This is a genomic window from Rhizobium sp. BK049 (assembly GCF_014193135.1).
Classification (GTDB): Bacteria; Pseudomonadota; Alphaproteobacteria; order Rhizobiales; family Rhizobiaceae; genus Rhizobium.
On record NZ_JACHYV010000011.1, the window covers coordinates 56,674 to 112,681 of the forward strand.

Here is a 56,008-nt window from a genome sequence, read left to right on the forward strand (position 1 = left end):
TGGGCTGCAATATATTCGGCGACGCGGGGGCTGTCGGCCGCAACGGAAGCGGCATGCGCGGCGATCCAGTCGAGGACCATTTGCGAATCGGCTGCCGGAATCGGGAAAAATGCATTGAGAATGTAGCCGGCGGCGATGGCGCAGCCGAGCGAAAGCACCGGCGACCAGGCAAACCAGTTGCACCAGACCGACAGCGGCGCGATGAATTTCGAATAGCGCAGCCAGGCGGTGGCGCCGTAGACGGAGGCCCCGCCGGATTTGTTGCCGAACATGCCGGCGATCTCGGCATAGGTGAAGGATTGCAGGAAACCCATCACCATCGAGATGATCCAGACGACGAAGGCGAGCTTGCCCGTCGTGCCTGCGATGCCGCCGATGGAGAAGAGAACGAGCGGCGGCACGCCCGCAGCCACCCAGAATGCGCCCTTCCAGTCGAGCGCGCGTATAAGCTTACCTTCGGTGCCGGATGCAATTCCGGCCTCCACAATATCTGTCATCGGTGAAATTCCCCATTCGATTGTTCCGGACGTATCTCTGTACGTCTCCCTGAACGTGTCTCCCTGACCGTCTCAAGCCCGCTCGGATGATTTTGGCGATCCGCGCTCCCGACGGATTCTCCGAGTCTCAACTCTTGATGCATAGTGAAGATATTTTCTTTTTAGTCAACATCACTTTACTTTCCACAGGCATTTTGTAACCTGTATGGGTGTATGCCGAAGGGCATGCCGATCCCCATGAGGGTAGAATGCAAGAACTTCATCCTATTATGCCAGGCCCTCGAACGGTCGTTCCGAGCCTCGTCCATTATCCCGGTATTCCAGCCCTGCCGGAGGGCGCTGAACGCTACCGGGCAAAGGGTGGCGGATCGGTCGTCGTGCGCGTGGAGGCGGGCGACCGCGTGAGCGTCATCGACAGCGAAGGCGGGCAGATTTGTGAGCTCTCCTTCCTTGACGAAAAAGGTCGCTTCCAGGCAGCCGGTCTCGGAACGGCATTCAGCAATTCAGCCGAGGGTTTGAAGGCCATTCTTCAGGCGGAGGATGAGAGTGCTGCCCGCACGCGCGCGGCACTTCAGCGGCGCGGGGCCGATCTCGCAGCCGCCGGAGCGCTCCGCATCTTCGGGGCAGGATCGACGCCGGGCAGCGGGGCAGAGTTCACGATTGCCATGAAGGGTCTGCTGATCGTTGCGGCACCCGCCGGCGTCATGTCGCCAGAGGCGCAGGACACGGCGACGCCGATCGAGATCCGGATCAAGCGCAGCCTGCTGATCCGCGACTATGCCTCCGCCCTGCCGGAACCGGCGGCCGATCCGATCGAGGATATTCGCATCCGGGCGGCGAGCGCCGCCGCCTATTTCGTGCGCGCCGGCGAATTCATCCAGATCATCGACGTCTATGGGCGCCAGTGCACCGATTTCCAGGCCTTTGCCGCCCGCAAGGTCGACAAGGGGCTCGATCTTGCGCTCGATTCGACCGTCACCCGCACCCTGCTCGGCCGCAGCTATCCCACGCCCGGCCTGCCATCCAAGGCCTTCGACCGCGACTTCGAGCCGCTGGTCGAGGTCGTTCAGGATACGGTCGGCCGCCACGACGCTTTCGCGACCGCCTGCAATTCACGCTATTACGACGACATGGGTTATCCCGGCCACGTCAACTGCACGGACAACTTCAACGCGGCGCTGGCACCTTACGGTATTGCCGGGCGCAAGGGCTGGGAAGCGCTGAACTATTTCTACAACACCAATATCGACCACAACAACCAGCTCTATCTCGACGAGCCCTGGTCGCGTCCCGGCGATTACGTGCTGATGCGGGCTCTGACCGATCTCGTCTGCGTCTCATCGTCCTGCCCTGACGATATCGATGCGGCGAACGGCTGGGATCCGACGGATATCCACGTCCGTACCTTTTCCGGAAAAGAAAAATTCTCACGAGCGGTAGCCTATCGCATGACCCCAGATGCCGACGCCGAACTGACGCGCGAAACCGCCTTCCATCCACGCCTCTCGGCGTTGACGCGAGATTTTACGGAATATCGCGGCTACTGGCTGCCGAACCGCTTCTCGTCCGAAGGTCCGGTCGAGGAATACTGGGCCTGCCGCGAGCGCGCCGCCGTCATCGATCTCTCGCCCTTGCGAAAGTTCGAAGTGACGGGCCCGGACGCCGAGGAACTGCTGCAATACTGCGTGACGCGCGACGTTCGCAAACTCTCGACCGGCCAGGTCGTCTATTCCGCGATGTGCTACGAAAATGGCGGCATGATTGATGACGGCACGCTCTTCAGGCTCGGCGACAAGAACTTCCGCTGGATCGGCGGCGATGATTTCAGCGGCATATGGCTGCGTCAGCAAGCCGAGAAGAAGGGCTTCAAGGCCTGGGTTCGCTCATCGACCGATCAACTGCACAATATCGCGCTGCAAGGCCCGAGGAGTCGCGATATCCTGAAGGAGATCATCTGGACCGCGCCGCGCCAGCCAGCGATCGGCGAACTCGAATGGTTCCGCTTCGCCGTCGGCCGCATCGGCGGATTCGAGGGAGCCCCGGTCGTCGTCTCGCGCACCGGCTATACCGGCGAACTCGGCTACGAGATCTTCTGTCATCCGAAGGATGCGCTGACGGTGTTCGACGCCGTCTGGGAGGCAGGCCAGCCACACGGGCTGAAGCCGATGGGGCTGGAAGCGCTCGACATGGTCCGCATCGAGGCGGGCCTGATCTTCGCCCACCACGAATTCACCGACCAGACAGATCCGTTCGAGGCTGGCATCGGCTTCACCGTGCCGCTGAAATCCAAGCAGGACGATTTCATCGGCCGCGAAGCGCTGATCCGGCGCAAGGAGCATCCGCGCCATCTGCTCGTCGGCCTTGATATCAAGGCCAACGAGGCGGTTGGCCATGGGGACTGCATCCATATCGGCCGGGCCCAGATCGGCGTCGTCACCAGCGCCACGCGCTCGCCTGTTCTCGGCAAGACGATCGCGCTCGCCCGTATCGACGTGATGCATGCGAGCCCGGGCACCGAGGTCGAGATCGGCAAGCTCGACGGCCACCAGAAGCGCCTGCCGGCGACGATCGTGCCGCTTTCGCATTACGATCCGCAGAAGGCGCGCCCGCGATCGTAACCCACTTCGTGTTCAGGAGACGACGACCGGTTCTCCGTCGTCTCCCGGATCTTGCCTCAAGCGGCCTGTACGGCTGCGTTCAGCGGGATTTCGACGTCGATCTCCAGAGTGGAGACAAACTCGTTGCGGTCGATCGTCACCTGCACCTTGTCGTGGTCGAGCTCAACATGCTTTGCGATTACCGCAAGGATTTCCTCGCGCAGCAGCGAAACAAGGTCCGATCCGGCCGATGAGCGTTCGTGCGCAAGGAGGACCTGCAAGCGTTCGCGGGCGGCGGGTGCCGTTCTCTGCTTGTTGAAAAGACGGAAGATGTTCATGCTGCCCTCCGTCCGAAGATCTTGCCGAAAAGATTGCGCTTTTCCTCGGGGATCGTGATCGGCAAGGTTTCGCCGGCGAGCCGGCGAGCGGCATCGAAATAAGCCATCGCAGCCGCGCTGCGGCTTTCCGCCAGCGTCACCGGGGCACCGATGTTGGAGGCGCGCAGCACATCCATGCTCTCTGGCACGATGCCTAGAAGCGGGATGGAGAGGATCTCCAGAACGTCGTCGACCTTCAGCATGTCGCCGCGCTCGGCGCGGTTGGCGTCGTAGCGGGTGAGCAGCAGATGCTTTTCCATCCGCTCGCCGCGTTCGGCCTTGGCGGTCTTGGCATCGAGCAGGCCGATGATCCGATCGGAGTCGCGCACTGACGAGACTTCCGGATTGGTGACGACGACGGCGACGTCGGCATGGCGCATGGCAAGCGTTGCGCCGCGCTCGATCCCGGCGGGGCTGTCGCAGATGATCCAGTCGAAGTAGCGCTTCAGATCGTTGATGACGCGCTCGACGCCCTCGGCTGTCAGATTGTCCTTGTCGCGGGTTTGAGAGGCCGGCAGCAGGAACAGCGTCTCCAACCGCTTGTCGCGGATCAGCGCCTGGGTGAGCTTGGCGTCGCCCTGGATGACGTTGATCAGGTCGTAGACGACCCTGCGTTCGGCGCCCATCACGAGGTCGAGATTGCGCAAGCCGACGTCGAAATCGACGACGACGACCTTTTCATTGCGTTGCGCCAGCGCCGCTCCCAATGCGGCGGTCGAGGTCGTCTTTCCGACCCCGCCCTTGCCTGACGTGACGACGATCACTTTCCCCATTTCTCTCTCCTTTGCCGTGGCCGCAGCCGAGTCAGATCAGTTTTTCCGCCATGATCGCGTCCTCTTCGAGCCAGAGCTGAACAGCCTGTCCACGAAGATTGGGGGCCATGTCTTCCGCCATCTTGTAGATGCCGTCGATTGCGACGAGCTCAGCCTCGAGCTTGCGGCAAAAGATTCGCGCCGATGCGTTTCCGATGGAGCCCGCCATGGCTCGGCCGCGCAACGCGCCGTAGATATGGACGGAGCCGCCGGCGATCACCTCGGCGCCCGAGGCGACCGAGCCAACGATGGTGACGTCGCCTTCCGGGAAGATCACCGACTGCCCCGAGCGCACCGGTTCCCTGATGACGATGGATTGCGTTGTCGTTACCGGGCGGGTCTCGGTCGCTGCCGGCTTGGCCACCGAATCGGCAGGCTCGTTCGGCTGAACCTCGATGTCGGAGGCGGAGCGGCCGCCTTTCAGCGCCGGAGGCATGCCCGCGCCCAGAATCGACGGCCGGGCGCCCTCAATCCCCATAATGCTGACATTGCGCTTGGCAAGTTCGGCGATGAGGTCCTTCAGCTGCGGCCGGTCGATTTGCAGGTCCGACAAATCGAGCACGACAGGCCGCCCCAGGAAAAAGCCGGCCGAACGGGCAGCCAGATCGTCCAGTCTGGTCAGCCAATCATCGATCGGCAGATCTGGGGAAAGCATGACGGCCAGGAAAGAGCGGCCCTTGATGCGGATAGAGCGAGCGTCTGTTAGCACTTTGGTCATCTATGTGAAGAAATCGTTGACCATGTCTACCGCCGGTATGGTTAACAAAAGGTTAACGCGGCCTTAACATTCCCTGCAACGGCACGAGCTTTTTCGCGGGCGGGATTGTACCAACTCATTGGAATTACAGCGCGACTAGAAGATGCTCGACATAGTTAACCGGACGGCCTTCATCGTGAGCCGCAAATTCAACCATCGCTTGGGTAACGATCAGCCTTGCGCCTTTCGTTGGGCGTCGGAAATGGCGCGTGCGGCCTCTTCCGAGGAGTTGGCGAGCGTTCGCATCTCGGCGGCAAGCACCGCAAAGCCCGATCCGGCGGTCCCGGCGCGCGCGGCCTCGATGCCAGCATTGACGGCGAGCAGCTTGAGATAGCGCAGCGACTGCAGGATCTCGTTGGTTTTCGAGGCGGTGACGCGCATGTCGGCGGTCTGTTCGTCGATTCGCTGATAGAGCGATTCGATATTGATGATGCTGCCCTCGAGATAGAGAAGTTCACCCTTCTCGTCCCAGATTCCGCCACCGGTCTCGGTCACCCAAATAAGATGGCCCTTGGCGTGGCGGATGCGGTATTCCATCGTCCAGTCCGTCCGCTGCTCGAGCGCCCGCCCGACTACCTCGTCCATCAAAGGCACGTCTTCCTCGTACATGATCGAGGTGAAAGTCCGTGTCCTGTTGCCGATGATTTCGTCGACGGGGTAACCGAAAATGCGCTCGATGCCGTTGGTCATCTCAAGCATCGTGTAGCTTTCGTCGGCGCGGCAGCGGTAAAGAAAACCGCTCATGCGCCCGAGAATGCTTGTTTGGAAATCCATGAAGGCCTCGCTCGAAAGGAGGAGTTGCGAATTGGATTACTCACTTCACTTTAAACGTTGGAGGAGCCGCGACGAACGGCTCTCTTCCTGCCATGCGGGGCCGTAGCACTTTGAATTTGCCGAATGATTTTATCCGAAAATCGATTCGGACCTAATAAATATGCGGCATCCCCGCCATCAGTTGCGCAGATATTCCTCCATGGAATCGTCGAGCGCCTCGACCCACGGCGTATGATGCTTCGGCGACATGTTGCCGGTCATCAGCGACCGATAGGCATGATCGCGGAAGCCCATGATGTTGTGTGCCTTGTGATGTTCCCATTCCATGAAGGTCCGGTTGGTGCCTTCGATGTCGAAGGAGGGATAATCGGTCTCGGCGAGCAGTTCCTTCACGTAATCGCCCTGATACCAGATCATCTGCTCGGCATCCTCGAGCGTCTCCTCGCGCGCCCTCCACATGTCGAAGTTCGCCTTCAATTCCTCTTCCGGGGGCAGGGTGATGCGGCCCATCATCACGTCGCGCGCCCACCAGGCCTGCACGTCGAACATGTTGAAAGTGTAGAACTGGTCCTGCATGCCGATATAGAAGAGCTGCGGGTTCTTATCGAAGATCACGCCCTTGTAGAGGCTGTCGGCCCACAGGCGGTTGGCGGTCTTCAGGCGGAGATCGTCGGGCAGGAAGGGGAAATGGTGCTGGTATCCGGTGCAGAGGATCAGGGCGTCGACCTCCTTACTCGAGCCGTCGAGGAAATGCGCCGTGCGGTTTTCGAGCCTGGTCAGCAGCGGCCGTTCTTCGAAATTCTCCGGCCACTTAAAGCCCATCGGCTTTGAACGGTAGCTCGTCGTCACCGATTTCGCGCCGTATTTCCAGCACTGAGAACCGATATCTTCGGCCGAATAACTGCGGCCGACGATCAGGATGTCCTTGCCCTTGAACTCGAGCGCGTCGCGGAAATCATGGGCGTGCAGGACGCGTCCGTTGAAGGTCTTTACGCCCTCGAAATAGGGCACGTTCGGTGTCGAGAAGTGACCTGATGCAACGACGACATAGTCGAATTCCTCGTCATACATCCGGTCTTCGACACGGTTATGCGCCGTCACCGTGAATTTCTTCGTGGCCTCATCGAAGCGGACCATGCGCACCGGCGTGCTGAAGCGCACCCAATGGCGGACATTCGCCTTCTCGACGCGGCCCTTGATATAGTCCCAGAGCACGGCGCGCGGCGGATAGGAGGCGATCGGTTTGCCGAAATGCTCCTCGAAGGAATAGTCGGCGAATTCGAGGCATTCCTTCGGGCCGTTCGACCAGAGATAGCGATACATGCTGCCATGGACCGGTTCGCCATATTCGTCGAGGCCGGTGCGCCAGGTATAGTTCCAGAGTCCGCCCCAGTCCGACTGCTTTTCGAAGCAGACAATCTGCGGGATTTCGGCGCCCTTCTGGGCAGCCGATTGAAAGGCGCGCAGCTGCGCAAGCCCGGAAGGACCGGCACCGATCACGGCTACTCTTGTCATGAAGCATTCCCCTCTTGATTATAGGCATCGTCTCCTGGATAACTCCTCGAATTGAAATCGAAGGAAGATGTAATTATCCAGAAATTCAAAATGTTACGGCATTTCTCTCAATCCGGATAAATACCGGGGCTGGTCGGAGCCCCGTCGTCATATTTGGAAAGCCAGTCGATCGTGGTCTCGCGGTAGCGGGTGAGGCCCTTATAGTCGATGAGTTCCGGCGGCAGCGTCTTCAGCACCCGCGGGAAGCGCCGCGCCCATTTCGGCACGGTGACGAGTTCTTCCATGTTCATCAGATAGCAGCGGATGACAAAAAGGATGGCGTTGGAGCGCGGCAGGCGCCAGAGGCTTTGCAGCTCGACCCGCAGATGCACCTTCTCGCCGACATTGTCAGGCGTCACCGTCGTGCGGTCGGGACCCCATTTGTGATAATTCTCCGGGCTGGTGTCGAGCCGCGGATTAATTGTCATCGTCCAGTTGAAACGCCGCGTTGGCTTGCCCTGCTGAAGGTTCAGAAGGAATTTCAGCGCCCGGTCGAAGACGCCGATCTGATGGGCGAGCGGCACCGGCCCGTGCCACTCCATGAAATTCATGCCGATATCGAAATCGAGCGACCAGTCGGCCTGCGTCGTCACCATGCCGGCATCCATCCACAGATTGCCGTCGCGCTGATCGACGATGCAGAAATCGCCCTGGGCCTGGCGGGTGATATATTCGAAGGGCTCATAGGGCAGCGTCGAAGCATCGCCGAAGGTGAAGCGGTCGTCTATGCCGAGCGGCCGGTTGATCCAGCGCCACTGGTCGCCGTTGCGGATCAATGTGAAATGGTCGGGGTAACCCGCCGCCTGCTCTTCCATCAAAAGTTCGAGCGTGTCCCATTGCGCGCTCATCATGTGCGGCAGCGCCTGATAGCGCAGCGGATCTTCCTTCAGCACCAGCGCCCGATCGTGCATCTCGGCGACGTAATGCTCGTCAACATCGATCAGGTTTTCGTAGACGGTGCCCGCCCGGCCGCGCACATGCGGCTCCATGTTGACCGAATACATGTATTCGTCGCGGTCGAACGGAAACGGGAAACGGCGGATGTTTCCGGGGCTGTTCCGATAACTGAAATCGTCCCGGAATGTTTCTTGCTTGAAGGCGATTGCCATGTCCGGTCTCCTTTTTCAATGCCGTCAGAGATCAAGATGCAGCGTGTTTCCCTCGAAGCGGGAAACACAGATCATCACCTTGCTGCCGGATGCCTTTTCTTCGCTTGTCAGATAGACGTCGTTGTGCAGCAGTTTGCCCTCACAGACGGCGACCGCCGTTTCGCATTGACCGCAGGCGCCGCCGCGACAGAGGAAGGGGGCGTCGACGCCGGCCGCCTCGATCGCCTCCAGCATGCTTTCGTGATGGCCGACCCTCACAGTCTTGCCGGAGCGTAGAAGCTCGATCGTGAAGGGCTTCCCGGGCAGAGAGGAAAGAAACCGTTCCGAATGCAGGTTCTGCTCCGGCCAGCCGGCATCGAGCCCTGCTTTCATCACGCCGTCGATCATGCCGGAGGGGCCGCAGACATAGAGATGTGTGCCGAGCGGCTGGCACTCGAGCAGACGCGTCAGCGGGATGGCGCCGCCTTCCGCGTCGCAATAGATCTTGATGCGATGCGGACCGTAGCGCTCCAGGAGTTCCCGCCAGTAGGCGCCGCGGTCGCGTGTTCGGATGGCGTAATGGAGCTCGAAGGCGGCGCCTTCGCGGGAAAATTGCTCCATCATCGCGATGAAGGGAGTAATGCCGATGCCGCCGGCGACCAGAAGATGCTTGCGCCCGCGCCAATCCGGCTGGAACAGGTTGACGGGATAGCTGACCTTCAGCTCGTCGCCTTCGTTGACCTTCTCATGCATGAAGGTCGAGCCGCCGCGTGAATCCTCGACATGCAGCACGCTGATCTCATAGGCCGCGCAATCATGCGGCGGCGACATCAGCGAATAGGCATTGCGGCGCATATGGCCGCCATCGTTCATCGAGACGATAATATGGGCGCCGCCGGAAAAATAGGGCATCGGCTTGCCATCCAGTCGCTCGAAGCGGAAACGCTTGACACGCTCGGCGATCGGAGTGATCCGCGCTACGCGCACGGGAATTTCAGTGCCGCCGCTCAAAGGAACAACTCCTCTGGCTGAGGCGCGCTGCCTGGCTCTTCCGCGTCGATGTTGACGCCCTGGAATGCGGCGAGCCGCCGCGAATAGTGATCGCGGACGAGAAGCGTCAGCCCGCAATGGCTGCAGGCGAAGGGGCTGGTGGTGACGTCGTCCGTGATGCCCTTGCAATGGACGCATTGCACCCGCCTGGCCAGCGAGCCGCGATGCTCGGTGACGATGGAGGCGTGGTCCATGCCGTAATCAAGCGCCACGAGCATCGCCTGGCCGATGAAGCCTTCCGTGCCGGAGATATAAAGCCGAGTGCCCATATGGGCCGTCCCGAGCGAGCCCTTCAGCCGGAAGAGCAGCGTTGCTATCGTCGGCGCCGTGAAGAACATGTCGGCGCCGAGCCGGCGTAGCGTCTCGTCGAGGCCGGACCCCCGAGAACCGCGGGCGACGTAGAGAATCTCGCTGCGGGAAAGAGCCGTTTCGTCAAGCGCCGGCTGCTGATCGAGGAGAGCCTTGGCGCCCTCCCCTTCGAGTGCGAAAATGTGCCGCCGGGCGCGCGGCTGGATGGTCAGGCCCCTATAGACTGGTCGGCTCTTGATGCCTGCAACGAGCATTGGCGTGCTCCCTAACCTACGGCAATCCTCTTCTTCTTCTCCGGATCGTCGAAGGGAAGCGTATGGGCGGTGGCGCCTGCCTTGACGGTCTTGCCGCGGACTTCGAGTTTCGTCCCGTGCACCGCCTTGTCAACGTCGAGGCGAGCGATCGCCATGGATTTCTTGGTCAGTGAGGAATAGCTCGGGCAGGTGATGACGCCGACCTTCTTGCCGTCGGCAAAGACCTCGTCGCCGAGATCGGCCGGTCCGTCGGCGTCAATCAGCATGCCGAAGATCTTGAAGCGTTCCTTGCCCTTGAGGCGCGCATGTTCCTCGGCGCCGCGGAAGCCCGTCTTGCCGGGGCTGACGGTAAAATCGAGGCCGAGTTCCCAGAGACTGTCGCCGGGCGGCTGGTCGGCGAAGGGATACATTTGCGAATTGTCGTAAGGGTAGAACAGCAGGTAGCTTTCGACGCGCAGCATGTCGAGGACCGAGAAGCAGCAGGGGATGATGCCCATCTCCTTGCCTTCCCAGACGATCCTGTCCCAGACCATCACGGTGTCCTGGCCGCGCACGAAGATCTCGTAGCCGCGCTCGCCGGTATAGCCGGTGCGCGAGATCATCACGGGCGCGCCGAACAGCGTCGTCTGCATGTGGTGGAAATATTTGAGGTCGCGGATGCCGGGCACATATTTGGCGAGGTAGTCGACCGCAAGCGGACCCTGAAGCGACAGGTCATGCAGGTCGTCGTCGAAGAGTACCGCGCAATTGCGGCCCGCCGCCTGCTTGACGACTTCCTCGTGACCGGAGCCGGATCCATGCACGAGCATCCAGGAATTCGGGCCGGTGCGATAGACGATGCAATCGTCGGTAAAGTGGCCGCGGTCGTTCAGCATGGTCGCGTAAACCGAGCGGCCGGGATAGATCTTCGTCAGGTCGCGGGTCGTGATGTAGTCGAGGACGGCGATGGCGTGCGGGCCGACCAGATGCACCTTCTTCAGCCCCGAGACATCCATGATGCCGGCCTTGGTGCGGACCGCGACATGCTCTTCCGACATGTCCTTCTCGTAGGTCCAGGCGGTTCCCATACCGCTCCAGTCTTCGAGCTTCGATCCTAGAGCGCGATGCCGATCCGCCAAGGCGGAGAAACGCCATGATAGAGCCATTTCCGTTCCCTCTTATTTCCTCTACGGAATATTTATTTCCTGACTATATAAATCTTTCGCGTCATGGCAAGCCCGCCAGACGGCATTCCACTCAAAACTTTGGCGGCGTCTGCCCTGCGGCCCGGTGGGCGGCGATGACGGTGTTGGCCATCAGCATGGCGATGGTCATCGGACCGACACCGCCTGGAACCGGCGTGATGGTGCTGGCGATCTCGGAGACTTCGCGGAAGGCGACGTCGCCGACGAGCCGGGTCTTGCCCTCGCCTCTTTCGGGGGCCGGGACGCGATTGATGCCGACGTCGATAACGGTTGCGCCGGGCTTGACCCAATCGGCATTGACCATCTCCGGCCGGCCGACGGCGGCGACCAGAATATCGGCATTGCGGCAGACCTCGGCGAGGTTCCTGGTTCTGGAGTGAGCGATCGTCACCGTCGCATTGGCGTTGAGCAGCAATTGCGCCATCGGCTTGCCGAACAGGTTGGAACGGCCAATGACGACGGCATTGAGCCCGGAGAGATCCTCGCCATGGGTGCGGCGGACGAAGACCATGGCGCCGGCCGGCGTGCAGGAGACCAGCCCGGTCTTCAGGTCGCCGGTGGCGAGCTTGCCGGCATTGACGACGCTGAGGCCATCGACATCCTTTTCCGGCAGGATCGACTGGATGATCGGCTCACTGTCGAGCGGCTTCGGCAAGGGCAATTGAACCAGGATGCCGTGGATCGATGGATCGGCATTGAGGGCGGCGACGAGGCCTGCCAGCTCCTCCTGTGTCGTCTCGGCCGGCAGCGTGTGCTGGACGGACTTGAAACCACATTCCTTGGCCATGCGGCTCTTGGAGCCGACATAGGCGTGGCTTGCCGGATCGTCGCCGACGATGATGACCGCAAGGCCTGTCGTGACGCCGCTCATCTTTTCCAGCGCTGCCGTCGCACTCTTGACCGTCTCGATTACGGATGCAGCAACAAGTTTGCCGTCGATGACCTCGCCCATCTCTCAGCCCATGCGTTCTGAGGCGTAGCTTCCGGGGCTCGCCGGGAAGACGACGGTGCGATTGCCGTTGATGAAGGTGCGGTGATGGATATGGGCGTGAATGGCGCGCGCCAGCACCTGGCTTTCGACGTCGCGGCCGATCGAGACATAGTCGTCGGGCGACTGCGCATGGGTGATGCGGGCGGTGTCCTGCTCGATGATCGGGCCTTCGTCGAGGTCGGCGGTGACGTAATGGGCGGTTGCGCCGATCAGCTTGACGCCGCGCTGGTAGGCCTGCTTGTAGGGGTTGGCGCCCTTGAAGCTCGGCAGGAAGGAGTGGTGGATGTTGATGATCTTGCCTGACATCTGCTTGCAGAGCTGATCGGAGAGAACCTGCATGTAGCGGGCAAGCACGATCAGTTCGGTGCCGGTCTGCTCGACGAGATCGACGAGCTGGGCTTCGGCCTGCGGCTTGTTCTCCTTGGTCACCTTGATGTGGTGGAAGGGGATGTCATGATTGACCACGACCTTCTGGTAGTCGAAATGGTTGGAGACGACGCCGACGATGTCGATCGGCAGGGCGCCGATCTTCCAGCGGTAGAGCAGGTCGTTGAGGCAATGGCCGAAGCGCGACACCATCAACAGCACCTTCATGCGGCTCTCGCTGTCGTGGAATTCGTATTCCATGGCGAAGGGCGCGGCGACGGCGGCAAAATCGGCGCTGATTGCGGAACCGGAAAGTCCTTCCTCCGAAATGAAGCTGACGCGCATGAAGAACTTGCCGGTATCGAGATCGTCGAACTGGCTGGAGTCGACGATGTTGCAGCCCTTCTCGGCCAGATAGCTCGAAATCGCTGCGACGATGCCGCGCGTCGACTTGCAGGATACGGTAAGTATGAAGCTCTTCATGCTGTCTCTTCCTTCGCCCTTTCAGGTACAGAGAGTCCGGTCATGCCGAGCTGTTCAACCCGGCATGGCGAAGACGTCGGTCCGGCTGCTCAGATGTCGAGCGTGCTGTCGCGTTCCCACTGGGTGAAATGCGAGCAGTAGGCATTCCATTCCAGGTGCTTGAGCTTGAGATAGGCGGAGGAAAACTCAGCCCCGATTGCCGCCTTCAAGCCCTCGTCGGCATCAAAGGCGCGCAGCGCATCGAGCAGGTTGAGCGGCAGGCGCGGCGCATCCTTCACCAGGTGGCCCTCGGCGTACATATCGATATCATAATGCTGGCCTGGGTCCGCCTGGCTGCGGATGCCGTCGAGGCCGGCCGCAATGATGATCGCCTGTAGGAGGTATGGATTGACCGCGCCGTCCGGCAGGCGCAGCTCGAAGCGCCCCGGTCCCGGCACGCGCACCATGTGAGTGCGGTTGTTGCCCGTCCACGTCACGGTGTTCGGCGACCATGTCGCGCCCGAGGTGGTGCGCGGCGCGTTGATGCGCTTGTAGGAATTGACCGTCGGATTGGTGATCGCGGCCAGCGCCGAGGCATGCTTCATGATGCCGCCAAGGAAGGTTTTACCCTGAGCCGACAGCCCAAAGGCCATTTCCTTGTCCGCGAAGGCGTTTACCCTGCCATCGACGTCCCAGACCGAGATGTGCGCATGGCATCCGTTTCCGGTCAGGCCCTTGAAGGGCTTCGGCATGAAGGTGGCGCGAAGGCCGTGCTTTTCGGCGACCGATTTGACCATGAACTTGAAGAAAGAGTGCTTGTCAGCGGTCTTCAGGACATCGTCATATTCCCAGTTCATCTCGAACTGGCCGTTCGCATCCTCGTGGTCGTTCTGATAGGGCTTCCAGCCGAGTTCCAGCATATAGTCGCAGATCTCGGCGATGACATCGTATCGACGCATCACGGCCTGCTGGTCGTAGCAAGGCTTCTCGGCGGTATCGAACTGGTCTGAAATCACCGAACCGTCAGCAGAGATGAGAAAGAATTCGGGCTCCACGCCGGTCTTTACCCGAAGTCCTTCCTTCGCAGCTTCAGCCACCAGTCTTTTCAGCACGACACGCGGTGCCTGTTCGACAGGCCGTTCGTCCATGACGCAGTCGGCGGCGACCCATGCGACGTCCTTCTTCCAGGGCAATTGGATGACGGAGGAAGGATCGGGAACAGCAAACAGGTCCGGATGGGCCGGCGTCAGATCGAGCCAGGTTGCAAAGCCTGCAAAACCGGCGCCATCCTTCTGCATGTCGGCGATGGCTTCCGCGGGGACCAGCTTGGCGCGTTGACCGCCGAACAGGTCGGTATAGCTGATCATGAAATATTTGATGCCTTTGTCTCTCGCAAAAGCAGCAAGGTCCAGTGTCATTCTCGTTCCCCTTTGGATTTCTTCGAGACACTTTGGTTATGGATATGAGACGGCCGGGATATTGCCCGGCCGGTAGAAATCAGAAGCCTCCCTTGCCAGGGATCCAGTTGGTACCGGCGAGCGGCACCTGCGCCATGGCCGATGCCTCGAGCGTCAATGCAACGAGGTCTTCCGGTTCGAGATTGTGCAGGTGGTTCTTACCACAGGCGCGTGCGATCGTCTGAGCTTCGAGCGTCATGACTTTGAGGTAGTTGGCGAGGCGGCGGCCGGCCGCAACCGGGTCGAGGCGTTTTGCCAGCTCCGGGTCCTGGGTGGTGATGCCCGCCGGATCCTTGCCTTCATGCCAATCGTCATAGGCGCCGGCCGTGGTGCCGAGCTTCTGATATTCCTCTTCCCAGCGTGGATCGTTGTCGCCGATGGCGACAAGCGCCGCCGTGCCGATCGCGACCGCGTCGGCGCCTAGCGCCAGCGCCTTCGCCACGTCGGCGCCCGAGCGGATGCCACCCGAAATGATCAGCTGCACCTTTCGATGCATGCCGAGATCCTGCAGCGCCTGGACGGCCGGACGTATGCAGGCGAGCGTCGGCATGCCGACATTTTCGATGAAGACATCCTGGGTCGCCGCAGTGCCGCCCTGCATACCATCGAGCACCACGACGTCGGCGCCGGCCTTCACGGCAAGAGCGGTGTCGTAGTAGGGACGTGCGCCGCCGACCTTGACGTAGATCGGCTTTTCCCAGTCGGTGATCTCGCGCAACTCCATGATCTTGATTTCAAGATCGTCGGGTCCGGTCCAGTCCGGATGGCGGCAGGCCGAGCGCTGGTCGATGCCCTTCGGCAGGTTGCGCATATTGGCGACGCGGTCGGAGATCTTCTGGCCGAGCAGCATGCCGCCGCCGCCGGGCTTGGCGCCCTGGCCGACGACGACTTCGATTGCGTCGGCGCGGCGCAGGTCCTTCGGGTTCATGCCATAGCGCGACGGCAGATATTGGTAGACCAGCGTCTGCGAATGACCGCGTTCCTCATCCGTCATGCCGCCGTCGCCTGTTGTGGTCGACGTGCCTGCGATCGTCGCACCCCGGCCGAGCGCTTCCTTGGCGTTGCCGGAAAGCGCGCCGAAACTCATGCCGGCGATGGTGATCGGCGTCTTGAGCGTGATCGGCTTCTTGGCGAAGCGCGAGCCGAGCACCACTGTCGTATCGCACTTCTCGCGGTAGCCTTCGAGCGGATAGCGCGAGATGGAGGCGCCGAGAAACAGCAGATCGTCGAAATGCGGAACCTTGCGTTTGGTGCCGGCGCCGCGGATGTCATAGATGCCGGTGGCGGCCGCGCGGCGGATTTCGGCGAGCGTATAGTCGTCGAAAGTCGCGGACTTGCGTGGCGGGGTATAGGGGTTGTGATAGCTCATGAGTGTCCCTCGCCTCAGTACGCGTCTGCGTTGTCGATGTTGAAATTGTAGAGCTTGCGGGCGGAGCCGTAGCGTTTGAACTCTTCAGGTCTGACGTCCGTCACGCCTGCCTTGTCGAGCAGTTCGGCAAGCTTTTCCAGATGCTCCGGCCGCATCTCTTTCTCGATACAGTCGGAGCCGAGGCTCTTGACCTCACCGCGGACGAACAGCTTGGCTTCGTAGAGCGAATCCCCGAGCGCATCGCCAGCGTCGCCAAGGACGACGAGATGGCCGGACTGACCCATGAAGGCCGACATGTGGCCGATGCTGCCGTGTACAACGATGTCGATGCCCTTCATCGAAATGCCGCAGCGCGAGGCGGCATTGCCCTTGATGACGAGCAGGCCACCCCGGCCGGTCGCGCCGGCATACTGGCTGGCGTCGCCCTCGATGACGACGGTGCCGGACATCATGTTTTCGGCAACACCCGGTCCAGCCGAGCCATGAACCGTAATCTTGCCGCCGTCATTCATGCCGGCGCAGTAATAGCCGACAGATCCCCTGACAGCGACCGTCACCGGGCTGTCGATCCCGACGGCGACGGCATGGCTGCCGCGCGGGTTGATGACCTCGAATTCAGTGTCGTTGGCACCTTTGGAGAGAGCGTGTAGCGCGCTGTTCAATTCGCGAAGAGGCGTGTTGGAAAGATCGAATGTCGGCATTGAATCCTCATTGGTCCGGGAGACGGTTCGCGCCGCCTCTTGGCTTTCAGCGCGCCTCAGGCCGCCTTGTCGTGATCCCAGAAGTAGACAGTTGCTGGCTCCGGCTCCCAGACGCGGGCATTCTCGATCCCGGGAAGATTGACCAGCGCGCGGTATTCCGAACCGAAGGCGACATACTGGTCGGTCTCGGCCATGACGGCGGGCTTGCAGGCGATCGGGTCGCGCACCACGCCGAAGCCGGACTTGGTGCCGACGACGAAGGTGAAGAAACCGTCGAGATCGTCGAGCGCACCGGTCAGCGCCTGGCCGAGATCCTTGCCCTTGGCCATTTCGGCCGTCAGATAGGCGGCGGCGACTTCGGAATCATTCTGCGTCTCGAAGGTCATGCCTTCGCGCGCCAGTTCGCGGCGCAGGTTGTTGTGGTTGGACAGCGAGCCATTGTGCACGAGGCACTGGTCGGCGCCGGTCGAGAACGGATGGGCGCCGAGTGTGGTGACTGCGGATTCCGTCGCCATGCGGGTATGGCCGATGCCGTGGGTTCCGCTCATCGCGCGGACGCCGAACCGCGCCACGACGTCCTTTGGGAGACCGATTTCCTTGTAGATCTCGACGCTCTCACCCGAGCCCATAAGACGGACTGCCGGGCGAATCCGTTCGAGCGCCTCGCGCACTGCTCCAAGCTTGCAGGCATCAAGCTCAATGACCGCGTGCGTGCTCTTGATCCACACATGGGCCTTGATGCCGGCTGCCTCGAGGTCAGTGGCGAGGCCCTCGAAGTCTGCGCCTGGATTGCTGGACTGGATAGTGATTTTCGCCTTGCCCTCTGCGGAGCCGCCATAGATCGCGATACCGGCCGAGTCCGGCCCGCGATCCGTCATGGTGATCAGCATATCCGAAAGCAGGTTTCCGAGCTGAGGCTCAAGGCTTTTGTCCTTGAGGAACAATCCAACAATGCCGCACATCGCCTGTGCCTCCTTTCATGTTGAGAAAGGACTAGCAGGTCTATGTATGGACTTCAACTGGTAGGAATAAACTTTTCTTCTAAGGCAAGTCAGCTTCGCGAGTTCTGCTGGGGATAGCTGATAATCGAGAGGTACCTGCTCGGCAGTTTTACCAGTTGCTCCGGCCCATGCGGCGCATCGGCGTCGAAGAACAGGCTGTCGCCCGGCTGCATCTGGAAAAGCTGGTCGCCGTGGCGGTAGATGACCTCGCCTTCGAGCATGTAGAGAAACTCCATGCCCTCATGCTGGAAGGTCGGGAAAACATCGGAATCGGCCGTCAGCGTGATGAGATAAGGCTCGACGATGACGCCGCTGGTGTTGTTGTCGATATGGCCGAGCAGATTATATTGATGGCCGGCGCGGGTGCCGCGCCGTTCCAGCTCGACACCCTGACCCGCCTTGACGAAGACGGCATTGCGCGGCTCCTCGTAGCGGCGAAAAAAGGCCGTCAGCGGCACGCCGAGCGCCCTCGACAATGACTGCAGCGTCGTCAGCGACGGCGAGATGTTGCCGTTCTCGATCTTCGACAGCATTCCGAGTGAAATGCCGGTCGCAGCCGCGAGATCGGTGACGGTGATGCCGAGTTTCTTGCGGTAGGCCCGCACCTCATGGCCGATCGCCATTTCGAGGTTGTTTTCCTTCGGTTCGCGAACGGCGTGCGGGTCCTGGGAAAAGGGGGTGCGTCCGCCCTGCGCCTGTTCCGGTTGGTCTGCCGCTTCACCTTTGGCTTTCATCGGATTTACTGCTGCCTTCTCTTTTTGGTCAAGGCAACGCTATCGCCATAGTGAAAATTTCTCAACCGTGAAGAAAACTTATTCCCGCCGCGCCTTTCGCGGGGCGATGCCGTAGACGACACGGAACATCCGGGAAAAATGGCTGAGGCTGGAAAAACCGGTGGCAACAGCGATCTCCGAGACGGAAAGCGGGCTCTGCTTCAGCAGGCGATGGGCATGCTGAAGCCTGATCCTGCGGTATTGATCGAGGAAGCTGGTGCCGAGATGGGCCGCAAAGAGCCGGTCGAGATGGCGGGTGGTGACACCGGCGATCCGCGCCATTGCGGCGCGCTCGAGCGGCATCTCGATCGTCTCCTCCATCCGTTCGAGAACGCTGAGCAGGCCAGGGTGGTGGACACCGTATCGCTCGGCGAGAGACGCACGCTGCGGAGCGGCGGGTTCGTTGACCTCGGTGTGAAGATACCAGTCGCTGACCCGGCGGGCAAAATCCGGCCCCATCCGCTCGGCGATCAGCACATGCATCATGTCAAGTGGAGCGATACCGCCGCCGCAGGTGATCCTGTTGCCGTCGATCACGAAGCGCGCCTGGCGCGGCGTGAGATCCGGGAAGGCTTCGAGAAGGGCGGCCGCATGCTCCCAATGGATAGTGAAGTCGCGGCCCCCAAGCAGTCCGGCCGCGGCCATCAGATAGGGGCCGCCGGAAATGCCGCCGATCCGCATGCCTTCGCGCGACAACTGCCTCAGGCAGGCAAGCACGCCAGGATATCGCCAATCCCGAGGCAAGCCGCCGGCGCAGACGAAGGCGGTACTAAGGCCCGATCCCCTCATGGGAAGGGGATCGGCGGGCACGCTGACGCCGGAGGAGGAAAGGGCCGGCGCGCCATCCGGCGAATAGGTGGAGACACGATAGATCTCGCGGCCAGCCAGCAGATTTGCCGCCCGCAGCGGCTCCGTCGCCGAGGCATAGGACATCAGCGCAAATCCCGGAATCAGGATGAAGCCGATCGTCTGAACATTTCTGCCATCAAGTGAGGACATGTCCCTTTCTTAGCGACATATGTCCGTTTTGTGCAAGTCTCGCCGATTCTTTCTGGCATCATGCAGCTGTTCTTTCCGGGTGACCCATGCGCTATTCCGCTCTTTCGATTTTTCTGAACGGCCTTCGCGGCAACAAGGGCTGGGCGCCCGCCTGGCGCGATCCGGCGCCGAAGCCGCACTACGACGTCGTCATCGTTGGTGGCGGCGGTCATGGTCTGGCCACTGCCTATTATCTTGCCAAGGAGTTCGGCATCACCAATGTCGCCGTCCTGGAAAAGGGCTATCTCGGCTCCGGTAATATCGGCAGGAACACCACGATCATCCGTTCCAACTACCTGCTGCCTGGCAACAATCCCTTCTACGAACTGTCGATGAAGCTTTGGGAAGGGCTGGAGCAGGACTTCAACTTCAACGCCATGGTCTCGCAGCGCGGCGTGTTGAACCTCTTCCATTCCGACGCGCAGCGTGACGCCTATACGCGTCGCGGCAACGCCATGCGGCTGCACGGCGTCGATGCCGAGCTGCTCGACCGGCAGGCCGTGCGCAGGAAATTGCCCTTTCTCGATTTCGACAATGCCCGTTTCCCGGTCATGGGTGGTTTATACCAGCCGCGCGGTGGCACGGTGCGCCATGACGCGGTCGCCTGGGGTTATGCCCGCGGCGCCGACAGCCGCGGCGTCGATATCATCACCCAATGCGAAGTCACCGGCATTCGCACGGAAAATGGTGAAGTCACAGGCGTCGAGACTAGCAGAGGCTTCATCGGCTGCGGCAAGCTGGCGCTGGCGGCGGCCGGCAATTCCACCGTGGTCGCCGATATGGCCGGCCTTCGCCTGCCGATCGAGAGCCATGTGCTGCAGGCCTTCGTCTCCGAAGGGCTGAAACCCTTCATCGACAATGTCGTCACTTTCGGCGCCGGTCATTTCTACGTCTCCCAGTCCGACAAGGGCGGCCTCGTCTTCGGCGGCGACATCGACGGCTATAATTCCTATGCGCAGCGCGGCAATCTCGCTTCGGTCGAGCATGTCGCCGAAGCCGGGGTCGCGATGATCCCGTCGCTGTCGCGCGTGCGTTATCTCCGCTCCTGGGGCGGGGTGATGGATATGAGCATGGACGGCTCGCCGATCATCGACCGCACCCATATCGACAATCTCTACCTCAATAGCGGCTGGTGTTACGGCGGCTTCAAGGCCACGCCCGCCTCCGGCTTCTGCTGCGCCCATCTGATCGCCCGCAACACGCCGCATCAGACGGCACGTGCCTTCCGGCTCGATCGTTTCGCGCGCGGCTATCCGATCGACGAAAAGGGCGTTGGCGCCCAGCCCAATCTGCACTGAGGACATTTAAACGATGGCGAGCCTGATTTCATGTCCCCATTGCGGCGTCCGGCCCAAGGAGGAATTCTCGATCCGCGGCGATGCGAACCTTGTCCGGCCGGCGCCGGATGCCGGGGCGGATGCCTGGTACGACTATGTCTACCTGCGCGACAATCCGAAGGGCCGCCACAGCGAATATTGGCACCATTCCTCCGGATGCCGCCGCTGGCTGATCGTCGAGCGTGACACCGTCACCCATGCGGTCCACGGCGTCAGGGATGCCGCCCTTGCCAAGCTCGGCGGAGAACCGGTATGACGAGCTTCCGTCTTTCCTCCGGCGGTCGCATCGACCGCGACAAGACACTCGGCTTCACCTTTGACGGCAAGGCGCTGCAAGGCCATCCGGGCGACACGCTCGCCTCGGCGCTGCTTGCCAACGGTATCCAGCTCGTCGGACGCAGCTTCAAATATCACCGCCCGCGCGGCGTTCTGACGGCGGGGGCCGCCGAACCGAACGCGCTGGTGACGACAGGCAGCGGTGGGCGCACCGAACCGAATACGCGCGCGACGATGATCGAACTCTATCAGGGGCTGACGGCCATGAGCCAGAACCGCTGGCCGTCGCTCGGCTTCGATGTCGGCGCGGTCAACGGCCTGCTCTCACCTTTCCTCAGCGCCGGCTTCTACTACAAAACCTTCATGTGGCCGGCAGCGCTCTGGGAAAAGCTCTACGAGCCGGTGATCCGCAAGGCTGCGGGCCTCGGCAGAGCCTCTTACGAGGCTGATCCCGATTCCTATGAGAAATGCTGGGCGCATTGCGATCTACTGGTGATCGGCGCCGGCCCTGCCGGCCTTGCTGCAGCGCTGACCGCCGGCCGCGCCGGCGCACGTGTCATTCTTGCAGACGAGGGATCCGAACTTGGCGGCAGCCTGCTTTGCGAAAGCGGCGCAGTTGACGGCAAGCCGGAGGGGAGCCTTCTCGGCGAGCTGCTTGCCGAGCTGGAGGGCCTGGAAAATGTGCGCCGACTGCCACGCACGACTGTTTTCGGCTGGTACGACGACAATGTTTTCGGAGCCGTCGAGCGCGTCCAAAAGCATTTAGCGCTGCCCGACCCGGATCGTCCGGTGGAACGGCTGTGGCGCATCATTGCCCGGCAGGCGATTCTTGCGACGGGGGCCGAGGAACGGCCGCTGGTCTTCGGCGGCAACGATATTCCCGGCGTGATGATGGCAGGCGCCATGCGCAGCTACCTCAACCGGCAAGCGGTCGCGCCAGGCCAGAGCACGGTGATCTTCACCACCAACGATACCGGATATCACACCGCCGGCGACCTTGAAGCCGCCGGCCTTCGAGTTGCGGCGATCGTCGACAGCCGAGCCGATGGCGGCGAGAGCTGGCCGGGCCGCGCCGAGGTGCTGAGGGGCGCGCGGATCATCGATGCCCATGGCGGCAGGCGTCTGCGCGGCGTCAGCGTCAAAACCGAAGAGGGTGTTCGCCGGATCGAAGCCGATGCGCTTGCCGTGTCGGGCGGCTGGAGCCCGATCATCCATCTTGCCTGCCATCGCGGCGGCAAACCGCAATGGTCGCGGGAGGCCGCGGCATTCCTGGCGCCGGCTGCGCAGGATGGTCTGGCCGTTGCCGGCTCGGCTGCCGGCCTTGCGCAGATTGCCGCCTGCCTCGGCGATGGAGCGGGAAAGGCTGCCGCCGCATTGAAGGCAATCGGCTTTGCAGCGGAACCGGCCTTTGCCTCAGCCACCGAGACGGCACAGCGCACGAAGCCGCTCTGGTCGGTCAAAGGCTCGAAGGGCAAGGCTTTCGTCGATTACCAAAACGACGTGCATCTCAAGGACCTCGGCCTCGCCGTCCGCGAAGGTTACGGCCATGTCGAACTTGCCAAGCGTTACACCACATCAGGCATGGCGACCGATCAGGGCAAGCTTTCCAACGTCAACGCCATCGGCATTCTTGCCGAGGCGCGCGGCGTGTCGCCCGCCGAGGTGGGAACGACGACCTTCCGGCCCTTTTATACGCCGATCTCCTTCGGCGCTTTGACCGGGGCGTCCCGCGGCAAACATTTCCAGCCGGCGCGCAAATCGCCGCTGCACGGCTGGGCGAAAAAGAACGGCGCGGTCTTCGTCGAAACCGGCCTCTGGTACCGCTCCTCCTGGTTCCCGCGCGCCGGCGAAACGACCTGGCGCCAAAGCGTCGATCGCGAGGTGCTGAACATCCGGAAGAATGCTGGCCTCTGCGACGTCTCGACCCTTGGCAAGATCGAGATCTTCGGCCGCGATGCCGCAGCCTTCCTCGACCGCATCTATTGCAACGGCTTTGCCAAGCTGGCCGTCGGCAAGGCCCGTTACGGCATCATGCTGCGCGAGGACGGTTTCATCTATGACGACGGCACCACCAGCCGCTTCAGCGACGATCATTTCTTCATGACGACGACGACGGCGCTTGCCGCCGGCGTGCTCACCCATCTCGAATTCTGCGCGCAGACGCTCTGGCCGGAACTCGACGTCTGCTTCGCGTCCTCGACCGATCAATGGGCGCAGATGGCGGTTGCCGGGCCGAAGTCGCGCGCGATCCTCTCGGAAATAGTCGACGAGGATCTTTCCGATGCGGCCTTCCCCTTCATGAGTGCCCGCAAAGTGTCGCTATTCGCAGGCGGCCTTGAAGGCCGGCTCTTCCGGATTTCCTTCTCCGGTGAACTTGCCTACGAACTCGCCGTCCCGGCCGGCCACGGCGAAAGTGTTGCCGACGCCATCATGGCATCAGGCGAAAAACACAGCATCTGCGCCTACGGCGCGGAAGCGCTCGGCGTCATGCGCATCGAGAAGGGCCACGTCACCCATGCCGAGATCAATGGCACGGTCACACCAGGCGATCTCGGCTTCGGCCGCATGGTTTCATCGACCAAGCCGGATTTCATCGGCAAGGCGATGCTCGCCCGCGACGGCCTGCAGGATCCCGAGCGCCCGCGCCTCGTCGGCGTCAAGCCGCTCAATCCGGCGAGCAGCTTCCGCACCGGCTCTCATATCCTAGCCGAGGGCGTTGCGGCGACGCTCGAAAACGATCAGGGCTACGTCACATCGAGCGCCTTTTCACCGACGCTCGGGCATACGATCGGCCTGGCGCTGGTCAAACGCGGGCCGGAGCGCATCGGCGAAAAGGTGACGGTCTGGAACGGCCTGCGCAACGAATTCACCGATGCGGTGCTCTGCCATCCCGTCTTCATCGATCCCGAAAACGAGAAGCTCCATGCCTGATCTTCCGCAACACAGACCGGTTCTTGCCGGCAGGGCATATCGCAGCATAACCGGGGCCGGCATTCGGCTGGAAGCCTTACCGGAAGGCCATCTGCTGCACGTGCTCGGCGGAATTGAGCCGGCGGCGCTTGCCGCTGAACTGACGAAGGCGGGCTTTGCGGAAAGTTCGATCCGTCAGGCCGGTTTCCGCCAATGGTTCGTCGCCGGCGATGAGCCGCTTCCGCCCGCAAATCTGGATGCTCTTAAGGCAGCACTCGCCGGAAAAGCCTTCGTCACCGACCAGAGCCACGGGCGTGTCCGCATTGGCGTGTCCGGCCCCTCCTCCCGGCTGCTTCTTTCCAGAGGCACGGCGGTCGATCTCGATCCCGGCGTCTTTGCGGAAGGCAGTTCTGTGATGACGATGGTCGGTCATATCTCCGTGCAGGTCGCCCGCACCGGCGACGACAGCTTCGAACTCACGGTCCTGCGCAGCTTCGCCGAGAGCCTCTGGGAGGATCTTAGGCATATGGCGGCGAGCGCCGTGAAGGACGGGGCATGAGCTACAGCGCTGCATGCCTTGTTCAGGCGGATGCTGCAGCGCTTCCAACCCGCGTCGGCCGATTCGCTCAGTGCGTCGCATCGAATTCGAATCATACCCTTCCGGGCGACATGCCTTAGCCTCGAAAAGTATAGTCGCGGATCGAAGCCGGCTTCATCTCGATGGAAAATCCCGGCAGGCTGGGCGGCATGTAAGCGGCGTTCTCGATCCGGCAGGGATCGAGGAAATGTTCGTGCAGGTGATCGACATATTCGATGACGCGCCCTTGCTTGGTGCCCGATACGGCGACGTAGTCGATCATCGACAGATGCTGCACATATTCGCAAAGGCCGACGCCGCCGGCATGCGGCCAGACCGGCAGGCCGAATTTGGCGGCGACCAGCAGGACGGAAAGGACTTCGTTCAGCCCGCCCATGCGGCAGGAATCGATCTGGACGATGTCGATCGCGCCTTCGGCAATGAACTGTTTGAACATGATGCGGTTCTGGCACATCTCGCCGGTTGCGACCTTCACCGGGCCGATTGCCTGGCGGATCTTGCGGTGGCCGGCGACATCGTCGGGGCTTGTGGGCTCCTCGATGAAGAAGGGCTTGGCGAAGGCAAGCGCCTTGACCCAGTCGATCGCCTGACCAACGTCCCAGACCTGATTGGCGTCGATCATCAGGTAGCGATCGGGACCGATCACCTCGCGGGCGATCCGCAGACGCCGGATATCGTCTTGCAGGTCGCGGCCGACCTTCATCTTGATATGGTTGAAGCCGGCATCGATCGCCTCCTGGCAGAGGCGGCGCAGTTTCTCGTCTTCGTAACCCAGCCAGCCGGCCGAGGTCGTGTAGCAGGCATAGCCTTCCTTTTCGAGAGTGGCGATGCGCTCGGTCTTGCGGACTTCGGCGCGCTTGAGGATCTCGACCGCCTCGGCGCGCGTCAGCACGTCGGTGAGATAACGGTAGTCGACGATATCGGCGATTTCTTCCGGCGACATCTCGGCGACAAGCCGCCAGACCGGCTTGCCGGCCTGTTTGGCGAGCAGATCCCAGACGGCGTTGACGACGGCGCCGGTCGCCAGGTGAATGGCGCCTTTTTCAGGGCCGATCCAGCGCAGCTGGCTGTCGCTCGTCAGATGCCGCCAGAATTTGCCGGGATGGGCAAGAACCTCGGCCAGATCGGTACCGACGACGAGATGGCGCATCGCCTCGATCGCCATGCAGCAAATGTCGTTGCCACGGCCGATGGTGAAGGTCAGGCCATGGCCGGCAAGGCCCGGGACATCCGTGTCGAGAATGACATAGGCGGCCGAATAGTCGGGATCGGGGTTCATTGCATCGGATCCGTCAAGGCTTTGCGAGGTGGGAAAGCGGAGATCGAAGACGCGAAGGTCGGTGATGCGGGTCATGTTGTTCCTCCCGATTTAAGGGGCCAATTGCGATAGCCGGGGTCGGCCGGCACACTGCCGGCCGCCTCACGAAGCCGACGTCAGATCGTCCAACCGCCGTCGATGGCGATCGCCTGGCCCGATGTGTAGGTGGCGCCGGCGAGATAGACGGCGAGATCGGCGATCTCTTCCGGCGAACCGAGCCGGCCCATCGGCTGGCGGGCGATGAAGGCGGCGCGGGCCGCATCGTAATCGCCCTGTGCGCGCATGCGGTCCTGCAAGGACGGACTTTCCACCGTGCCGGGGCAGATGGCATTGCAGCGGATGCCTTGAGCAACATAATCGGCGGCGACCGATTTGGTAAGGCCGATGACCGCCGCCTTGGTGACGCCATAGGCGAAGCGATTCGGCACGCCCTTGATGCTGGAAGCGACGGAGGCCATGTTGATGATCGACCCGTCCTTGCGTTCGAGCATGCCGGGCAGCACCGCCCGGATGGTGCGGATCATCGCCTTGACGTTGAGGTCGAAAGCGAATTCGAGATCGGAATCCGGCATTTCCAGGATCGAGCCGGCATGGACGAAGCCGGCGCAGTTGAACAGAACGTCCACAGTGCCGATTTCGGCGACGAGCGCCGTGACCGCATCCCCGTCGAGCACGTTGAGCTTATGGGTGAAGACGCCGGTTTCCGCGGCAAGGGTTGCCAGCGCATCGGTGTTGATGTCGGTTGCATGGACCTTGGCGCCGGCCGCGGCAAAGGCTGCCGCCGTCGCCCGGCCGATGCCCTGGCCGGCGGCGGTAATGAGAACGGTCTTGCCGGAAAGTCTGTTTGTCATGTCACGGGCCTCTTCTGGATTGTCTACATGAGACGATGCATGCGGTTATCTTGCCGAAGGCCGCGCGGTGATGGAATAGGACGTCCATCAGGGCCTGCCATTTTCTCTCTTTGCGCCTTTCGGCCGGCGTAGGGCAAGGCGCGAAGCCCCGCCTCTCGTCGTTTCTGCTGATTGGCTGTCTTCAATTATGATTTGTCTGTTTATAGACAAACAGACGATTGGCCAAGGGTCAAGCGCGAAGTTTTCCTTTTCCGGCCATGGTTCTGCGTATATGCAGAATAATATTCACAGGAGGAAGGAATGGAGACCGACGAGTCAGACCGCTATCGCGCTCCTGCTTTAGATAAGGGCCTCGATATCCTGGAGCTGCTCGCCGGCGTCGACAGCGGCCTCACCCAGGCGGAGATTGCCAAGCGGCTCGACCGCAGTCCCAATGAATTCTATCGTATGCTCGACCGGCTGGTGCGTCGCGGTTACGTCACCCGGCTGGATGGCGATCGCTACTCGCTGACGCTGAAGCTCTTTGGCCTTGCGCAATTGCATGCGCCTGTGCGCCGGCTTGCCTCCTATGCCACGCCGCTGATGCGCGACCTCGCCCAGCGCACCCGTCAGGCCAATCATCTCGCCGTCTTTGACCGTGGCGCCGCCGTTGTCATCGCCCAACAGGAAGCGCCGGACTATTGGGGCTTTTCGATCCGCGTCGGCGCCCATATCAGCCTGTTCGACACCGGCTCGGGGCATGTGCTGCTCGCCTTCCGCAGCGACGAGGAGCGGGAGATGATGATATCGGAACATGCGCGCAACCGCGCCGAGATCGACCTTGGCGCCGAATTTTACGATCGCCTCGACCAGATCCGCGAGCGCGGCTACGAGATGATGGCGAGCGCCCAGACATCAGGCGTCTACAATCTGTCGGCGCCCGTTCTTGGGCCGGACCGGCGTTGTATCGCCGCCCTGACCTGCCCCTTTATCGCCCTTGTCAATGCGCCGTCCGCCCCCGACATCACCCAAACGATCACGCTGGTGCAGAAGACCGCCGCTCAGCTTTCGCTGCTGGCCGGGGCGGATGTCAGCCCGATCTGACCATCGCGCCGCTGCCCCTTATCCGGCTGCGCCACCGACCGGGGTCGAGCCACGGGTCCCGACCCGTCCTTCGGACCCCCGCAGGCGGGCGAAGAGGATATGCCGCGGCCTCTCCGTCCCTCTCTCCCCTGGCCCCGTTTTACGGGGAAGGTTAGGATGAAGGGCAGGCTTTACGGCATGCCAGGGTGAGGCAGCCATGCCCGGGCAGCAGAAATTTCTATTTGAATAATCCATTCACGAGAAATAGGTTGCGGCAAAGACCATTCCTGGAGGAGGAAAACGTGCTCATCGACACCCATTTGCATATCATCGACCGGTCGGCGCTTTCCTATCCCTGGCTCTCCGGCGTGCCGGCTCTCGACCATGACTTTCTCTATGAGACCTATGCGGCCGAGGCGCGGCGCTGCGGCATTATGACGGCGCTGCATATGGAGGTCGATGTCGATCCGGCCGTCATGCAGGCCGAGACCGACCACATTGCCTCGATCGCCAAAAGGCAAGGCAGCCTGATTGCCGGGGCGATTGTCTCCTGCCGTCCCGAGGAGGAAGGCTTTGCCGCCTATCTCGAGCTGCAAAAAGCCGATCCCTTCGTCAAGGGCTTCCGCCGCGTGCTGCATGTCGTGCCCGACACCGTCTCGGAAGGCGTCCTGTTTCGAGACAACATCCGGCGCATCGGTGGCAGCGGCCTGACCTTCGACCTCTGCACATTGCCGCATCAGGCCGGTCGCGTCACCGCTCTCGTGGATCTCGCGCCCGACGTGCAGTTCGTCCTCGATCATTGCGGCGTGCCGGATATCCGCTCCGATGCCTTCGAGCCATGGAAGGCCGGCATATCGGAAATCGCCCGCCGGCCGAACGTGATCTGCAAGATATCAGGCGTCGTCGCCTATGCGGATGCGCAGACATGGACGGCACAGACGCTGACGCCCTATATCGAACATGTGATCGCAAGTTTCGGCTGGGATCGTGTCGTCTGGGGCAGCGACTGGCCGGTCTGCACGCTCGGCGGCGGCCTTTCCACCTGGGTTGCAGCGACCCATGCCGTGCTCGCCGGCAGCAGCGAGGCAGAGCGTTCCAAGCTGCTCTTCGCCAATGCCCAGCGTCTCTGGTCATTGTAACTTTATTTACGCCGTGCCGATCCTTCGGCTGAAAGGTCCGCAGCAACTACCATGCTCGGCACCCTGAAATCGGATGATGTAACCCCCCAAAAGTGCTACTTTGGCATGTTTTTTGCTGCTGCTAATATGAAGCGATGCGATGTTTCGGTTTGGGACGACTTTCAGCCAGACAATTGCTAGCTTTGTGTGTCTCAGTTAAAAGTGTCAGACACGGATATGGCGAATAACCTCATGTCCGTGTCCTCAGGAGGGAAACAAATGAAAGAAGAACCGCACGCAGTGGATGTTCATGTCGGAAAGACGATCCGCATACAGCGTCTGCTGCGCAAAGTTTCGCAGACGGAATTGGGCGATCGTGTCGGCGTAACATTTCAGCAGATCCAGAAATACGAAAAAGGCTCCAACCGCGTTTCCGCCAGCATGCTGGTTGAAATCGCCGGCGCGCTGAACGTCGACGTCAGGACGTTCTTCGACGACCTCTCAACGCCCGAGACGGCTAACGACAACCCCGCTCCCAGCGAGGAATTCGTCATTTCGCGCGAGGGTGTGCTTCTGAATGCGGCGTTCTTCTCGATCAAAAACGAAGCTCTTCGCAAGAAGATCCTGAAGCTTGTTCAGGCAATCGCCCACACCGAACAGGTCGAGGGTGAAGCGGCCGAATAGGCCGGATCTCCTTCACGCGATTCTAACGGACGGCATGAAGGTCAATGGCGATCGATCAGGATTAGATTCTCGCTAGCGTCCTTCATTGCGATCTTGGCCTTGCTGCCGAGCAGTTTCTCGAGGTTGACGTCAAGTTCCCTGTCCGGATCTATGCCGTCCCAATCGATTACGACCTGCAGCAGTGCCATGTTCGTCAGGTGCATCAGATTACGCAGCTGAAGCTTTTCAGCCTCCTCCTTGGCTGCCGACAGCAGCCGGAAGATCCTTGCGTATTCGCTGCCTGTACCTTCGTTACGTTGTTCAAACATTGTTCCCGCCCCTTTGGCCGTGAAGCCTCAGATTCCATCACCCCTGCATCATCTAGCCGAGACCGTTATTCAAGCGTTACAGGAGTCACGTTGCGGGTGACTTCGGCGTGCAAAAGCTCCCAATGCGAGGTTGCGGCAAAGCGCCAGTCACGGTTGACAGGTGTGAATTGCTCGCGGTGCAGCCACTCCAGCACTAGCCGCGCGTCGTCATGTTTGCGTTCGACCCTATTCTTGCGGAGAGCGGCGAGGAGGAGGTCACGACGCGGCTTGCGGAAATGGCACTCGTCGACCACGCGCGCATAGGTGCGCTCGGAGAAATGCAGGAAGCGGCCGGCGAGCAGTAGTTTCTTGCGCTCGGCCGTGGAGATCTCGCCGCGGGCATGAAGCGCATCAACCGTGGGCTCGAAATCGACCCAGGGTACGGAAAGCGGCAGCCAGCCAAGCGCCTGCGGCGCATGCACGAGTGCGACGGCCTCATCGTCGAGCAGCCGCCCGGACTCGTAATCCTCGAAGATCGAGCCGAGCCCGACCATGCCGAACGGAGCGCATTCTGCAGCCCGCAATGCGCCCATGCTGGCGCCGCCGGCTACGGCGACATCATGTTCGAGCGCGTAGAGAATTTCCTTGTGCCAGACCGATGGCAGCTCGCCGAAATAGCCGTCGACAAGGCCGATCGCGGTGGCGCCGTCTTCTACTGCCTTCAGGATGTCGCCGCGGGCGGCAGGCGGGCGGAAATCAATGCAGGGAGACATGTTTCTCGCTGCGGCAAGACCGCCACCAAGGCTCGGACCGACGAACAGAACCTTCATGATTGGGCTCCTCTCATGGTGTTGACGGCGCGCAGGCCGAGCTGGACGTACTGGCCTGATATATCGACCTCCAGGCCCGGCACGATCACCCTGACGACCGAGACCGGCAAAGTCGGATGGGCAAAGGGCACGGCGACGATCTGTTCGATCCCGCTCGCCACCAGCCGGTCGGCTATGTGGCGGATGGTCTCCTGGATCGTCGCCGCACGGCGATGGCGGTTCTGAAAGGCGCGCATCCGGCCGTCGCTCTCGCAGAGTTCGATCAGCTGCTGCATAGCCGCACTCCGATCGAGCCGCTGGTAGATGCGCGGCGAGAAATCGTCGCGGCTGCCGGCGATCGCCGTCAGCCGGCTCTGGGCCGCTTCGGTGATGGCGCGCAGTGCGGCGCGCACAGGATCGGGATGGCAGCCGCAGCCCCCGCAGACATGTGACCAGCGCGCATCGGCGCGGTCGGAAAGATTGCCAGGCATGATGACGGCCAGAAAAGCCGGAACGCCGATATCTGTGGTCATGTCGAGCAGCAGCAGCCGCATGCCGGCGCGTGTGATCCGGTCGGTCATGACGTCGATGACCGCATCGCCGAAGGAGGCGGGGTCGATGCGGCTCTCCTTCAGGCGCTGTGGTGATTTCAACTGGGTCAGAGCCCAGGCATCGCGCTCGACCAGCTCGCAAAGTCCGTGCAGGACCGCTTCGGACGGCGCATTGCCGGACGCAAGCCCATCGCTCGATTGCTCGAAGCCCGGCGGCCGCTCGCCGCGATGGTCGAGGCCGACAAGCCACCAGGGGACGAAGACGCTGCTGCCGGACAGAATGTCGAGGCCGGAGCACCAGGGGATGGGGTCACCGCCGATTTCATCGGGCGCGCATCGTGCGACATTGTCGAGATCGATCATGGCGGCGCCTTCCGCCCGCATGCTCTCCACCGTCGCCTGCGTCAGGTCGGCGGGCGGAATTTCCGCGATCCGCGTCTCGATCGCCTCCATGGCGGCCGAGGCCATGGCGGCATCATTGTCGATGCCTTTGCCCTGGAAGACCGAAAGCGTGTGGCTGTTCGGCCTCGTCGCGAAGGCGACGGGGATATTCAGCACGTCGAGAGCGGTCAGCAGGCCGACGCGCGTGATGCCGAATTCGCGCAGATGCGGCCTAATGGCCGCGAGTGTCTGCGCCGGCGTGATTGCACGGTCGTGATAGTCGCTGACGCCAGCCGATGATCGTCTGAGATCATCGGCTAGCGTTTCAAGATCGGCGAAGGCGGACATACCGATCTCGCCCCTTTAGCGGAACTTCAGCGCATGGGTCAGATTTTCGAGAGCATTTGCCGTGACGTTGAGTTCGTCCTGCTTCATCGCAGCCTTGGCTGCGGCCGAGAAGCGCGGCTGGGAAGGCATTGCTGCATGGGTTTCAACAGTGGTTTTCATTGTCCATCTCCAATGGGATAGGCAGCCGGCTGCCGTTAACCATTGCAGAGGAACACTGTCTGCGTCATTTAACCGTTACAGGCTTCGTTAAAAGGCCATGCAATCAGGGAAGTCCGGCCAGTTGGAGGCCATGAATCAGCGTTTCCGTATAGCGGGGATCGCGGTCGGGAACGAAATGGCGGATGTCCTCGCTGCGGAAATCCGGGAAATTTTCCAGGACGACGTTAGCGTATTTGCCGGCCTTTTTCATATCGCCCGCCATGGCGTGGGCGGCTGCCAGCAGTCGCGCGGTCGCCTGTTTCGACTGCACCGGCTCAAGCGCCTCGATCGCCTGATTATATTCGCCTCGGTCGAAGTGGATGCCGCCACGATTCCAGTAGTAATAATCCGGCGGCAGCGGATTGAGCTTGAATGCCGCATTGTTCAGATCCAGTGCCTTGTCAAAGTCGCCGTAGTGGCAGAGCGCGTCGGCGTAATCGGCGAGGATGTCGGCGTCGTTGGGATTGAGATCCTGGGCCTGCTGGAAATAGTCCAGGCTTTCGTCGAAACGGCGGCGGTACAGCGCCACGAAGCCGAGCTCGCGATAGGCCCGGCCGCTGTTCGGGTCGGACTGTTGCGCCAGCCGGGCGGCGCCATTCGCCTCGTCGAGCAGTTCGGTGTCCTGCATGCCGCGGATCAGCCATTCCATGCCGAGCGCACGCGACACGCCGGCATGGGCAGCCGAGAAATTCTCATAACGATTGAGCGAGGATCTGAACCATTTGCGCGCCTGGCGCAGATGCTGCAGATCGGTCTGGGCGATCAGCCGCTTGCCTTCGAGATAGAGACGGTAAGCGGATGGCGGCGCCTCGCCGATCGGCATTGCCAACTCGTGGCGTTCGACGGTGTCGGCGAGCGAGGAGACGATGCGCCGTGTCAGATGCGCGAAGGATTCACTGATCTTCTGCATGACCAGCGGCAGTTCCAGAGCCCAGATCACCTCCGATGTCGTCGTCCGCGTCAGACGGCAGGTCGCATAGACATCCTCCTCGCGGCCCTGGATGGTGACGTAAACCGCGTAATCGAAGCTGAGGTCGAGCGCACGGGGCACAGCGCGGGCCGGATCGACCGAACGGCTGAGGATTTCGAGGCTCGTATGGGCTGCGATCACCTTGAAGCCGCGCTGCTGGCTGAGGCCGATGGTTACGTCCTCAAGAAGGGCTCTGCCGACGCGCTCCATCAGCGGATCGGTGAAAATGCTTTCCGGCGGCAGGATGATGATCCGCGGCTGGCCGAGCAGATCGGCGAAGGCGCCGGGCGCTGGCGATGGACGTTCGGCGGCCGCGGGCTGAGCTGCCGGGATCAGGCCGAGTTCGCGGGCAAGCGCGGTGGTGCTTTCCTCCGGTTCGGTTTCGAACTCGTCCTTCAGCTGGCTCTTGCACTTCAGATAGGACTGCCGGGCCGCGGCCGGGTCGTTCATCCTGACATAAATGCGCATCAGGGCCCGATAGGCCGTCTCGCTGGCGGGGTCGAGCTCCAGCAGGCGACGGGCAAAGGCCACCTGCTCTTCGTCCGATCTGTCGTCAGCAGTTTCGACCAGCCGCGTCAGATGGGCGGCGCGCAGTTCATCGATACGCTGGCGTTCGAAGGTCAGCCAGTCCTCGGCGCCCTGCGTCGGCGACTTGGCGCCTTCTAGCAATTCGCCATTTAGAATGTCGCCGTCTTCGGCTGCGAGCGGCGCTTTCTGTTTGAGTATATGGATATCGACTTCCCAGCCCTCGGCAAGGCCGATATGGGTTCGGGTCGCTTTCAGCAGCGGCGGAAGGCCGGCGGGAATGCTTTGCTCGATGCGCGCCAGCAACTGGCGCAAACTGCCTGCGCGTTTTTCCGGCGCTTCCGATTGCCAGAGCTGCCGCCTGACGGTTTCCCGGTCGAGTTCGAGATCGGCTTCGGCGGCGAGCATGGCGAAAAGAAAATAAGACTTCTCCGGCAAAGGGAGTTCCCTCCCCGCTGCCAGCAATCGCGGTCTCCCGAGCAGGCAGAGCCTGTTCGTCGACATCTGTCCGGATGTCCGTTGCATCCCGCTTCTCACCCCTGAAGACCAGGCGCGCATGCACACCGGCCGCGCAGGAACATGTTAGAGCGTTAATTGGCCCGCGCATAGCGCAAAAAGAGGTTTTTACACCGAATATTTGCATTTTCTCACATTAGCCGGCCGGGAATGCTTGCCAACACTTTGCCCCCGGACCTGATTTGGCGCAGTTATTTCCGCTGCGGCCTCCATAGCCGCAACCAATAGCAAGCGAGCCTGAGCGATCACAGTGTTCGGCGCGATCTATTTGGTGCTGGTTTACGCCGCGCTGGCGGCCTCGACGAAATCGAGGCCGATATCCAGCACGGGCGCGCTGTGCGTTAGCCAACCGACCGAAATGAGGTCGACTCCGGAAGCGGCGATTGCCGCGGCCGTTGCCGGCGTCACCCGGCCCGAAGCCTCGGTGATCGCCCGCCCGGCGACGATGGCGACGGCCTCGCGCAGCTGATCCGGCGTCATATTGTCGAGCAGAACGGCATCGACACCGACCGCCATCGCTTCCTGCAGCTGATCGAGCCTGTCCACCTCGACCTCGATCTTTACCAGATGGCCGATGCCGGCCCGCGCCCGGCGGATCGCCTCGGCCACGCCGCCTGATATGGCCACGTGATTATCCTTGATCAGCACCGCGTCATAAAGCGCGAAACGGTGGTTCATGCCGCCGCCGGCCCGCACTGCATATTTCTCCAGCGCCCGCAGCCCGGGCGTCGTCTTGCGCGTGCAGGCGACTGAGGCCCTGGTGCCGCTGATAGCGGCGGCAATCCCGGCCGTGACGGTGGCGATGCCCGAGAGATGGCTGAGGAAATTCAGCGCGGTGCGCTCACCGGTCAAGAGTCCGCGCGAAGGGCCCTCGATGGTGGCGATGACGTCACCTGATTTGACCGCATCGCCGTCCTCGATGTGGCGGCGCATGACAATTTCGGGATCGACGAGCGTGAAGGCGAGGCCGGCCGCATCAAGGCCGGCGATCACGCCGGGCTGGCGGGCGGCCATCACCACCTTGGAGCGGTGATCCGAGGGAACGACCGACGCCGAGGTGATGTCGCCGGCAAGGCCGAGATCTTCGAGCAGGGCTGCCCGCACCAAGGGTTCAATAATCAGGCGCGGAAGGGGGGCTAGGCTCATGTCAGGCGCTCCTGGCAAGCGAATAGGGTGGTGTGGCGCGGGCAATCTCCAGCGCTTGGGAAAGGCGCATCCGGCGGCGCTGCGCATCGGCGAGCTTCAGGGGAAAATCGGTGCGGGCGTGGGCGCCGCGCGATTCCATCCGCAGGCTGGCAAAGACGGCGACCAGCAATGCGACGATGGCCGGATCGGAGGCAGGACCGTCGGCCTCGACAAGTGGCAGTAATGCGGCGATTGCACCGTGAAGGGCATCGGCATTGCGCAGCACGCCGAGATGACGCGAGACAGTCATGCGGATGGAGGATGCGTCGGCCGGCGCCGGTAGCTGTTCTGCGAGGATGGCGCCGGTGCGGTCTGCTGGCATGGCCGATATGTCGCGCGCCGCCCGCATGCCCATGACAGCTGCCTCGAGCAGCGAATTGCTGGCAAGTCGGTTCGCGCCGTGCAGACCGGTCGACGCGGCCTCGCCGGCGACCCAGAGGCCGGGAACCGAGCTGCGGCCATTGTCATCCGTCGCGACGCCGCCCATGTGGTAGTGAACGGCTGGGCGCACCGGCACGAGGTCTTTGGCCGGATCAATGCCGGCCTCGCCGCAAAGGGCTGATATGACGGGGAAGCGTGCGGCAAAGCGGCTGCCGAGCGCCTTGCGGGCATCGAGGAAGACGCGGCCGCCGCGGGCGATCTCGGCACTGATGGCACGCGCCACCACGTCGCGAGGCGCAAGTTCGGCGCCCGATATGCGGGCCATGAACCGTTCGCCGCGTTCGTTGACGAGCAAGGCCCCCTCGCCGCGCACCGCCTCGCTGACAAGCGCCAGGGGCCTGCGGCGTGAATCGAGCGCCGTCGGATGGAACTGCACGAATTCCATATCCGCAAGCTCGGCACCCGCCCTTGCCGCGAGCGCAATCCCCTGACCGACATTGCCCATCGGATTGGTGGTCGCATCATAAAGCCCGCCGATCCCGCCGGTGGCGAGCACGAGCCTCGCAGTCGGAAGGACGGCGGCCCCGCCGCTTGCGGTCGCGCAAAGCAGGCCGGCGACGCGCTCGCCGTCCATCAGAATACGCCGCGCCTCAAAGCCTTCGAGCACGGTGATGGCGGGCGTCCGCGCCACCGCCCGCACCAATGCTGCGATGATCGCCGCACCCGAGCCGTCGCCTTCGGCATGGACGATGCGGCGGCGGCTATGGGCGGCCTCCAACCCGAGCGAAAGTTGTCCGGCGTCATTGCGGTCGAAGGGAACGCCGGCGCGCTCCAGTACGGCAATGGCTGCCGCCGCCTCGGCGGTGATGCCCGCGGCAATGCTCCGGTCGCAGAGCCCGTCGCCGGCCGCAAGCGTATCGGCCAGATGCAGCGCGGCGCTGTCGTCGGCGCCGATGCTGGCGGCAATGCCGCCCTGTGCCCAGGCGCTCGAGGTCTCGGCACCGAGCGCGGCGCGTGTGACGATGACGGAAGGTTCCGGCGCCAGCGTCAGCGCCGTCGTCAGCCCGGCGAGGCCGCTGCCGACGATGACGGTGCGGCCGCTCAACTGTTCGAGGATCTCGGTCATATCGCCAGCATCCTCTCGACGGCGCGGCGGGCGGCCATGGCGATGGCCGGATCGACCGTCACTTCATGGCGATTTTCCTCAAGTGCGGCGCGGATATTGGCAAGCGTGATCCGCTTCATGTGGGGGCAGAGATTGCAGGGGCGGATGAACTCGACGTCAGGATGGTGCACGGCGACGTTGTCGCTCATCGAGCATTCCGTCAGCAGTACCACTCGTGCCGGCTTCTGCCTGCCGACATAATCGGACATGACAGCGGTGGAGCCGGCGAAATCGGCCTCTGCCACCACGTCGGGCGGGCATTCCGGGTGGGCGAGCACCGTCACGCCGGGATGGTTTTCACGCAGCTGGCGGACATCGTCAGCGGTAAAGAGTTCGTGCACTTCGCAGTGTCCATGCCAGGCGACGATCTCGACATCGGTCTCGCGGGCGACGTTGCGGGCGAGATATTCGTCGGGGATCATCAGCACCTTCGGCACGCCGAGCGACTCCACTACCTGTTTGGCATTGCCCGAGGTGCAGCAGATGTCGGAGGCTGCCTTCACCGCGGCCGAGGTATTGACATAGGTGATGACGGGGACGCCGGGGTGCGCTTGGCGCAGCAGCGCGATATCCTCAGGCGTGATCGAATCAGCCAGTGAACAGCCGGCGCCGAGATCGGGGATCAGCACCGTTTTTTCAGGATTGAGAAGCTTGGCGGTCTCGGCCATGAAATGTACGCCGGCCAGCACGATGACATCGGCATCGACCTCGATCGCCTTGCGGGCGAGCGCCAGGCTGTCGCCGACGATATCGGCCACGCCGTGAAAAATCTCGGGCGTCTGATAATTGTGGGCGAGAATGACGGCGTTGCGGCGGCGCTTGAGCTCGAGAATGGCGTTGATGTCATCCTCGAACGACATCCATTCGGCTTTGGGAATGACGCGGCTGACGCGGTTGTAGAGCGAGGATGCGGAAACTGGGTGATTCATGACCGGCTCCTAATTATGCTCGATTTGAGCATATCATGGACAAAGACATATTCTCGCTGTGAGCATATGTCAATTGCGGGAGAGCGGTAATTTCGTTCCTGCGAGCGCCCGTTCTTCGAGCACGGTGTGGCGGAAGCGGAAGAGCTTGGCCGGCCGGCCGCCGGTTTCGCTTTCCGTTCCACCGGTTTCCTCGACCAGTTCCTGCTGTTCGATCAGGCGGCGGAAATTCTGCTTGTGCAGCGTCAGTCCGGCCAGCGCCTCGATTGTGCGCTGCAGCCGCAGAAGCGTAAAACTCTCCGGCATCAGTTCGAAGACGACAGGGCGGTATTTGATTTTGGCGCGCAGCCGGGCGATCCCGGTCGCGAGAATGCGGCGGTGATCGGCAAACATCGCTCGCCCAAGATTGGCTTCCACCCCGCATCCGGCTTCGGCCACAAGGCCGGCTTCATACAGCAGTTCGTAGCGCTGCAAGGCCAGATCCTCGTTCCAGCCGCCGCCGTCGAGCCCGAAGGTGAAGTCGGCGCGGCGATGGCGGTGATCGCGGCGGGCCGGATCGGCATCCGCCCAGGTTTTGAGGCGTGCCATGATCTCGTCCAGCACGGCCGGCCGGCCCTGCCGATGGTCTTCCCAGGGAAAATAGTCGTACCAGCCGTGCCACCCCGGCCGGCCCGCGCCCGCCTGCTCGTTGACGAGGCCGAGATAGCTGATCGAGATCGTCCGCCCGCCAAGAATCTCGTTGTTCCGGTCGCGGTCAGCGAAGGTATAGAGTTGTTCGAGATAACCGACCGGGTGTTCGGTCTGCTCTTGCACCCATTCGCGCAGGCCCGATTGCAGGGTTCGATGGCCCATTTCGAACGGACCTGACGGCAGCGCATTGCCGGAGCGGATGGTCATGACGCGCGGCTCATCCCCCGTCACCGCGACGAGCACTGCAATCAGTTCCGCATGCGCAAAGCCGATCGTCACAGGGGGCCGAATACTCCGTTCCGAATGAATCGAACGGATCATTCCTGCCACAGGCGGCGACGGAAGCCAATGGAACTTTCCCCCTCTCCTCACTGGGAAGAAGGGAGTCGCCGGTAAGCGTCAGCGCTTTCCTGTCTCGTTGGTCAACCGGTCGAGGAAAATCTTCAGTTCGGCTTCGTCGATACCGACGCAATGACGCTTTTCCGGATAGGCGCCGGTCCTGACATCCTCGGCGAATTCGGTGAAGGCGGCGATGCGTTCGCGCTGTAGCCTGTCATATTCAGCGGCGAAGTTGCGGTAGACCTTGGCATGGCGCGGATAATGGTCGCGATTGGCGCCGAGCACATCGTCGGCGAAGAGATATTGGGCGTCGCAGCCGCTGCCTGCCCCCATGGAGATCATCAGCATCGAGGTGTTGCTGCTGATGGCGGCGGCGACATCCCCCGGCACGACTTCGATTTCGGCGGCGAAGGCGCCGGCCTCTTCCAGCGCCTTGGTCTGCCGCCAGATCTCGGCCGCACTTGCCGCCGTCTTGCCGACGGCGCGAAAGCCGCCCGTCCAGGTCGCTTTCGAGGGGATCAGCCCGAGATGGCCGCAGACGGGAATGCCCTCGTCGCGCAGGCGCCGGATCGTCTGCAGGCTGGCGGCGCAATAGACGGCATCGCCGCCGGCCTTCAGCGCTGCGAATGCGGCGCGCAGATAATCTTCCGCCGAGACATGATCGCCATATTCGAGACCCGGAATGGCAAAGGGCGTGGGGGCGATCTCGCGGAAGACCGGACCGAGCAGCGACGGCGGCACCGAGACAATGTCGATCCCGGCCTTTTCGGCGGCTTCGGCCTCCTCGAGCGAGGTGACGCGCAGCATGGTCAGCTGGCGCTTGCCCTTTTCCGCAAGCAGATCGGCAACGGTTGCACGCTTATGTCTTTTCATCATCAATTCCTTTAAAAATATCGGGAGGCTCAGGCGGCCAGAAGGGATTTTAGCTTGATGTTGCTTGCTGCCAGCGCAGCAGGGTCTGGATGGGCGCCAGCCGCGATCAACATTTCCGCAAGCCTGATGTCGCGCGCCACGGCATTGCCCGGTCCGATGCCGCTGGCGGCGATCAACCGGCGATCGGCGTCGAGGTGGAAGAGAATGAAGGCGTCCGGGCCGAGGTCGCGGCGCAGATGCAGAGCCGCCCCTTCGGCGAGGCCCGCTATCTGCAGCGTCATGTCATATTGATCCGACCAGAACCACGGCACGGATGAAACGGGTTCGCCGAGGCCGAGCATGTTGGCTGCGGCCAGTGTGCCCTGCTCCTGGGCATTGCGCCAGGATTCGAGCCTTACCCGCCGGCCCCCATAGACCGGCAGCGGAAAGGAGCAGCAGTCGCCGGCGGCAAAAACATCAGGCGCGGAGGTCCGTAGATAGGTGTCGACGGCAATGCCGTTTTCGATTGCAAGCCCCGCCCTTTCGGCAATATCGACATTCGGCCGTGCGCCGATGCCGACGAGGGCGAGATCGGCCTCTACCACCTCGCCGGTCGATAGTTTGACGACGGCTTTCCCGCCTTCCTCGGTCAATGTCTCGATCGAGACGCCGCAGCGGATATCGACACCTTCGGCGCGGTGGCGTTCGGTGAGCAGATGGGCGATCTCTTCCGGCACACCGCGTTTCAGCACCCGCTCCAGCCCCTCGATAACGGTGACGTCGGCGCCAAGCAAGCGCGCCGTCGCGGCAAGTTCCAGCCCGATGAAGCCGCCGCCGATAATGGCGATATGCCGCCCCGGCTTCATGGCTTCGCGCAGGGCGGCCGCATCATCGTGGGTGCGAAGCGAACGAATATGCGGGCCTTCCGGGGCGCCGGGAAAGGATCGGGCGGCCGCGCCCGTCGTCAGCAGAAGCTTATCGTAGGAGAGCGTGGTGCCATCCGCAAGCATGACCGTCCGGGAGGCAGGATCGAAATCCCTGGCCTCAATGCCGGTCAGTAGCCGGATTGCGCTTTCGGCGTATTTTTCCGCAGCGGCGATGAATTTCGGATCGCCGGCATCGGCAGCAGACGCCTTGGAAAGCGGCGGCCGCTCATAGGGGTGAAGGGGTTCGGCGCCAACGAGCGTTATCTCGCCGGCAAAACCTTTTTCCCGCAGAGCGAAGGCGGCGCGGGCACCGCATTCGCCCGCACCGAGGATGACGAAATGAGCCACATCAGCCTCCCTCAGACCGAAATGAAGACGGAGCCGCCTTCGACCTTTACGGGATAGGTCCTGAGATTGACGCAGACCGGCGCACCCTTGGCCTCGCCCGTCTTGTAATTGAAGCGGCCGTTATGTTTCGGGCATTCGATGATTTCATCCATGACAAGCCCGTCGGCGAGATGGATATGTTCGTGTGTGCAGAGCCCGTCGGTGGCGAAGAATTCGTCGTCGGGGCTGCGGTAGACCGCGAAGGTGCGCCCGCCATGATCGAAGCGGATGACATCCTCTTCGTCGATCTCGCCCTTGCCGCAGACTTCGATCCAGTTTCCGCTCATCTTTAATTTTCCTCGATTGTGATTATTGCGCCGCTGGGGCGAGTTCGTTGTGGAATTCCTCGCGGTAGGGCCGCGCGGTGGCCGGCAGTTCCCGCTTCAAGAAATAATCCTCGTTGCGCAACTGGCGCAGGAAAGCCGGGATCATCTCGCGGTAGCCCGACCAGATCGATCGGTTCGGCGCCGGCAGATCGTGCTTGATCATTGCGTGCAGCCGGGGCAGCGCGTGATAGGGCACCATCGGGAACATGTGATGTTCGACGTGATAGTTCATGTTCCAATAAATGAAACGGCTGATGGGGTTCATGTAGACCGTGCGGCTGTTCAGCCGGTGATCGATGACGTTGTCAGCTAGGCCGCCATGCTGCAGGAGCCCGGTCAGCACGTGGTGCCAAGCGCCGTAGAGGCGCGGCAGGCCGATCAGCATCAGCGGCAGGATCGAGCCGGTGGCGACCGCGACGGCGATCGCCACCAGATAGATCGCCAGCCAGATACGGGCGAAGCGGATCGCCTTCGGCCGCTCCATCTCCGGAATGAAGGTCTTTTCCGCCGCGCTGATGACGCCGAAGGCGTTGCGCAGCATATCGACCATCGCATGCCAGACATCGAGGATGCCGAAGAAATTGAGGATCAGCCGGAAAAGGTCCGGCGGCCGCATGACGGCGATTTCTGGATCGCGGCCGACGATGACCGTATCGGTGTGGTGGCGCGTATGGCTCCAGCGCCAGGTCACCGGATTGCGCATGATCATGAAGCAGGCGATCTGGTAGACGGCATCGTTCATCCAGCGTGTTTTAAAGGCGGTGCCATGGCCGCATTCGTGCCAGCGGCTGTCGGAGGCTGAGCCATAGAGCACGCCATAGGCGAGAAAGAAGGGCAGCGCGATCCAGGAACCCCAAAAATAGATGCCGAGACCGGCAAGGACGACCATGCTGCCGAGCCAGATGGCGGTGTCACGGATCGCCGGCGCATCGGAGCGCTGCATCAGCGCCTTCATCTCCTTGCGCGGAATCTCCGTGTGATACCATTCGGCAGCCGCCAGTCCCGTCTCCACCGCGGTGCGACCGCTTTCCCCGAGCAAGTCGTAGTCACGTTTCTTTGTCTGGGTCGCCATTATCGCCTCCCGCTATGCTGTTGCCGAGAGAATAGGTTGACTTTGGGCGACGCTCAATGCAGGCTTGATGTAATCTATCAAAAGCCATCATGCATGGCTCGCATCCATGAGCGAATACATCAGGGATACCATGCGCCGCCCCACCATCTCCGATCTCGCCCGCGCCTCCGGCGTCAGCGTCGCCACCGTCGACCGCGTTCTCAACGCCCGTCATCGTGTGCGGGAGGAAACGGCGCGGCGGGTCTATGATGCGGCGCAGGAGATCGGCTATCACGCCGTCGGCCTCATCCGGCAGCGCGTCTTCGAAGATCTGCCGCAATACAAGCTCGCCTTCCTGTTGCAGAAGCCGACGCAGGCCTTCTATCAGACCTTCGCCCGCGAAATCGAAACAGCGGCGCGCGCCGTCACCACCGCCCGTCTCCAAATCCAGATTGAATACCCGTCTGCGACGACCCCTGCCGCCATCAATGAGAAGATCAAATCGCTCGGCGCCCGCAATCAGGCCGTAGCGGTCGTCGGCCCGGACTATCCCGCGGTGACCACCGCGGTGGAGGAATTGAAGGAGCGCGGCATTCCCGTCTTCTCGCTGCTCTCCGATCTCGCCACCGGCGTGCGCGACGCCTATGTCGGCGTCAACAACCGCAAGGTGGGACGCACCGCCGCGTGGATGATTGCGCGCACCGCGCACAAGCCAGGCAAGGTCGCCTGTTTTGTCGGCAGTCACCGCTTCCACGGCCATGAACTGCGGGAGATCGGCTTCCGCTCCTATTTCCGGGAGAACGCGCCGGAATTCGATGTCGTCGAAACATTGATCAACCTGGAGACCGCCGAAATCACCCATGAGGCAACGCTGACGCTGCTGCAGAAACATCCCGACCTCGTCGGCCTTTATGTCTGCGGCGGCGGCATGGAGGGGGCAATTTCGGCGTTCCGTGAAGAAGGTGTCGGCGGCCGGATCGTGCTTGTCGTCAATGAGTTGACGCCGGAGAGCAAGGCCGGTCTCGCCGACGACATCGTCACCATGGTGGTCGCCACTCCCCTGCCCGCGCTCTGCAAGGAGCTTTTATCGCTGATGCTCGGCGCGATAGAGCATGGTGAGGCCGCCGTTCCCGGCCAATCCTTCCTGCCTTTCGACATCTACATTTCCGAGAATATCTAAGGAATGATGGAATTCTCTCATCTCGGCTGAAATTCTTTCAGCAATGAGGGCGAGCGCCGGCGATGACGGATGGTTTGCTCGGCAAATTCGGATAGAGATTCGCTCGCCCATTCACGAATACCGCTCCGCTTATGTCGCGGAGATGAGGAGGAGATATCCGTCATGACTTCGATCCGTTTTGCGCTGAACCATATGGCTGCGCCGTCCCTCGCAATCGATGATTTCTTCGCGCTGGCAAAGTCGCTCGGCATCGACTCGGTCGAGATCCGCAACGACCTTTCCGGCAATGCCATTCTCGACGGCACCAAGCCCGAAGCGATCAGAGAAGCCGCCGCCCGCCACGGCCTGACGATCATTTCGATCAACGCCCTGCAGCGCTTCAACGAATGGAATGAAACGCGCGCCAGGGAAGCGCAGGAATTGATCGACTATGCCAGCGCATCGGGCGCCAAGGCGCTCGTCCTCGTTCCGAAGAACGACGGCACAGGCTGCGCCGACGGCGAACGCCAGGCGAATCTGCGTGAGGCTTTGTCCGCACTGAAGCCGATGCTGGATAAGGCCGGCATTATCGGCCTCGTCGAGCCGCTTGGTTTCGAGATCTGCTCGCTGCGCTCAAAAACCGAGGCGGCCGAGGCGATCAAGGAACTCGGCGCGCGATCGACCTTCAAGCTCGTTCACGACACCTTCCACCATCACCTTGCCGGCGAAGCCGCAACCTTCCCCGAACTGGCCGGCCTCGTGCATATTTCCGGCGTCAGCGATCCCTCGGTTTCCGTTGCCGATATGCGTGACTCCCATCGCGTGCTCGTGGACGGCGACGACCGACTCGACAATGCCGGGCAGATCAAGGCGCTGCTGCAGGCGGGCTATAAGGGTCCGTTCTCCTTCGAGCCCTTTGCTGCGGAAGTTCATGCGGTCAAGGACCCGGCCGCTGCGCTGCGCGCCAGCATGGATTATCTGACCACGCGGGTCTGAGGCCCGATGCACGCTTCTCTTCACGATCGGCCGCCGGCGAGCGGTCGATCGTAAGCCACTATTCCCGGCTTCTGAATCGGCGCTGATAGGCCGGATCATAGAGCGAGCTCTCGCGAAAATCTTCCGCCTCGAGCGACGGTCCGACGAAGATGATCGCCGTGCGTTCGATCGGTTCGGCCGCAACCTTTGCTTCGATATCGAACAGCGTACCGCGCAGGATGCGCTCGTCCGCCCAGGAGGCCTTGACGACGATGACGACCGGGCAGTCTGCACCGTAGAGCGGCGTCAGTTCCTCCACGACCTGCTTCAGCGCATGGATTGCCAGATGGATCGCGAGTGTGGCGCCCGTCGCGCCGAATTTCGCCAGCGTCTCGTCGTTCGGCATCGGCGAGGCGCGGCCGGAAACGCGGGTGAGCACCAGGCTTTGGGCGACGGCCGGGATCGTCAGTTCTCGTCCGAGTGCCGCGGCCGCGGCCGCAAAGGCTGGAACGCCCGGGGTCATCGTATAGGCGATTCCGTGCTTCTGCAGTCGGCGCACCTGTTCGGCGACCGCGCTCCAGACGGAGAGGTCGCCGGAGTGCAGCCGGGCGACATCCTGGCCCGCGGCGGCAGCGCGCAGATATTCCGCCTCGATCTCATCGAGCGACATCGGGGCAGTATCGATAATGCGCGCCCCAGGCGGGCAATATTGCAGCAGTTCCGGCGAGACGATCGAGCCGGCATAGAGGCAGACCGGGCAGCGGGCGACGAGATCGCGGCCACGCACTGTGATCAGATCCGCGGCGCCCGGCCCCGCTCCAATGAAATGCACCGTCATCCCGCTATCCTTTCGTCCAGCGCCATTGCGTCACCGGCATCGCCGGCCGCCAGCCGCTCATGCTGCCGAGCGGCGCAGCGCGCGATATTTCGATCCGCGTGAGGGAGCCGCCGCGTTTGCCATGTTCGCAGATCAATGCCGCCTCCATGTCAAGCGTCACGCCATTGGCGACGAGCCGCCCTCCCCGCTTCAGCGCAGTGATGGCAGTGTCGATGACATCAGGTACGCTGCCGCCGCCGCCCAGGAAGATCGCATCCGGTTCCGGCAGGCCTCTCAGCGCATCTGGCGCTGAACCCTCGACAACGGCCAGATGCGGCACGCCGAAGGCAGTTGCGTTGCGGGCAATCCGCGCCGCCCGCTCCGACGATTGCTCGACGGCGATCGTCTTCAGCGATGGATCGGCCAGCATCCATTCGATGCCGATCGATCCCGAGCCGGCGCCGATATCCCAGAGCAGTTCGCCGTGACGTGGCGCAAGCGCCGAAAGCGTCATCGCCCGGATTTCCCGTTTGGTGATCTGACCGTCATGCTCGAACAAATCGTCCTCGAGACCTGCGGCAAAAGACAGGATGCGAGCCCCCTCCCCTGCCGTAACCTCGAGCGCGCAGACGTTCAGGGGATCGATGTCAGTGAGATCGAAATCCGACGCCACGGCGTGTCTCTGTCGTTCCCGTGCACCGCCCAACGCTTCGAGTACGGTAAGTCTCGACTGACCGAAGCCGCTGGCGACAAGCAAGGCAGCAATCTCGCCGGGTCCATTTTCATCAGAGGTCAGAGCAATGATGCGCCGCCCGGGGTGCAGATGCGGTCGGGCAAGGTCGAGCGGGCGTCCATGCAGCGAGATCGTCGTCACGTCCTGCTGCGGCCAGCCGAGCCGGGAGGCGGCAAGGCTGAAGGCCGAAGGCGCGGGAATGACGCGCATCTCTTCCGCCACGACACGGCGGCAGAGGGTTGCGCCGACTCCATAGAGAAACGGATCGCCGGAGGCGAGCACGACGACAGGCGTGCCGCGCCGTTCAAGGACGGCATCGACCGAGCGCTCGAACGGGCTCTGCCAGGCAAGTTTTTCGCCCGATATCAGCGATGCGGCAAGCGCGTGGTGCCGCGCTCCGCCGAACACCGCCGGTGCGGTGGCGATCAGCCTCTTCGCCTCCTCGCCCAGCCCTGCTGGACCATCTTCGCCGATGCCGATAATAGTCAGCCAGCGCTTGCTGCAAGTGGGAAAGACATCAGACATGGGAAGACTTCGCATCCTGATTCTCGGCGGCACGAGCGAAGCGCGCCTGCTCGCCGAAGCGCTCGCGGCGCGTGATGATTGCGATATTCTGCTGTCGCTGGCAGGACGTACCGAGAAACCGGCCGAGCAGCCTGTTCCGGTCCGTATTGGTGGTTTCGGCGGTGCCATGGCGCTGGCCGACTTTTTGAAAGCCGGCGGCTACGGGCTGCTTATCGACGCCACGCACCCTTTCGCCGAACGAATTTCCGAAAATGCCGCCATCGCGGCCGCGGCCGCCCCTCTCGCTGCGATCGCTCTGCGTCGTCCCGAATGGCAACGCTTGCCGGGCGATCGCTGGCGGGAAGTGCAGAGTATCCCGGCGGCCATCGAGGCGCTCGGCCAATCTCCCCGCCATGTCTTCCTGGCGACGGGCCGGCAGGGCGCTCACCACGCAGAAGTGGCGCCGCAACATCAATATCTCATCCGCAGCGTCGACCCCGTCGAACGGCCGCTTAGGCTTGCGAATGCCAAATACATCCTCGATCGCGGCCCCTTCACGCTGGAAAGCGAATGCACTTTGCTGAGGCAGCATCATATCGATGTCGTCATTGCCAAGAACAGCGGCGGCACCGCCACCTATGCGAAGATCGAGGCGGCGCGCCTGCTCGGCATCGAGGTGATGATGGTGGCGCGCGCGCCGTCGCCGATCATCACATCGGTCGAAACCGTCGAGGCGGCGCTTGCGGCGGTCGATCACCTCTTTCCTCCCGCCATGAAACGCGGCGTGTAGACCAGGTCGGGCTTGCCGGAACGCGCGACGACCCGCGTTTCGGCGGAGCCGATGATGATGCAGGTCGCCATATCGGCGATCGATGCATCCGCTTCCGATAGCGGCTGCACCGCGATGTGCTCGTTTGCCCGCCCGGCCGCGCGCCCGAAAATCACCGGGGTTGTTGCCGGCAGATGGTCGCGCAGCAGCTTGAAAGCCTCGCCGAGTTGCCACGGCCGCGCCCGGCTGATCGGATTATAGAGCGCGATGACGAAGCCCGCCTTTGCCGCCAGTTCAAGCCGAGTTTCGATGATATTCCAAGGCTTTAGGTTATCTGATAGCGATATTGCGCAGAAATCGTGCCCAAGCGGCGCCCCGGCTCTTGCTGCCACCGCCAGCATCGCCGTGACGCCGGGAAGCACGGTAAGATCGACGGCGCGCCACGCCGCCGGCCCGTTCTCGATCGCCTCGCAGACGGCAGCGGCCATGGCGAAGACACCGGGATCGCCGCCGGAGACGATGCAGACGTTGGCGCCATCCGCTGCCATGGAAAGCGCCGCCCCTGCCCTGTCGAGCTCCTCGCGATTGTCCGACGCATGCCGCAGCTGATCGGAGCGGAGCTGCAGCCGTTCGAGATAAGGTCCGTAGCCGAAGAAATCCGTCGCCGCATCGACGGCGGCCAGCGCTTCCGGCGTCATCTGCTCGGGATGGCCGGGACCGGTGCCGATGACGAAAAGCCTGCCACTCATCGGCTGCCCTCCCAGCCCGGCACCAGCACGAGCGAGAAATAGGGCGCATCGCCGTCGCTCCTGTCGGCAAGCTTTTCCATCGCCGCGTTCGCCATGGTGCCGCGCTCGACATAGAGGGCGTCCGCAAGCCGGCCGGCTGCTGAAAGCGCCCGGCGGATTTTCGGCAGATTGCGGCCGACCTTCATGATGACGGCAGCTTGGGTATCGACAAGGCGCCGCGTCAGTTCGCCCTCGGTCATCGTACCGGGCAGTACGGAAAGCACGTCGTCGCCCTGGACGATCGGCATGCCGGCCAGCGACCAGCAGCCCGACATGGCGCTGATGCCGGGGATCACTTCAGTGGGGTAGTGCGTGGAAAGCCTGACGTGCAGGTGCATATAGGAGCCGTAGAAGAGCGGGTCGCCTTCGCTGAGAACGGCGACGGTCCGCCCGGCGTCGAGATGCCCGGCGATGTCTCTTGCAGATCGGTCGTAGAACTCGGTGATCAGGCTCTGATAGCGTTCGTCATTCCTGTCGATCTCGGTGGTGACGGGATAGTAGAGCGGCAACAGAGTGACCCAAGGTTTCAGCAGCGGCTCGACGATCGCCTTGCCGTTACCGCCCCTGCCCTGCTTGGCAAAGTAAGCGATGACATCCGCGCGTTCGATGGCGCGCACGGCCTTGAGGGTCAGAAGCTCGGGATCGCCGGGACCCGTGCCGACGCCGATGAGACGGCCTGATGTCGTCATAGGCCCGGCCTTGCCAGCGCATTGATGGCGGCAGCCGTCATCGCGCTGCCGCCGAGCCGGCCTCGCACGATGGCGAAGGGAACGCCATAGGAATTTTCTGCCAGTGCATCCTTCGATTCGGCTGCGCCGACGAACCCGACGGGCATGCCGAGGATCGCCGCGGGTTTAGGCGCGCCGTCGCGCAGGAGTTCGAGCAGATGGAAGAGCGCGGTCGGCGCGTTACCGATCGCGACGATGCTCCCGCCGAGCCGATCGAGCCAGAGATGCATGGCGGCGGCCGAGCGTGTATTGCCGATCTCGCGTGCGAGCTCCGGCGTTGCGGGATCGCGCAACGTGCAGATCACCTCGTTCAGCGCCGGCAGCCGCGCCCGCGTGACGCCATGCGACACCATTTCCGCATCGCAGAAGATCGGCGCGCCGGCCTTCAGCGCATCGCGTGCGGTGCTGACGAAATCGGTGGAAAAGAGGAAATTCTTCGCCGCTTCCACGAGCCCGCAAGCATGAATCATGCGAACGGCAATTTCAGCCTCGTCTTCGGTGAAAAGCGAAAGATCGGCCTCGGCGCGGATGATCGCAAAGGAACGCTCGTAGATCGCGTCGCCGCTGCGGATGTAATCGTAGTCTGGCATTCTTATTCCTGTCGCGGCGCCTTCGAAACGCCGGTTGCGCCAAGCCGTGTAAGGCAGGCGGCGGCCGATTCGCCAGCGTTCCTGTTGTCTTCGATGGACCGGGCGAGCCTCTCTATAGCGAAATCGATCCGACTGCCAGCGATCCGTTCATCCGGCAGATCTGAAGCGAGCCCGTTGAGGATGAGGCCGAAACCATCCGCCGATCCGGTCAGGGTCAGCGCCGGCCCGGCATGGGCGCAACCTTTCGAACAGCCGGAGAGATGGAACGTCAGAGATCCGTCGAAGAGAACGGGTGCTGCGGTAATGAGGCGGTGCGCCAGGGCTCTCGTCTCGTAGAAAGCGGAGCCGCAGGCGCCGGCGCCGGCGCAGGCAGCGACATATTCGCTTTTCTCGCCCGGTTGCACGGTGAAGCCATGTTTGCTCGAAGTTATCTGCAGAGCCGGCGCGGCCCCTGCCGGAAAGCCGGTGAAGAAGAAGCCGCGGCCGGGCGCAAGTCGGATAGCTGTTGCGCCGTGAGCTGTTGCGTCGTCGAGCAGGGCGATCAAATCGGGGGCCCGCATCTGGCCGAATTCCGGCCGCATACCAAGCACGTGTTTTCCGTCCTTCAGCCGGTGCAAGCCGGAAAGCGGCGTCTGTTTTTGATGTGACGGAAGAAATCGGATGATGTCCATCGCGGGAAAACGCGCCCGCAGTAGGGCCGGATCGATATCCCTCGCTCGCAGGCTCTGCCTGACCGCCAGCAGATCGAGAATTTCGCCAACGGCCGATATCGCCGCTTCTGCTGCACCCTTCGCCACAGGCGTTGCCGTCTCGTCATCGCCGTTGATCGCTACGAGCCATTGTGCGCCGGACTGTGCGACGATACGGATATCGGCCGAGAGCGCCGACAAACCGAACGCTCCGCCGCCGTCGATAATGAGGGAGAGTTTTGGCGCGAGCCGCGGCGAGGCGAGCAGCTGTGCGAGCTTGCTGCGCAAGGTCTTTTCCAGTGCTGCTGGATCGCCTGTCTCCTCAGGATCGATACCGTGCAGTGGCGATATTTCGATTGCCGGCCCGTCCGGCACGGCGATCCCGGCGGCATCGATATCGGCGGCGAACCGCTTGACGGTTTCAGCCCGCAGTCCGCGGATCTGCAGGTTGCCGCGGGCGGTGATTTCCAAGATGCTGTTTCCATGCTCTGCAGCCGAGCGGGCAAGCGCTGAGAATTGCGCTAGCGTCAAGGCGCCACCGGCCGGACGCAGCCTTACGAGCAAACCATCGCCGGTCGGCATCGGTGCGGCAAGGGCCGGGCAGGCGCCGCGCGGGCGTGGCTTCGCCGTGGGCCGATCATCGAGATCCGCCTCGCCTGTCCTGTCGATTGCCTTGGCGGCCTTCGTGCCCATTCTCAATCCTCTGATCATCTCTTACATGATCGCGGCCGGTGCGGCAAAACATGACGGCGACGGCTATTCCTCGAAGTCGCGTCCCTTACGTAGCAGATATATGTCCATGATCCAGCCGTGCCGCTGTCTCGCCTCGGTCCGGAGCGCTTGAATGTCGGACGCGATGTCTGCAAGCCGTCCCGACCGGATGATTTCGTCCGCGGTGCCGAGATAGGCGCCCCAGAAGATCTCGGCGTCGGCATCATCGATCTTCATAAAAGCCTGTTCGCCATCGAGCATGATGACTGCGCTGCCGCCTCGAAATCCATCCCGCGCCAGCCGCCGCCCGGTGGTGATCTCAACCGGCTTGCCGACGAGGTTGAGCGGGATTTTGTGGCTGGCGGCCAGAGCCTGGATACTGGTGATGCCTGGAACGACGCAGTAATCGAAATTAATGCTGTTTGCTTTCCGCACGCGCTCGATGATGCGGATCGTGCTGTCGTAAAGACTGGGATCACCCCAGACGAGAAAGGCGCCGGTGCCGCCGTCCGGGAGGCCCGAGATCAACTCTCTATAGATATTGGCGATCTCGCCGTGCCAGGAATCGACGCTTTGCGAGTAGCTTCTGTCTGCGGTCTGCCTTTGCGGCACCGCGAATTCCACGATTCGGACAGCTGGCCGAGTGAGGTAGCGCTCGCAGATCTCCCGCCTGATCTCGGCGAGCTCTTCTTTGCCGGCGCCCTTGAGCGGTAGGAAGATCACGTCGGCAGCGTTCATGGCGTTGATCGCCTGTATGGTGACGTGTTCCGGATTGCCCGTGCCGATTCCAATTATATTGATATGCTTCAAGCGGATCTTCCCCGTGAGTCCAAGCGGTCTTGCCCAAAAATCGGGCGGGCCGCAAGGGCGGGCAGGGAGTTGGCCGCGGCCAACTCGGCCCGCCACGACGGCTTGACCCCTATTGTTGCCGTAACTCCCGAATCGTGTCACTTTCGATACGCTTTTTGACGCTATGTTGACAGAAAAGCGCATCGAAAAGGATTGGGTGTTTTGGACAACATTAGCGTATCGACGACAGACGTGCGGATCGAGCGGCATGCGAACCAGCTTTCGCGGCAACTGAAGCTTCTCCGCGACAAGCTGTTTCCGCCGCTTGCGCAGAAGACGCTGCGCACATTCTCTTCCGGCGAAGCCGCCCAGATGATCGGCGTTTCCGATGGTTATCTTCGCCAGCTTTCGCTGGATGGCAAGGGGCCGCAGCCGGAGCTTTCCTCAAATGGTCGACGCTCCTATACGCTCGGGCAGATCAATGAATTGCGCCATTACATGGCGAACCTCAAGCCGAAGGATGCGCTGAGTTATCTCCCGTGGCGTCGCCCCGGCGAAAAGCTGCAGACGGTCGCCGTCACCAATTTCAAGGGTGGTTCGGCCAAGACCACGACGACGCTCTATCTGGCGCAATATCTGGCACTGGAGGGGTACCGGGTTCTGGCGATCGATCTCGATCCGCAGGCCTCGCTCTCCTCCATGCTGGGCGTGCAGCCGGAATTCGATCTTTCCGACGGCGATACGCTTTATGGGGCCATTCGCTACGATGCGGCTCGTAAGCCGCTGAAGGAGATCGTCCGCAAGACCTATTTCGACGGACTCGATCTGGTGCCCGGCAATCTCGAACTGATGGAGTTCGAGCATGAGACGCCGCGGGCGCTCAATGATCGCCAGAAGCCGGCCGAGCTGTTTTTCCGCCGCGTCGGCGTCGCGATTGCCGAGGTCGAGGCCAATTACGACGTGGTGGTGATCGACTGCCCGCCGCAGCTCGGCTACCTCACCCTCGGTGCCGTTTGCGCTGCCACGTCGCTGCTCATCACCATCCACCCGCAGATGGTCGATGTTGCCTCCATGTCGCAGTTCCTGTTGATGACGTCGGATCTTCTCTCTGTGGTTCGCCGGGCCGGCGGCGACCTGCAGCACGACTTCATCAAATATGTCGTCACCCGCCACGAACCCTTTGATGCGCCGCAGTCGCAGATCGTCGCGCTGCTGCGCAGCCTGTTCGGTGACGACGTGCTGACGGCAACCATCCTCAAATCGACAGCAATCGCAGATGCCGGGCTGACGAAGCAGACGCTTTACGAAATTGAGAAGGGGCAGGTGCGCCGCTCGACGTATGACCGGGCGCTGGAATCAGTCAACGCTGCCAATGGCGAGGTTCTTGCCGGCATTCACAAAGCCTGGGGCCGCACATGAGTAGACGCGATCGCCTAAAAGGTCTTTTCGACGATACGGCGCAGGAGTTGGCCGCGGCCAACTACGAGGAGCCGTCTTCGCGCGGATCGGCCGGGCCGGTGCGGACAATGGCGCTGACCCTCGGCCGCATGGAGGAAGAGAGCAGGGCGATGCAGGAGGCTCTGCTCTCCGGCGAGCGAATCGTCGAACTCGATCCCGATCTGATCGATTCTTCCTTCGTCCGCGACCGCCTTGCCGACCAGCCGCTCGATCTTGAGGACGAGCTGGTGCAGTCGATTGCCGACAATGGCCAGGAAGTGCCGATCCTTGTTCGGCGACATCCCGAAGTCGGCGAGCGTTACCAGATCGCCTACGGCCATCGCCGGCTGCAGGCCGTCAAGCTGCTCGGACGCAAGGTGCAGGCGATCGTCCGTCAGCTCGACGACACCGATGTCGTTATTGCGCAGGGCATCGAGAATTCTGCGCGCCGGAACCTTTCCTATATCGAACGCGCCGTCTTCGCTCTCAATCTCGAGCTCAAGGGTTTTGAGCGTCCTGTCATCATGAAGGCGCTGTCTACAGACAAGACGGAGCTATCGAAGCTGTTGTCGGTCGCCAAGGCCATTCCGGCCGAAATCATCAGGTCGGTGGGGGCCGCGCCCGGTATCGGACGACGCAAGTGGATGGCGCTTGCCCAAGACTGGAATGGGACGGCGGCGCCGCGGCTTGCGAAGCTTATCGCCTCGGATGGGTTCAGGGCGGAGGAGAGCGACCGCCGATTCGAGCTTCTGGTCGCCGAACTCGCCAGGAAAGAGGCGAAGCCGGAGCCCTCCGAATATGACTGGAAGCCGAAGAACGGCGGCAAGATTGCCGGCCGAATCAGACGCGCCGGCAATTCCTTCACGATCGCGTTGAAAACAGGCGATGCGCCGGATTTCGGCGCTTACATTTCACGCCGTCTCGATGAGCTTTACGAAGCCTATCAGGCCGGCAAGTTGCAAGCAGGAGAGTAGGCCGCAAAAGAAAAAAGCCTCCGAACGTTGCCGTCGCGGAAGCCTTTCTCATATCTGGACAATCTGAGAATCGCACTTCCTCGAATCAGTGTCAAGCATCTTCGGCATCCTTTTGGGTGGTAGATTTCTTTTGCCTTGAAAAAAGGTGAGGGACATGGAGCCTCAATATGTATCGACGCCCTTCGGGCGGCGATCGATGACGCTTGGCATGCTGGCAAGTCAGGAAAGCGCCAGCAGGATCGATGCGGACGCATCGGTCGACAAATGGAAGATCTTTCGCGCGCTCTGCGAAGCAAAGAGCATGATCGGCGTGTCCGACCGTGCGCTTGCCGTTCTCAACGCGCTGTTGACCTTCTATCCGAAGAACGAGATTGCCGAGGCCAACGGTTTCGTCGTCTTTCCGTCGAATGAGCAGTTGTCGCTGCGCACCCATGGCATGGCCGGAACGACGCTGCGGCGAAATCTGGCGATGCTGGTGGAGGCAGGCCTGATCATCCGGCGCGACAGTCCGAACGGAAAACGTTTTGCCCGCCGCAACGGCGAGGGCGGGCTTGGGGAAGCCTTCGGCTTCAGCCTGGCGCCACTCCTCGTGCGCGCTCGCGAGATCGAAGCCCAGGCGGCGCAGGTGCTTGCCGACAAGCTTGAATGGAAGCGTCTGAGGGAGCGGATGAGCCTTTGCCGGCGTGATATCGCCAAGCTCATCGAGATCGCGCTGGAAGAGGAAATTGCCGGCGAATGGATCGAGATGCAGCAGCATTTCAATCGCCTCTCGGCAAGCCTGCCCCGCCGCCCATCGACCGCGGAGATCCGGAGTCTGCTGACCGATCTCGAAGCTTTCCGCGAACTGATCGTCAAGACGCTGGAATCGAAGACAAAAGCAGAAAAAACAGACGCCAATGACAGCCAAAACGGTCGGCACATACATAATTCAAACCCACATCCCATATCTGAACTTGAACCAAGCTTCGAAACGAAGCAGGGCGCAAAGCCGGAGGAAGAACCGCGGCCGTGGCGGGAGCCACCGAAATCCTTCCCCCTTGCCATGGTGCTGCAGGCCTGCCCTGAGATTGTTGCCTACGGGCCGGGTGGCGGGATCGGCAGCTGGCGGGATTTGATGGTCGCCGCCGTCGTCGTCCGTTCCACCCTCGGCGTCAGTCCCAGCGCCTACCAGCAGGCCTGCGATGTCATGGGGCCGGAAAATGCTGCCACGGTAATCGCCTGCATTCTCGAACGCGGCGGCCATATCAATTCGGCGGGCGGCTATCTGCGCGATCTGACGCGACGGGCGGAGCGCGGTGAATTCTCGCTCGGTCCGATGCTGATGGCGTTGATGCGGGCCAATGGTCCGATGGCGAGAAAAACCGGATGAACGCCCCAAAAGCTTCGCGTCAGTTGCAGAGGTTAAAGGGATTGTGGATCGGCGAGCTTCTTCGCTTCCTTCCCCGCGCTTTTGTTGAAACAAACCGTTAACCATGTCATAGATGGCGGAAGGAAATGGCTATTTTGCTTCCATTTGTGAAAAACCATAAAGCTTAACAATGCGCTATGATATCGACGGTATAATGCTCCAAACCCTGCTTCCATTGCTTGCCGCGGCGGAGGATGCGGTGGCGCGACTGGACGAGCGAGTGTTGCGTTCGTCGGTTGGTGAGGGATTTGCTGAACGCAGTCACTTTTTCGATGCCGCAGGTGCGTTATGGGTCGCCGGCGAGCTCGTTCATGTCGAGGATCTCGTTCTGCACGACGCGCATATGGATAGCCGCGCTCCTAGCCACGAGCTGACGATCGCCCATTCGGTGCTGCGGACGCGTCGGCGCATATGGACCGGCGAACCGTCCTGGGCTCTCGGCGCCTCGGGGCTGGCAACGCTGACAGCGACCACAGCGGAAGGGGAGGGCCTCACTCAGGAAGCCAAGAGCCGGGCGGCTGCGGTCGAGGCCGACGATGAGGGCGAGAATGAAGACGCG

Annotated in this window: 55 protein-coding genes (2 of these 55 running past the window's edge); 15 read left to right on the forward strand and 40 right to left on the reverse strand. The window is 62.2% G+C overall.

Going from position 1 to position 56,008, the window contains the following annotated elements:
* Window positions 1-497, reverse strand: partial view of an APC family permease gene (locus tag FHT70_RS13720; RefSeq protein WP_183702028.1) — the beginning only. The gene continues 1,288 nt to the left of window position 1, outside the view; 497 of the gene's 1,785 nt are visible here — the first part of the coding sequence; its start codon is at window positions 495-497; its stop codon lies beyond the left edge, outside the window.
* Window positions 498-745: 248 nt separating this feature from the next.
* Between FHT70_RS13720 and FHT70_RS13725 the strand changes: the two genes are divergently transcribed.
* Window positions 746-3,115, forward strand: coding sequence for a DUF1989 domain-containing protein (locus tag FHT70_RS13725; protein ID WP_183702030.1), 2,370 nt, complete (start codon window positions 746-748; stop codon window positions 3,113-3,115).
* Between the two features lie 56 nt (window positions 3,116-3,171).
* Here FHT70_RS13725 and minE read toward each other — a convergent pair whose 3' ends face one another.
* From minE to FHT70_RS13810, 17 genes are all read right to left on the reverse strand, one after another.
* Window positions 3,172-3,432, reverse strand: coding sequence for a cell division topological specificity factor MinE (gene minE / locus FHT70_RS13730; RefSeq protein WP_011428260.1), 261 nt, complete (start codon window positions 3,430-3,432; stop codon window positions 3,172-3,174).
* Window positions 3,429-4,244, reverse strand: a complete 816-nt coding sequence (gene minD, locus FHT70_RS13735) for a septum site-determining protein MinD (RefSeq protein WP_064684611.1) — start codon at window positions 4,242-4,244, stop codon at window positions 3,429-3,431. The genes minE and minD overlap by 4 nt, the downstream gene beginning before the upstream one ends.
* A 31-nt stretch (window positions 4,245-4,275) precedes the next feature.
* Window positions 4,276-5,001, reverse strand: a complete 726-nt coding sequence (gene minC / locus FHT70_RS13740; RefSeq protein WP_183702033.1) for a septum site-determining protein MinC — start codon at window positions 4,999-5,001, stop codon at window positions 4,276-4,278.
* Window positions 5,002-5,211: 210 nt separating this feature from the next.
* Entirely contained in the window at window positions 5,212-5,814 is a 603-nt protein-coding gene (locus FHT70_RS30585) for a PAS domain-containing protein (RefSeq protein WP_183702036.1), read from the reverse strand.
* A gap of 177 nt (window positions 5,815-5,991) precedes the next feature.
* Window positions 5,992-7,329 carry an NAD(P)/FAD-dependent oxidoreductase gene (locus tag FHT70_RS13750; RefSeq protein ID WP_183702039.1) on the reverse strand — a complete coding sequence of 446 codons (1,338 nt, stop codon included), beginning with the start codon at window positions 7,327-7,329 and terminating at the stop codon, window positions 5,992-5,994.
* A gap of 107 nt (window positions 7,330-7,436) precedes the next feature.
* A complete protein-coding gene (locus FHT70_RS13755; protein ID WP_183702041.1) occupies window positions 7,437-8,477 on the reverse strand; it encodes a DUF3445 domain-containing protein in 1,041 nt (346 codons plus the stop codon).
* A 24-nt stretch (window positions 8,478-8,501) separates the two neighbouring features.
* Complete coding sequence (locus tag FHT70_RS13760; RefSeq protein ID WP_183702044.1) at window positions 8,502-9,467, reverse strand: PDR/VanB family oxidoreductase; 966 nt, start codon at window positions 9,465-9,467, stop codon at window positions 8,502-8,504.
* Window positions 9,464-10,069: a dimethylamine monooxygenase subunit DmmA family protein gene (locus tag FHT70_RS13765; RefSeq protein WP_183702047.1), complete on the reverse strand. Its 606-nt coding sequence runs from the start codon at window positions 10,067-10,069 to the stop codon at window positions 9,464-9,466. Before FHT70_RS13765 ends, FHT70_RS13760 begins: the two co-directional genes overlap by 4 nt.
* Before the next feature lie 11 nt (window positions 10,070-10,080).
* Entirely contained in the window at window positions 10,081-11,214 is a 1,134-nt protein-coding gene (locus FHT70_RS13770; protein ID WP_183702050.1) for an aminomethyltransferase family protein, read from the reverse strand.
* A gap of 91 nt (window positions 11,215-11,305) precedes the next feature.
* Window positions 11,306-12,205, reverse strand: coding sequence for a bifunctional methylenetetrahydrofolate dehydrogenase/methenyltetrahydrofolate cyclohydrolase FolD (folD, locus tag FHT70_RS13775; RefSeq protein WP_183702053.1), 900 nt, complete (start codon window positions 12,203-12,205; stop codon window positions 11,306-11,308).
* A 3-nt stretch (window positions 12,206-12,208) separates the two neighbouring features.
* Window positions 12,209-13,093: a formyltetrahydrofolate deformylase gene (gene purU, locus FHT70_RS13780; protein WP_183702056.1), complete on the reverse strand. Its 885-nt coding sequence runs from the start codon at window positions 13,091-13,093 to the stop codon at window positions 12,209-12,211.
* A gap of 89 nt (window positions 13,094-13,182) precedes the next feature.
* Window positions 13,183-14,490, reverse strand: a complete 1,308-nt coding sequence (gene glnT / locus FHT70_RS13785) for a type III glutamate--ammonia ligase (protein WP_097598747.1) — start codon at window positions 14,488-14,490, stop codon at window positions 13,183-13,185.
* Window positions 14,491-14,569: 79 nt separating this feature from the next.
* Entirely contained in the window at window positions 14,570-15,898 is a 1,329-nt protein-coding gene (locus FHT70_RS13790) for an FMN-binding glutamate synthase family protein (protein WP_183702059.1), read from the reverse strand.
* A 14-nt stretch (window positions 15,899-15,912) separates the two neighbouring features.
* Window positions 15,913-16,599 (reverse strand): GXGXG domain-containing protein, encoded by a 687-nt coding sequence (locus FHT70_RS13795; RefSeq protein ID WP_183702062.1) that lies wholly within the window; start codon window positions 16,597-16,599, stop codon window positions 15,913-15,915.
* Window positions 16,600-16,655: 56 nt separating this feature from the next.
* Complete coding sequence (locus FHT70_RS13800) at window positions 16,656-17,561, reverse strand: glutamine amidotransferase family protein (protein ID WP_183702065.1); 906 nt, start codon at window positions 17,559-17,561, stop codon at window positions 16,656-16,658.
* A gap of 89 nt (window positions 17,562-17,650) precedes the next feature.
* On the reverse strand, window positions 17,651-18,334 hold the full coding sequence (locus FHT70_RS13805; protein ID WP_085781211.1) for a helix-turn-helix domain-containing protein: 684 nt from the start codon (window positions 18,332-18,334) through the stop codon (window positions 17,651-17,653).
* A 78-nt stretch (window positions 18,335-18,412) separates the two neighbouring features.
* Window positions 18,413-19,372 (reverse strand): GlxA family transcriptional regulator, encoded by a 960-nt coding sequence (locus FHT70_RS13810; RefSeq protein ID WP_183702067.1) that lies wholly within the window; start codon window positions 19,370-19,372, stop codon window positions 18,413-18,415.
* A gap of 86 nt (window positions 19,373-19,458) precedes the next feature.
* Here FHT70_RS13810 and FHT70_RS13815 point away from each other — a divergent pair, with 86 nt between their 5' ends.
* Genes FHT70_RS13815 through FHT70_RS13830 form a run of 4 tightly spaced genes read left to right on the forward strand, consistent with a single transcriptional unit; the run spans window position 19,459 to window position 24,493 of the window.
* Window positions 19,459-20,709 (forward strand): sarcosine oxidase subunit beta family protein, encoded by a 1,251-nt coding sequence (locus FHT70_RS13815; RefSeq protein WP_183702070.1) that lies wholly within the window; start codon window positions 19,459-19,461, stop codon window positions 20,707-20,709.
* A gap of 13 nt (window positions 20,710-20,722) precedes the next feature.
* A complete protein-coding gene (locus tag FHT70_RS13820; RefSeq protein ID WP_183702073.1) occupies window positions 20,723-21,004 on the forward strand; it encodes a sarcosine oxidase subunit delta in 282 nt (93 codons plus the stop codon).
* Complete coding sequence (locus FHT70_RS13825; RefSeq protein ID WP_183702076.1) at window positions 21,001-23,955, forward strand: sarcosine oxidase subunit alpha family protein; 2,955 nt, start codon at window positions 21,001-21,003, stop codon at window positions 23,953-23,955. The genes FHT70_RS13820 and FHT70_RS13825 overlap by 4 nt, the downstream gene beginning before the upstream one ends.
* Window positions 23,948-24,493 carry a sarcosine oxidase subunit gamma family protein gene (locus FHT70_RS13830; RefSeq protein ID WP_183702079.1) on the forward strand — a complete coding sequence of 182 codons (546 nt, stop codon included), beginning with the start codon at window positions 23,948-23,950 and terminating at the stop codon, window positions 24,491-24,493. Before FHT70_RS13825 ends, FHT70_RS13830 begins: the two co-directional genes overlap by 8 nt.
* A 115-nt stretch (window positions 24,494-24,608) precedes the next feature.
* On the opposite strand, the gene FHT70_RS13835 is transcribed toward FHT70_RS13830, so the two are convergent.
* Together FHT70_RS13835 and FHT70_RS13840 are read right to left on the reverse strand one after the other, a co-directional pair.
* Window positions 24,609-25,886 (reverse strand): L-fuconate dehydratase, encoded by a 1,278-nt coding sequence (locus tag FHT70_RS13835; protein WP_183702081.1) that lies wholly within the window; start codon window positions 25,884-25,886, stop codon window positions 24,609-24,611.
* 80 nt (window positions 25,887-25,966) lie between these two features.
* A complete protein-coding gene (locus tag FHT70_RS13840) occupies window positions 25,967-26,701 on the reverse strand; it encodes an SDR family oxidoreductase (RefSeq protein WP_085781217.1) in 735 nt (244 codons plus the stop codon).
* A gap of 300 nt (window positions 26,702-27,001) precedes the next feature.
* Here FHT70_RS13840 and FHT70_RS13845 point away from each other — a divergent pair, with 300 nt between their 5' ends.
* From FHT70_RS13845 to FHT70_RS13855, 3 genes are all read left to right on the forward strand, one after another.
* Window positions 27,002-27,784, forward strand: coding sequence for an IclR family transcriptional regulator (locus FHT70_RS13845; RefSeq protein WP_183702083.1), 783 nt, complete (start codon window positions 27,002-27,004; stop codon window positions 27,782-27,784).
* 281 nt (window positions 27,785-28,065) lie between these two features.
* A complete protein-coding gene (locus FHT70_RS13850; protein ID WP_097598757.1) occupies window positions 28,066-28,902 on the forward strand; it encodes an amidohydrolase in 837 nt (278 codons plus the stop codon).
* 258 nt (window positions 28,903-29,160) lie between these two features.
* Window positions 29,161-29,565 carry a helix-turn-helix transcriptional regulator gene (locus tag FHT70_RS13855; RefSeq protein ID WP_085781220.1) on the forward strand — a complete coding sequence of 135 codons (405 nt, stop codon included), beginning with the start codon at window positions 29,161-29,163 and terminating at the stop codon, window positions 29,563-29,565.
* 41 nt (window positions 29,566-29,606) lie between these two features.
* On the opposite strand, the gene FHT70_RS13860 is transcribed toward FHT70_RS13855, so the two are convergent.
* From FHT70_RS13860 to FHT70_RS13920, 13 genes are all read right to left on the reverse strand, one after another.
* Entirely contained in the window at window positions 29,607-29,873 is a 267-nt protein-coding gene (locus FHT70_RS13860) for a hypothetical protein (RefSeq protein ID WP_003594963.1), read from the reverse strand.
* Between the two features lie 65 nt (window positions 29,874-29,938).
* Complete coding sequence (locus tag FHT70_RS13865) at window positions 29,939-30,682, reverse strand: TfuA-like protein (protein WP_183702086.1); 744 nt, start codon at window positions 30,680-30,682, stop codon at window positions 29,939-29,941.
* Window positions 30,679-31,941: a YcaO-like family protein gene (locus FHT70_RS13870; RefSeq protein WP_183702089.1), complete on the reverse strand. Its 1,263-nt coding sequence runs from the start codon at window positions 31,939-31,941 to the stop codon at window positions 30,679-30,681. The genes FHT70_RS13865 and FHT70_RS13870 overlap by 4 nt, the downstream gene beginning before the upstream one ends.
* Window positions 31,942-31,956: 15 nt before the next feature.
* Entirely contained in the window at window positions 31,957-32,100 is a 144-nt protein-coding gene (locus FHT70_RS13875) for a hypothetical protein (RefSeq protein ID WP_176536271.1), read from the reverse strand.
* A gap of 103 nt (window positions 32,101-32,203) precedes the next feature.
* A complete protein-coding gene (locus tag FHT70_RS13880; RefSeq protein WP_183702092.1) occupies window positions 32,204-34,159 on the reverse strand; it encodes a BTAD domain-containing putative transcriptional regulator in 1,956 nt (651 codons plus the stop codon).
* Between the two features lie 270 nt (window positions 34,160-34,429).
* On the reverse strand, window positions 34,430-35,296 hold the full coding sequence (gene nadC, locus FHT70_RS13885; RefSeq protein WP_183702096.1) for a carboxylating nicotinate-nucleotide diphosphorylase: 867 nt from the start codon (window positions 35,294-35,296) through the stop codon (window positions 34,430-34,432).
* 1 nt (window position 35,297) lies between these two features.
* Window positions 35,298-36,842, reverse strand: coding sequence for an L-aspartate oxidase (locus FHT70_RS13890; RefSeq protein WP_183702099.1), 1,545 nt, complete (start codon window positions 36,840-36,842; stop codon window positions 35,298-35,300).
* On the reverse strand, window positions 36,839-37,810 hold the full coding sequence (gene nadA, locus FHT70_RS13895) for a quinolinate synthase NadA (RefSeq protein WP_097598762.1): 972 nt from the start codon (window positions 37,808-37,810) through the stop codon (window positions 36,839-36,841). The genes FHT70_RS13890 and nadA overlap by 4 nt, the downstream gene beginning before the upstream one ends.
* Before the next feature lie 69 nt (window positions 37,811-37,879).
* Window positions 37,880-38,818 (reverse strand): hypothetical protein, encoded by a 939-nt coding sequence (locus FHT70_RS13900; RefSeq protein ID WP_183702102.1) that lies wholly within the window; start codon window positions 38,816-38,818, stop codon window positions 37,880-37,882.
* A 78-nt stretch (window positions 38,819-38,896) separates the two neighbouring features.
* Complete coding sequence (locus FHT70_RS13905; RefSeq protein WP_183702105.1) at window positions 38,897-39,712, reverse strand: 3-methyl-2-oxobutanoate hydroxymethyltransferase; 816 nt, start codon at window positions 39,710-39,712, stop codon at window positions 38,897-38,899.
* Between the two features lie 26 nt (window positions 39,713-39,738).
* The gene (locus FHT70_RS13910) at window positions 39,739-40,962 is read right to left on the reverse strand and encodes an FAD-dependent oxidoreductase (RefSeq protein WP_183702107.1); all 1,224 of its coding nucleotides are present in this window, start codon (window positions 40,960-40,962) and stop codon (window positions 39,739-39,741) included.
* Window positions 40,963-40,973: 11 nt separating this feature from the next.
* Complete coding sequence (locus FHT70_RS13915; protein WP_183702110.1) at window positions 40,974-41,288, reverse strand: MocE family 2Fe-2S type ferredoxin; 315 nt, start codon at window positions 41,286-41,288, stop codon at window positions 40,974-40,976.
* A 22-nt stretch (window positions 41,289-41,310) separates the two neighbouring features.
* Window positions 41,311-42,399 (reverse strand): fatty acid desaturase family protein, encoded by a 1,089-nt coding sequence (locus tag FHT70_RS13920; protein WP_183702112.1) that lies wholly within the window; start codon window positions 42,397-42,399, stop codon window positions 41,311-41,313.
* A 130-nt stretch (window positions 42,400-42,529) separates the two neighbouring features.
* Here FHT70_RS13920 and FHT70_RS13925 point away from each other — a divergent pair, with 130 nt between their 5' ends.
* Complete coding sequence (locus FHT70_RS13925) at window positions 42,530-43,558, forward strand: LacI family DNA-binding transcriptional regulator (protein WP_183702238.1); 1,029 nt, start codon at window positions 42,530-42,532, stop codon at window positions 43,556-43,558.
* A 162-nt stretch (window positions 43,559-43,720) separates the two neighbouring features.
* Window positions 43,721-44,533 (forward strand): TIM barrel protein, encoded by an 813-nt coding sequence (locus FHT70_RS13930; protein ID WP_183702115.1) that lies wholly within the window; start codon window positions 43,721-43,723, stop codon window positions 44,531-44,533.
* A gap of 58 nt (window positions 44,534-44,591) precedes the next feature.
* Here the strand turns inward: FHT70_RS13930 and cobM are convergent, their stop codons facing one another.
* Both cobM and cbiE read right to left on the reverse strand, forming a co-directional pair.
* Window positions 44,592-45,350 (reverse strand): precorrin-4 C(11)-methyltransferase, encoded by a 759-nt coding sequence (gene cobM, locus FHT70_RS13935; RefSeq protein WP_085781233.1) that lies wholly within the window; start codon window positions 45,348-45,350, stop codon window positions 44,592-44,594.
* 4 nt (window positions 45,351-45,354) lie between these two features.
* On the reverse strand, window positions 45,355-46,587 hold the full coding sequence (cbiE, locus tag FHT70_RS13940; RefSeq protein ID WP_183702118.1) for a precorrin-6y C5,15-methyltransferase (decarboxylating) subunit CbiE: 1,233 nt from the start codon (window positions 46,585-46,587) through the stop codon (window positions 45,355-45,357).
* Here cbiE and FHT70_RS13945 point away from each other — a divergent pair.
* Complete coding sequence (locus tag FHT70_RS13945) at window positions 46,586-47,356, forward strand: cobalt-precorrin-6A reductase (protein WP_183702121.1); 771 nt, start codon at window positions 46,586-46,588, stop codon at window positions 47,354-47,356. The two genes, cbiE and FHT70_RS13945, sit on opposite strands and share 2 nt — an antisense overlap.
* Here the strand turns inward: FHT70_RS13945 and FHT70_RS13950 are convergent.
* The 5 genes from FHT70_RS13950 to cobF all read right to left on the reverse strand — a co-directional run bounded on the left by FHT70_RS13950 (window position 47,320) and on the right by cobF (window position 51,651).
* Complete coding sequence (locus FHT70_RS13950) at window positions 47,320-48,084, reverse strand: precorrin-3B C(17)-methyltransferase (protein WP_183702124.1); 765 nt, start codon at window positions 48,082-48,084, stop codon at window positions 47,320-47,322. The two genes, FHT70_RS13945 and FHT70_RS13950, sit on opposite strands and share 37 nt — an antisense overlap.
* Window positions 48,081-48,812 carry a precorrin-2 C(20)-methyltransferase gene (locus tag FHT70_RS13955; RefSeq protein WP_183702127.1) on the reverse strand — a complete coding sequence of 244 codons (732 nt, stop codon included), beginning with the start codon at window positions 48,810-48,812 and terminating at the stop codon, window positions 48,081-48,083. Before FHT70_RS13955 ends, FHT70_RS13950 begins: the two co-directional genes overlap by 4 nt.
* A complete protein-coding gene (locus tag FHT70_RS13960; protein ID WP_097598772.1) occupies window positions 48,809-49,441 on the reverse strand; it encodes a precorrin-8X methylmutase in 633 nt (210 codons plus the stop codon). Before FHT70_RS13960 ends, FHT70_RS13955 begins: the two co-directional genes overlap by 4 nt.
* A 2-nt stretch (window positions 49,442-49,443) precedes the next feature.
* Complete coding sequence (gene cobG, locus FHT70_RS13965) at window positions 49,444-50,823, reverse strand: precorrin-3B synthase (protein WP_183702130.1); 1,380 nt, start codon at window positions 50,821-50,823, stop codon at window positions 49,444-49,446.
* Between the two features lie 63 nt (window positions 50,824-50,886).
* Window positions 50,887-51,651, reverse strand: coding sequence for a precorrin-6A synthase (deacetylating) (cobF, locus tag FHT70_RS13970; protein ID WP_183702133.1), 765 nt, complete (start codon window positions 51,649-51,651; stop codon window positions 50,887-50,889).
* Window positions 51,652-51,852: 201 nt separating this feature from the next.
* Here cobF and repA point away from each other — a divergent pair, with 201 nt between their 5' ends.
* From repA to FHT70_RS13990, 4 genes are all read left to right on the forward strand, one after another.
* Window positions 51,853-53,049 carry a plasmid partitioning protein RepA gene (repA, locus tag FHT70_RS13975; RefSeq protein WP_183702136.1) on the forward strand — a complete coding sequence of 399 codons (1,197 nt, stop codon included), beginning with the start codon at window positions 51,853-51,855 and terminating at the stop codon, window positions 53,047-53,049.
* Window positions 53,046-54,041 (forward strand): plasmid partitioning protein RepB, encoded by a 996-nt coding sequence (gene repB / locus FHT70_RS13980; protein ID WP_085781243.1) that lies wholly within the window; start codon window positions 53,046-53,048, stop codon window positions 54,039-54,041. Before repA ends, repB begins: the two co-directional genes overlap by 4 nt.
* A 154-nt stretch (window positions 54,042-54,195) precedes the next feature.
* On the forward strand, window positions 54,196-55,410 hold the full coding sequence (repC, locus tag FHT70_RS13985) for a plasmid replication protein RepC (RefSeq protein WP_183702140.1): 1,215 nt from the start codon (window positions 54,196-54,198) through the stop codon (window positions 55,408-55,410).
* A 169-nt stretch (window positions 55,411-55,579) separates the two neighbouring features.
* On the forward strand, window positions 55,580-56,008 hold the 5' portion of the coding sequence (locus tag FHT70_RS13990; protein WP_183702143.1) for an RHE_PE00001 family protein. 705 nt of this gene lie beyond the right edge of the window; only the first 429 of its 1,134 coding nucleotides appear in the window; the start codon lies at window positions 55,580-55,582; its stop codon lies off the right edge, out of view.

What these genes read in the sequence shown, in the direction of transcription:
- FHT70_RS13725 (WP_183702030.1), top strand. Translation starts at nt 746, where the DNA reads ATGCAAGAACTTCATCCTATTATGCCAGGCCCTCGAACGGTCGTTCCG.
- minE (WP_011428260.1), bottom strand. Translation starts at nt 3,432, where the DNA reads ATGAACATCTTCCGTCTTTTCAACAAGCAGAGAACGGCACCCGCCGCC.
- minD (WP_064684611.1), bottom strand. Translation starts at nt 4,244, where the DNA reads ATGGGGAAAGTGATCGTCGTCACGTCAGGCAAGGGCGGGGTCGGAAAG.
- minC (WP_183702033.1), bottom strand. Translation starts at nt 5,001, where the DNA reads ATGACCAAAGTGCTAACAGACGCTCGCTCTATCCGCATCAAGGGCCGC.
- FHT70_RS30585 (WP_183702036.1), bottom strand. Translation starts at nt 5,814, where the DNA reads ATGGATTTCCAAACAAGCATTCTCGGGCGCATGAGCGGTTTTCTTTAC.
- FHT70_RS13750 (WP_183702039.1), bottom strand. Translation starts at nt 7,329, where the DNA reads ATGACAAGAGTAGCCGTGATCGGTGCCGGTCCTTCCGGGCTTGCGCAG.
- FHT70_RS13755 (WP_183702041.1), bottom strand. Translation starts at nt 8,477, where the DNA reads ATGGCAATCGCCTTCAAGCAAGAAACATTCCGGGACGATTTCAGTTAT.
- FHT70_RS13765 (WP_183702047.1), bottom strand. Translation starts at nt 10,069, where the DNA reads ATGCTCGTTGCAGGCATCAAGAGCCGACCAGTCTATAGGGGCCTGACC.
- FHT70_RS13770 (WP_183702050.1), bottom strand. Translation starts at nt 11,214, where the DNA reads ATGGCTCTATCATGGCGTTTCTCCGCCTTGGCGGATCGGCATCGCGCT.
- folD (WP_183702053.1), bottom strand. Translation starts at nt 12,205, where the DNA reads ATGGGCGAGGTCATCGACGGCAAACTTGTTGCTGCATCCGTAATCGAG.
- purU (WP_183702056.1), bottom strand. Translation starts at nt 13,093, where the DNA reads ATGAAGAGCTTCATACTTACCGTATCCTGCAAGTCGACGCGCGGCATC.
- glnT (WP_097598747.1), bottom strand. Translation starts at nt 14,490, where the DNA reads ATGACACTGGACCTTGCTGCTTTTGCGAGAGACAAAGGCATCAAATAT.
- FHT70_RS13790 (WP_183702059.1), bottom strand. Translation starts at nt 15,898, where the DNA reads ATGAGCTATCACAACCCCTATACCCCGCCACGCAAGTCCGCGACTTTC.
- FHT70_RS13795 (WP_183702062.1), bottom strand. Translation starts at nt 16,599, where the DNA reads ATGCCGACATTCGATCTTTCCAACACGCCTCTTCGCGAATTGAACAGC.
- FHT70_RS13800 (WP_183702065.1), bottom strand. Translation starts at nt 17,561, where the DNA reads ATGTGCGGCATTGTTGGATTGTTCCTCAAGGACAAAAGCCTTGAGCCT.
- FHT70_RS13805 (WP_085781211.1), bottom strand. Translation starts at nt 18,334, where the DNA reads ATGAAAGCCAAAGGTGAAGCGGCAGACCAACCGGAACAGGCGCAGGGC.
- FHT70_RS13810 (WP_183702067.1), bottom strand. Translation starts at nt 19,372, where the DNA reads ATGTCCTCACTTGATGGCAGAAATGTTCAGACGATCGGCTTCATCCTG.
- FHT70_RS13815 (WP_183702070.1), top strand. Translation starts at nt 19,459, where the DNA reads ATGCGCTATTCCGCTCTTTCGATTTTTCTGAACGGCCTTCGCGGCAAC.
- FHT70_RS13820 (WP_183702073.1), top strand. Translation starts at nt 20,723, where the DNA reads ATGGCGAGCCTGATTTCATGTCCCCATTGCGGCGTCCGGCCCAAGGAG.
- FHT70_RS13825 (WP_183702076.1), top strand. Translation starts at nt 21,001, where the DNA reads ATGACGAGCTTCCGTCTTTCCTCCGGCGGTCGCATCGACCGCGACAAG.
- FHT70_RS13830 (WP_183702079.1), top strand. Translation starts at nt 23,948, where the DNA reads ATGCCTGATCTTCCGCAACACAGACCGGTTCTTGCCGGCAGGGCATAT.
- FHT70_RS13835 (WP_183702081.1), bottom strand. Translation starts at nt 25,886, where the DNA reads ATGACCCGCATCACCGACCTTCGCGTCTTCGATCTCCGCTTTCCCACC.
- FHT70_RS13840 (WP_085781217.1), bottom strand. Translation starts at nt 26,701, where the DNA reads ATGACAAACAGACTTTCCGGCAAGACCGTTCTCATTACCGCCGCCGGC.
- FHT70_RS13845 (WP_183702083.1), top strand. Translation starts at nt 27,002, where the DNA reads ATGGAGACCGACGAGTCAGACCGCTATCGCGCTCCTGCTTTAGATAAG.
- FHT70_RS13855 (WP_085781220.1), top strand. Translation starts at nt 29,161, where the DNA reads ATGAAAGAAGAACCGCACGCAGTGGATGTTCATGTCGGAAAGACGATC.
- FHT70_RS13860 (WP_003594963.1), bottom strand. Translation starts at nt 29,873, where the DNA reads ATGTTTGAACAACGTAACGAAGGTACAGGCAGCGAATACGCAAGGATC.
- FHT70_RS13865 (WP_183702086.1), bottom strand. Translation starts at nt 30,682, where the DNA reads ATGAAGGTTCTGTTCGTCGGTCCGAGCCTTGGTGGCGGTCTTGCCGCA.
- FHT70_RS13870 (WP_183702089.1), bottom strand. Translation starts at nt 31,941, where the DNA reads ATGTCCGCCTTCGCCGATCTTGAAACGCTAGCCGATGATCTCAGACGA.
- FHT70_RS13875 (WP_176536271.1), bottom strand. Translation starts at nt 32,100, where the DNA reads ATGAAAACCACTGTTGAAACCCATGCAGCAATGCCTTCCCAGCCGCGC.
- FHT70_RS13880 (WP_183702092.1), bottom strand. Translation starts at nt 34,159, where the DNA reads ATGCAACGGACATCCGGACAGATGTCGACGAACAGGCTCTGCCTGCTC.
- nadC (WP_183702096.1), bottom strand. Translation starts at nt 35,296, where the DNA reads ATGAGCCTAGCCCCCCTTCCGCGCCTGATTATTGAACCCTTGGTGCGG.
- FHT70_RS13890 (WP_183702099.1), bottom strand. Translation starts at nt 36,842, where the DNA reads ATGACCGAGATCCTCGAACAGTTGAGCGGCCGCACCGTCATCGTCGGC.
- nadA (WP_097598762.1), bottom strand. Translation starts at nt 37,810, where the DNA reads ATGAATCACCCAGTTTCCGCATCCTCGCTCTACAACCGCGTCAGCCGC.
- FHT70_RS13900 (WP_183702102.1), bottom strand. Translation starts at nt 38,818, where the DNA reads ATGATCCGTTCGATTCATTCGGAACGGAGTATTCGGCCCCCTGTGACG.
- FHT70_RS13905 (WP_183702105.1), bottom strand. Translation starts at nt 39,712, where the DNA reads ATGATGAAAAGACATAAGCGTGCAACCGTTGCCGATCTGCTTGCGGAA.
- FHT70_RS13915 (WP_183702110.1), bottom strand. Translation starts at nt 41,288, where the DNA reads ATGAGCGGAAACTGGATCGAAGTCTGCGGCAAGGGCGAGATCGACGAA.
- FHT70_RS13920 (WP_183702112.1), bottom strand. Translation starts at nt 42,399, where the DNA reads ATGGCGACCCAGACAAAGAAACGTGACTACGACTTGCTCGGGGAAAGC.
- FHT70_RS13925 (WP_183702238.1), top strand. Translation starts at nt 42,530, where the DNA reads ATGCGCCGCCCCACCATCTCCGATCTCGCCCGCGCCTCCGGCGTCAGC.
- FHT70_RS13930 (WP_183702115.1), top strand. Translation starts at nt 43,721, where the DNA reads ATGACTTCGATCCGTTTTGCGCTGAACCATATGGCTGCGCCGTCCCTC.
- cobM (WP_085781233.1), bottom strand. Translation starts at nt 45,350, where the DNA reads ATGACGGTGCATTTCATTGGAGCGGGGCCGGGCGCCGCGGATCTGATC.
- FHT70_RS13945 (WP_183702121.1), top strand. Translation starts at nt 46,586, where the DNA reads ATGGGAAGACTTCGCATCCTGATTCTCGGCGGCACGAGCGAAGCGCGC.
- cbiE (WP_183702118.1), bottom strand. Translation starts at nt 46,587, where the DNA reads ATGTCTGATGTCTTTCCCACTTGCAGCAAGCGCTGGCTGACTATTATC.
- FHT70_RS13950 (WP_183702124.1), bottom strand. Translation starts at nt 48,084, where the DNA reads ATGAGTGGCAGGCTTTTCGTCATCGGCACCGGTCCCGGCCATCCCGAG.
- FHT70_RS13955 (WP_183702127.1), bottom strand. Translation starts at nt 48,812, where the DNA reads ATGACGACATCAGGCCGTCTCATCGGCGTCGGCACGGGTCCCGGCGAT.
- FHT70_RS13960 (WP_097598772.1), bottom strand. Translation starts at nt 49,441, where the DNA reads ATGCCAGACTACGATTACATCCGCAGCGGCGACGCGATCTACGAGCGT.
- cobG (WP_183702130.1), bottom strand. Translation starts at nt 50,823, where the DNA reads ATGGGCACGAAGGCCGCCAAGGCAATCGACAGGACAGGCGAGGCGGAT.
- repB (WP_085781243.1), top strand. Translation starts at nt 53,046, where the DNA reads ATGAGTAGACGCGATCGCCTAAAAGGTCTTTTCGACGATACGGCGCAG.
- repC (WP_183702140.1), top strand. Translation starts at nt 54,196, where the DNA reads ATGGAGCCTCAATATGTATCGACGCCCTTCGGGCGGCGATCGATGACG.